We start from the raw sequence: 57671 nt of genomic DNA on the forward strand, positions 1-57671 counted from the left end.
TTGCCCGCTGGCACATGCGCACCGGGCGGGATGCGCTGATGCCGGTCGATTGTTTTGGCAATATCGAGCTTACCTATGTGTTCGATGCCCCGCCGCCCGATACTCTCTACACATATGAAGCCCCGCGCCTTGCGGCATGGGAACATCCTGCCCTTCGCAGCGATGGGCCCACCTGCGTGTGCGCTTGTTCCGGCATAGTCCGTCATGATCCGGATAAGTCCGGCTTGGTCATCCATAGTCATGGCTTAGTCCGGCATGATCATTGGTTGCGCGTGCGTGGTCCGCCCTGGCCGAGTCCTCTTCCGAATTCAGTTTCCCACACCGGATGGCAGCCGCCATGCCGGGCAAACGTGCTGGGCGGAGCCTACGCCTCGACTGAATAGACCTTACGGGCCGTGCCTGCGAACATCGCCGCCTTCGCCTCCTCCGGATATTTCGCCGCGATCTTCTTCATGGCGTTCCAGTAGACAACATAGTTCAGCGACCAGCGGTCGACCGGGAAGTTGCTCTCGAACATGCAGCGCTCCGGACCGAAACATTTGATCATGTGATCGTACCAGCGCTCATGCTGCACCACGACCTCATCCGAGGTCGGAGGAATGTCGCGCTTGTCCCAGCCGAAGCCATTGTCCGGCATGGCGAGGCCACCGATTTTGGCATGGACGTTCGGGCATTCGGCAATTGCCGCCATATCGTCTTTCCAGGTCTCAAAGATTTCGTCCCGCTTGCCTTCAAAAGGCCCCACGCCAATCGGCGTGCCGAAATGGTCGAGGATCATCGTCGTGTCGGGGCAGGCCTTGGCAAGATCCAGATAGTCCCGGTTCTGGTGGTGGTAGTGCCAGGTGTCATAGGTGAAACCGCGCTCCCCCAGATGCTGCACACCACGCCGGAAATCCGCCTGGGCATAAAGGCGCGGCGGTGCATGACCGGGAATCCGGAGCGTCGCCCCGCTCGCATCACGCGAGCCCGCATGGCGAATACCGCGGAACAGGCCTTTCGAAGCCTCGACATGGCCGTCCAGGACTTCATCCAGCTGCTCCAGTGGCAAACGCAGATCAGCATGCGCCACGAGCGCGGCAATGTAAGGCCCGCCCTTCGCTTTCATCTCGGCCGCAGAGTCAGTCACAAAGACGGTCTCACCAATCGGTTTCAGATAATCCGGCCCATCCTTTCGATAGGCCGCGCCGCATTCCATGAAGACGGTCTGAACCACATTATGGCCACTGGTCAGATCAGCCAGAAGATCCGGCACCTGGTAGCCCATATCCTTGCTTGGCCAGAGATGGTGGTGCGGATCGACGATCTCACGTTCCGGCTCAAGGACATCTTCCCGAACCTGCCAGACCCAATCGGTATTGTTGAAAACCATGTGCCGTCCTCCCGTTATCTTTTGGGAGACAGAGTGACGCCGAAAAACAAAGAAGGCCAGCACCCGGCTGGCCTCACCTCGCGTCAGTTGGGCGCTGGATCAGAAAGTGATTTCCGCGCCGGTCAGTTCCGGCAGCTGCAGGATGATGATCAGGTCGCGCATCTCCTGACGGGCCGCAACGTGGCTCATCGTGAAGGAGACATTGGAGCCTTTTTCCGTCAGGTCCAGCAGGGTCAGGCCGGCCGGGAACAGCTCGCGGTAGATGACACGCTCGGAGAGGCCCGGCGCGAGGCGGAAGCCGATCCGTTTGGAAAGATTATCGAGCGCTTCGCCGACGCGTTCCTTGTTCCGCGCGGCGAGTGGCGACATGCGGTTACGCATCACGATCCAGTCGATCGGTCGGCGCGACGTCTGAGCTTTCTTCTTCCGGCAGGACCAGACCATTTCGGAATAGAAGCTCGGCCGGATCACTTCCAGCGTCTGCGGGTTCACATCACCCAGAAGGTCGAAGTCCACGAAACTGTCGTTCAGCGGCGTTATCAGCGTATCGGCGTGCATGTGCGCCGACCGGGACAGGAAGGTGTCACCGCCGGGCGAGTCGATGATGATGAAATCGCAGGTCTTCTTCAGGCGCTGGAGACTGGAGACCAGCCGGTGCGTTTCTTCCGCTTCGGCCCGGTCGAGGTCCCGCTCTGTCGACGCATCCACGCGCACGATTTCCGGCATCGGGAGACGCGAGCCGGTAGACTGCATCCAGCGCAGGCGGTTTTCGAGATAACGGGTTAGCGACCGTTGGCGCACATCAAGGTCGATCACGCCGACGGCCTTGCCCATCCGCATCAGGGATACACAAAGGTGCATCGAGACCGTCGACTTGCCGGCCCCGCCCTTCTCGTTGCCTACGACAATGACGCGGGCATCCTTCTGGGGGACCGACAGGTCCGGGCCACCCACGAGTGCGGTAGGCGCGAATCCATCAGGCATGTCAGAAAGCTCCAGGTTCAGTCAGTCAGGTTAAATCAGCGAAAGGGCTCAGGCGACACGTGGCATGTCTTGCGAGTCGCTCCAAGCCGTACGGCGTGTGGGCATCTCGTCGAACAGATCATCATCGTCTGCCAGGATTCCGAACTGCGCAGGCATCGGCTCGCCGTCGAACAGAAGGTCGTCGGACATGATCGGGCCGAAGGCCGCTTCTGCAGGAAGCTCCTCGGTTTGCGGGGCGTGCATGGCGATCTGCGTCAGCAGGGAGCGCAGGCCGGACAGGGCGCCGGAGACACGAGCCGTTTCGCGGGCATACAGCGTTGCCGACTCCGTGACGGGGTTTCCGTCGCGGTCGAACATCCATTCGTCGATGTCCATCTCCGGGTTGAAGTGCCGCGTACGCGGCTCCGGAGCGCCCTCGTCGGGAAGACGCGACTCGCTGGCGGACATGCGGAACGCCGCCGTCAGCACGAAGGATTTCAGGGAAGAAAGGATGCGCTGTGTCATGGCTTTAAAATTCCTCCGAACAGGTTAACAACGCGTTTACACAATCCGGAGCCGGGACGAATTGAAAGTGAATTCGAAGACAGGTCACCTTACCCCCACTGTCCGTGCGAGACGCGAGCTACTGCAACAGGTTACGGCCTGGAAGCAGGCTGGTGAGCGGGTGGGTTTTGTCCCCACAATGGGCGCACTGCACGGCGGACATTTGTCACTCATTGAAAAAGCGAGGGAAAAAGCCACGCGAATCGTCGCGAGCATTTTCGTGAACCCGACTCAGTTTGCTCCGGGCGAGGACTTCGACACCTATCCGAGGGACGAAAACGCCGACCTGGCAAAGCTCGCTTCGGTGGGCTGCGATCTTGCCTACCTGCCAACCGTGGAAGAGATGTATCCCGAAGGCTCCGTCACGAATGTACGGGTTGAGGAGATGTCCGACCTGCTGGATGGAATCTACAGGCCGCATTTCTTCTACGGCGTCTCCACGGTCGTCGCGCGCCTGTTTCTTCACGTGCAGCCGGACGTCGCCGTGTTCGGCGAAAAGGATTACCAGCAGCTGCAAATCATCCGCCGCATGGTGCGGGACCTCGGCTTTCCCATTGAAATCATTGGGGCTTCGACCGCGCGGGATGCCGATGGCCTCGCCCAGTCATCCCGGAATCTTTACCTGAAACCCGAGGAACGCCGGAACGCTGGCGCCATGCAGGCGGCGCTTCACCGGGCATCCGTCAGGCTGGCAACGGGCGAATCGGCTTCGGTCGCACTCAACGAGGCGCGGGATCTGCTGGCCCGGTCTGGTTTTGGCAAAATCGACTACGTGTCGCTGGTCGAACCGGACACACTGCAGGATCTGCCGGATACGCCCCTGCCCGCTGGATCTGTCGCCCGGTTGCTCGGCGCTGCCTGGATGGGCCGCACGCGCCTGATCGACAATATCAGCGTGACGCGGTGAAGTTTTCGAGCAAGCCGAGCACGGTCTCATTGTCCTCCGCAGACCCGATCGAGATCCGAAGCCGGCTTGGCATGCCATAACCGCCAACAGCCCTGACCAGAACATTGTTCTGCTTCAGGAATTCATTTGCGGCCGCCGCCCGTTCTCCAGATCCGAAATCCGGAATGACGAAGTTGGCGCACGCTTCGGGCGTCGGCAGGCCCATTGCATTCAGCCGCTCGATACAGATCGCACGCCATTCGGAATTGTGCTGGCGGCTTTTCTCGATGAATTCGAAATCGCCGATACTGGCAATCCCCGCAGCCACGGCGAACGCGTTGATATTGAACGGCGGACGGATCCTCTGGAACGTCTCGGCAATCTCCGCCGGGAAATATCCCCAGCCAAGACGCAATGCAGCCAGGCCATAGATCTTGGAGAAGGTCCGGATCATCACCGTATTGCTGCGCCGGTCGACCAGGTCACGGATCTCGGCTTCGTATTCCTCACCGACATATTCGGCATAAGCGCCATCGATTACGAACAAGACATGCGGCGGCAGCGCGTCCTGAAGACACGCCAGTTCCTCGACCTGCATCATCGTGCCAGTCGGATTGTTCGGATTGGCCAGGAACAGGATGCGCGTCCGCTCGGTCACGCCGCCCAGAAGCGCATTGAAGCCTGCCGTGAAGTCTGTCTCCGGAACCGTGACTGGCGTCGCACCGTGACCCAGCGCGGAGACCTGATACATGGAGAAGGCATGTTCCGTGAACAGAATTTCGTCGCCGGGGCCAGCATAGGCCTGCGTCAACAGGTGGATGATCTCATCCGATCCGGCTGACACCGCGACGCGGGAGACATCCTTGATACCCTTGGCGTCGGCAATCGCCTGGCGAAGCGCGCCGTAATCGGGATCCGGATAGACATGAACCTGGCGGGCGACGTCCTGCATCGCTTCGATTGCCTTCGGGCTAGGGCCGAATGGATTCTCGTTCGACGCCAGCATGACGACACGGTCTTTCGTCCCGTGCAGCTTGCCGCCGGGCACATAAGGCCTGGTCTTTTCGATATGCGGAAGGGGGCGGATACTGGTCATGCAGGCGACTTACAACAGGGCCGGAAGGCTGGAAACAGAAATTGCGTCACTCACTTACGAGGCGGCGCCGTCGATGCCCGCGGTACCATTCGATAATCCAGCAATTGGCGTTGTGGTATCTCACTAGGCGCTGCGATCTCTTCCAAGAGAAGACCGACAGCCTCGAAGGCCTGCTCCCGGCTTGGCTGGTAAATCGTGGTCAGGGAGGGACTGATCGTCGAGGCCAGCGGCGTATCGTCAAACCCCGCAACCGAAAGATCTCGAGGGATCTCAATCCGCCGGCGGTAACCGGCCGCGATCACTCCGGCGGCCATGTCGTCATTGGACGCAAAGATCGCTGTTGGCTGCTCCGGCAGATCCAGCAACCGATCCGCTGCTGCGGTGCCGGAATCGAACGTGAAATCCCCTTCCGTCACCAGATCCGGATCGAAAGGAATCCCAGCTTCCTCCAGCGCATCCTTATAGCCTTCGAAGCGAAGCCCTGTCTGGTCGTGCGCCGGTGCCCCGCGAATGAAGCCGATCCGGCGGTGACCAAGACCGATCAGATATTGCGTCATATCACAGGCCGCAGCCCGGTCGTCGATTGCCACATCGCGGCCAGGTTCAACCGACGCAGATGGCGCGATCCGGACGAAAGGCACGCCGTGATCTCGCAATTGTTGGATCAGGTCCGGGTTGTCGGAAAGCGGCGGCGTCAGGATCGCACCCGCCAACCTGTTTCCGGACTGCAAGGCCAGAACCCCACCAGAGGGCGCAGAACAATCCTCGGTAATCAGGCTGTAGCCCTCCGACTGACACCGCTGGAGCGCGCCCAGATGCACATCCCCGATATAGTTTCGGGAGGGGTTTGCATGGAGCAGACAGATGATCCGGCTTTGCCGCGTGCGAAGATTCCGGGCATTGTGATTGGTGTGGTAGTCCAGCGTCTTCACCGCGCTCATGACGCGTTCCCGGGTCTGGTCGCGCACATTGCTTTCGCCGTTCAGCACGCGGCTGACCGTCTTGAAGGAGACACCCGCCTCCCGGGCCACATCTATGATTGTCGCTGGCCGGGCGCCAGCTTGTCTACGGGGCATGTTTTGCTTTTGGCAATTCTGGTTTTGAACTGCTGACAGGATTAAGCACGAAACCCATCCTGTCCAATGGGCATTCCCCTGTCAGCAAGTCAGATTTCCCGTGCCACGCAAACTTTTCACAGAGACGGACGATCAGCCTTCGGTCGCGCAGGTCTGATTGTAGGCTTCGAAGTCGGCGTTCAGGGCCTTCACCGCTTCCTGAAGTCCAAGCTCCATGCGCAGCAGGTCCGCTTTCGCCGCTTCATAGTCTGCTTTTGCTGCATCAGCGGTCTTCGCATGTTTCTTCGATGCATTGCGCATGACTTCCACGTCGTCCCAGGCTTCACCTTTCGTCTCCACGACTTCTGCCTGTGCGTCGCGCGCGTCTTTCAGCTTCGCGATTTCTTCCTGCTTCGGCTTGAACGTGGCCGACATCGCCTGGCACCGGGCAAGTTCCTTGGCCGATGACGCCGCATCCGCCGCAGCAACGGGCGCAGCAAGAGCAAAAATGACAGCAATCATCAGTCGGTTCATGGAAAGTCCTCTCTCACCAATTGCCTGCACCATGACCTTTGTCATCTGAAGCCTTACTGAACGTTACTGCCCTGAAATTGCCCAGATTGCTGGCGCGATCATGCCTCTGGCGATCGCTGTTCATCTCTGCGGCGGCGGTTCTTGTTGGTGACATCGATGATGTGGAACACCGCCGCAAAGTCCTCCAGCAGCTCCCGCAACCGGTTCGGACTGTCCAGTGGCGTAAACATGCTGCCTGGCTCAAACAGATTGCCGCCCTGCAGCGTGATGTAGAGTTCTCCGCCATAGAAGCAGCATTTCAGTTTCCCGCCATGGAATGCCTTTTCGAGGTTCACCAGCTCCTGCATCAGGTCTGGTGTCAGCAGATAGCGGGATTCCACCTGATCTGTCGTGTAGACCTCAAAGATCTTTTCGAATTCCGGGTCCTCCAGCGACGCGCGCTGCATGCCCTTGCCGCCGCCGAACCTGTTGAAGAAGCCCGCGTCCCGGGTGACCAGCGTCCGGCCGTAGAACGTCTTGTCGAAATGGAAGCGCAGGCACTGGCCTTTGAAGACGGTGACCCATCGCGTCGTGGTCCGGCCCTTGGAATCGGTCGACCGGCGTTTTTCTTCCAGATGCGCCTCGAAGAGTTCAAACTCGACATTGTCGCGCGTCCCCGTCAGCCGGTCTTCATAACTCGCGCGGTCCCAACTGGGCACGATGCCGACTTTGTTGTGCTCATAAATTGACGCGACCTCGCCCGGCTCGGGTTGGAAAGCGAGACCCAGCTGGCGCACCACTGGCTGGACGAGCAGCTCCTTGGCCTCATTGCTGAAACGCTTGAGATCCTGTCCTCCCCACGTCACCAGACCGAACCCGATCAGCACGCCCAGGAAAGGACCAAACACGGATTTGAAACCGATAAATCCGACCAGAGCGATCGCGAGACCGAGTGCGATACCGATATAGCGATACTTTCGTGCCTTGCTGACGGCCTGTTCGCGGTCATGCTCGCGCGCCTGCAGCGCGGGCCGGATTTCATTCTGGTATATCCCGGCAAAGTCGGCGAACTCATCCCGCAGACCATCCATGGCCTCCAGGATCGCCGGATCGATCTCAGGCTTCTCTGTCATGCAATTGTCCCGCAAAATTGAACGCGCCACTTAAAACCGGTTCGGCTGCCCCGCCAAGGCGCTCAGAGTTTCAGCCGCAGAAGGAATTCAAGATCGCGGTGCTCACCCACCGGGAACAGGAATTCCGCCACCTTCTCCCAGCCGAGACGGGCATAGAGACGCTGGGCATCGAGATTGTCAGAATAGACGCTGAGATACATTTCCGGTGCGTTCCGGCTGCGCGCCCAGGCAAGCGCTTCATCGATGAAGCCTGAACCGATGCCCCGGCCCTGCAACGAGTTATCGACATAGACCCGCTTGAGCTCCAGGGCGCCTGGCTGAGGCTCCGGCGCCGGCAGGCTGAGCGGACTGCAAAGCAGGTAGGCCTTCATCACCCCATCGTCGGTTTCGCAGACCCGGACCAGCACATCCGGATCAGCGATCCAGTCCCGGTAGAGATCCGGATTGTGCGATTCTTCCAGAAACGCGGCCAGGTCGCCCGGATTATAGAGATGGCCAAACTTGTCCGTGAACGTCTTGCGCGCAAGCGCCGTCAGCGCGGCGACGTCGTCCACCACCGCGTCGCGAACTGTCAGGCTCTGCGAAGTGTCAGATGCCATGGAAGACCTCCGGAACTGCACTTACTCGTCTGCTTCGTCGCCATAGATCGCAACCCAGGATTCGTCAGCGTCGATCCATCCGCGATACATGCCTTCGCTGTTGAAGACGAAATCGACATCACCCTGGCCATCCACCAGCACGACACCGCCATCTCCTCCGAGGGCAGCTACCTCATCCAGCGCGACCTGCGCTGCCTCGCCGACACTTTCTCCGGCCAGCTTCACCCGGTCGCAGATCGTCTTGGCGACACCGACACGGATGAAATATTCGCCATGCCCTGTCGCGGAGACGCCGCAGACACCATTCTCGGCATAAGTCGCGGCGCCGATCAGCGGCGAGTCGCCGACACGTCCGGCAGTTTTGGCCGTCATGCCGCCGGTTGTCGTCGCAGCAGCAATGTTGCCATCCGCGTCGATGGCAACGGCGCCAACCGTACCATGCTTGTCGGCCGCAGTACGGGACATCGTCTCCAGTACGCGTTCCAGCGATTTGCGGCGCCGCTCGGTGTCGAAATAAGTGTTCGGAACCGTTTCCAGCCCCTGCGCTTCAGCAAACGCATCGGCGCCGGGGCCGGCGAACATCACATGTTCGGAATTGTCCATGACGGCCCGCGCTGCGAGGATCGGATTCTTCACAATCGTCACACCCGCCACGGCACCGGCATTGCGCGTGCTGCCTTCCATGATGGAGGCATCCAGCTCGTGCGTACCGGCAGCGGTGAAGACCGCGCCCTTGCCCGCATTGAAGATCTCGTTGTTCTCCATCGGGATAACTGCCGCCTGCGCCGCGTCGAGTGCGCTGCCGCCATTGCGCAGGACTTCGGCCCCTGCTTCCAGCGCTTCCTGCAGGCCTGCCTTGTAAAGCGCTTCCTGCTCCGGCGTCATGGAACCGCGCGTGATAACGCCAGCCCCGCCATGAATCGCGAGACGCCATTGTGGCGCTTCCGGCGGCTCAGCGTTCACAGGCGAAACCTGGCAGCCCGCGAGGAAAATCGCGGCTGCCGCGAGAAGCGGCCGAAAAATCATGGGAAAGCCTCCTGTCCATCTGACAGCAGGTTGGACCTGAAGGTCAGAGACCTTCAAGCCCCTTTCGTGCCGCAGCCAGCTTTTCGCGCCGCGCTGCCCAATCGACGAGACGTTGGCGGTTCTCTTCCACGATCTCTTCCGGCGCGCGGGCAACGAAATTCTCGTTGGAAAGCTTCTTCTCGGTGGACGTGATGTCCTTCTCTATCTGGCCGAGTTCCTTGTCGAGCCGTTTGCGGGCTTCGGCGATGTCCACGAAGTCGGCAATCTGAAGCGCAGCGACGGTCTCGCCGAACACGGCAGTCACGGCGCCTTCCGGCGTCGCATCGGTGAAAGCGATGTCTTCGAGGCGCGCAAGACGTTTGAGGACATCTTCATGCCGCATGGCGCGGTCTTCGATCTCCGCCCCCGCCTTGACCAGCGCGAGTGGGATCTTTGCCCCAGCCGGCACGCCGAGATCATTACGCAGCGAGCGCAGCTCCGTTATCAGGCCGATGACCCAGTCCACTTCCTCTGCGGCCGCATCATCATGGAAGCCGGTGAACGCCGGCCACTGCTGCCCCATCAGGAAGCCCTGGTCGGCGACGCGGCCCGGCGCGCGGCGATCCCACAGCTCTTCCGTCACGAACGGCATGAACGGGTGCAGCAGCTTCAGCGTCTCGTCGAGCACATAGCCGCAAACCATACGCGTTTCGGATTTGGCGGCATCATCCATTCCGCCGAGCAGCGGCTTGATCAGTTCGAGATACCAGTCGCAGAACGTGTTCCAGACAAAGCGGTAGATCGCGCCTGCACCATCGTCGAAGCGGTAGTCCTCGATGCCTTTGCCGACGTCCGCCACACACTGGGTAAGTTCGCCGAGGATCCAGCGATTCACCGGGCTCTGGATTTCGTTGAAGTCGATCTCCCCCGGGGCGCCACACTCATTCATCTCGGCGAAACGAGCGGCGTTCCAGAGCTTCGTCGAGAAGTTCCGGTTCCCTTCGACCGCCTGCTTGGAAAGGCGGATGTTACGGCCCTGTCCGGCCATGCGGCCCATGGTGAAGCGCAACGCGTCGGCGCCATACTCGTCGACCAGTTCCAGCGGATCCATGACGTTCCCTTTGGACTTCGACATCTTCTGCCCTTTCTCGTCGAGGACGAGGGCATGGATATAGACGTCCTTGAACGGAACTTGGCCCATGAATTCGAGGCTCATCATCATCATCCGGGCGACCCAGAAGAAGATGATGTCGAAGGCCGTAACGAGCGTTGCCGTCGGGAAGAAGGTTTTGAGATCGTCCGTCTGGTCCGGCCAGCCCTGCGTTGAGAACGGCCAGAGGGCTGAGGAGAACCAGGTGTCGAGGACGTCTTCTTCCTGTTTCAAATCGACGCCCGCGCCAGCCATGGCTTGCGCTTCCTCGGCGGACGCGGCGACGAAGATTTCGCCTTCTTCGGAGTACCAGGCCGGAATCCGGTGCCCCCACCAGAGCTGACGGGAGACGCACCAGGGCTGGATGTTTTCCATCCAGTTGTAATAGGTCTTCTCCCAGTTCTCCGGCACGAACTTCGTCTTGCCGTCGCGCACAGCCGCAATGGCGGGCTGCGCCAGCGTCTTGGCGTCGACATACCACTGGTCCGTCATCCACGGCTCGATGACGACATTGGAGCGGTCGCCGAAAGGCTGCTCGATCTTAAGGTTCTCGATTTCCTGCAGCAGGCCGGCGGCTTCGAAATCCTCGACGACTTTCTTGCGGGCATCGAACCTGTCGAGCCCGCGATAGGCTGCCGGAATGCCCGCCGCATCAGCTTCGTCTCCGTCAACGATTGCAGCGACTGCTGTCAGTATGTTCAGCGGCGTGTGGCCGGCACGCTTGCCGACTTCGAAGTCATTGAAGTCATGCGCCGGGGTGATCTTCACCGCGCCGGAGCCTTTTTCCGGGTTGGCATATTCGTCCGCAACAATCGGCACACGGCGGCCGACAATCGGCAGCTCCACGAACTTGCCGACGAGGCCGGCATAGCGCTGATCATCAGGGTGCACTGCAACGCCGGTATCGCCCAGCATGGTTTCCGGACGCGAAGTGGCGACAACGATATAGTCGCGCGTCTCGGTGCCGGTGACGTTGCCGTCCTCGTCCTTGACCGGGTGCTCGTATGTGACACCATCTGCCAACGGATAGCGCAGGTGCCAGTAATGACCGTTCACTTCGCGCTGATCGACTTCGAGGTCCGAGATCGCCGTCTGGAAGTGCGGATCCCAGTTCACGAGCCGCTTGTCGCGATAGATCAGGCCCTTGTTGTAGAGATCGACAAAGACCTTGGTGACTGCCTTCGAGAGCCCTTCATCCATGGTGAAGCGCTCACGGCTCCAGTCGCAGGAGGCGCCGAGGCGTTTCAGCTGGTTCACGATGGCCCCGCCGGATTCGGCTTTCCAGGCCCAGACCCGGTTGACGAAGGCTTCGCGGCCCATTTCGCGGCGGCTCATATTGCCTTCCTGCGCGAGTTGGCGCTCGACCACCATCTGTGTGGCGATGCCCGCATGGTCTGTGCCCGGCTGCCAGAGGACGTTCTTGCCCCGCATGCGCTCGAACCGGATCAGGATGTCCTGAAGTGTGTTGTTCAGCGCGTGACCCATGTGAAGCACGCCGGTCACGTTTGGCGGTGGAATGACGATGGAATAGGCCTGCGCAGATGTGTCACCGGAGGGTTTGAAGCAGCCTTTGTTCTCCCACGCCTCATACAGGCGGGGTTCGGCTTCAGCGGGGTCAAATCTTTGGTCGAGCATCGTTTCGGGCGTATTCCAGATAAAAGAAAAAGGCGCGCCGGTGGCGGCGCGCCCTTCCCTATAAACAATTTGGCGGGAGAGGCTAGCGCGCCATGCGGGAGATCCGCTCTACCTCTGCCTCGACTTTCTGTTCGACGATCGATGCAAGGTTGGCGTCGAGCCACTCCTTGATCATCGGACGCAGCATCTCACGGACGAGCGCTTCAAGCGTGTTGTTGCCGCCAAGATCCATCTTGGAGATCAGCTTGCCGAGCGCGCCGGCAGCGGCGTTCGCGGTCGAATCGTCGGTCAGCGAGGAATTGTCGTAAGCGGGCGATGCAGACATTGTTTTCTCCACAGGCGCAGGCGCAGGTGCCGGTTTGGGTTCGACGGGAGCTGGCGCAACCGCAACAGGCTCTGGAACGGGCTCGGGCTCCGGCTCAGGGTCATATTCAGCCGAACGCGATGCGCTAAGCAGGGATTCGAAGCTCTGGGCTGGTTCCGGCGCCGCGGCAGGCGCCTCTTCTTCGGCGAAGTCCTCGATTTCGAATGCTTCCATCTCCAGCTCAACCGCCTCTTCCGGCGCAGCTTCCGCTTCGAAGGATTCCTCGCGGATGTCTTCGTCGAACATCACCTCTTCGAGGCTGACATCGTCATCCTCGTCATTGGCGATTTCAGGCTCCGGCTGAGGGGCCGACGCAGGCGCCGCCGCGTCGTCAGAGATGATTTTACGGATCGACGCGAGGATTTCCTCCATCGTCGGTTCCTTATGTGCTTCGTTGGCCATCAGAGCCCCCTGATATGCTTTCACGTCGTCGATTCTGTTTACGATCGCTAAGGCGATTGGGTTAACAAAGACCTGACAATGTTAACCTCTTTCAGGACCGGTAGCTATGGTTGCGTCAGCTGGCCAGTCGCCCGAAGCAGCTGGTGCGCAGCAACATAGGCATCCCGTTCAGCCTGAACGAGCGCAAGGCGGGCCTCGAACAGTTGCTGTTCCTGATTCAGGACATCCAGCGTCGTACGGACACCAACGGACAGCTCTTCCTTGGCGCCGTCATAGGCGATTTCGGCTGCATCCACCTGGCGCTTGGACGCCTCGATAGCCCGCAGAGTCGCGTCATAGCCATACCATGCGGACGCGACCTGAGCCCGGATGGAGCGATCCAGCGCATCGATCTGACGGCGGGCCTGGTCCCGGCGAAGCCGCGCGGCCTTAGTCTGGCTCTTCACCAGTCCGCCGGTAACGATCGGGATCGATCCCTGCACGACGCCGGAAACCGACGATTGCTGCACATTCCGTGATTCGAACGTCGAGTACTGGGTCTGTGCGGTGCCAACGAGGTTTACGCTCGGGCGCCCCTGCGCCTTGGCGGCTTCAATCGCTTCCATGGCGGCGCGTTCCGAATGGCGGGCGGCGATCATGTCCGGATTGGCGTCCAGTCCCAGCCGGGTCGCTTCTTCCAGAGACTGCGGCAGCGGTGGAACCGGCGGCGGCGGCGCCAGGTCACCGGGCGTGAGCCCGGTCAGGAAAGAGTAATTCGCAAGACTCGTCTCGAGGGCAGATTCGGCGCCTGCGAGCGACGCGCGTGTGCCTTCAAAATTGGCGCGGGCAAGCGACACGTCCGTCCGCGTCACCACGCCGACTTCGAAACGGTCTTCGGCCGCACGCAGCTGTTCCGCCGACACTTCGACATTGTTCTCGCGGATAGAAACCGTCTCGCGGTCTCGGCGAACATCCATGTAGGCCGTGATAACCTGCAGGATCAGGTCCTGCTGAGCGGCATCATATTGTGCATCTGCCGCGCTGATTCCGGCCTTGGCCTGACGAATGCCGGCGGAGATGCGTCCGCCGGTATAGATCGGCTTGGTCGCCTGGACTTGCGAGGAGAACGCGCCTGAATTGCCGTTGCTGACACTGAAGGGAAAGTTGGTGTCCGTATACTGGTACCCAGCCGATCCACCGATCGTCACGGTGGTGCGGCCGCCTGACCGGGCCTGCTCTAGCGTTTCCCGCGCAATGTCCGATTCGACGCGCTGCGATTCCAGCTGGGGGTTGGAGAGGATTGCCGAGGAGACCGCATCCTCCAACGTCTCGGCCGACGCATGGCCGGTCACCAGCAGGCCGGCAAGCGCGCTGCCCGCAAGGATACGAAACTTCAAGGTCATGGGAGGCTCCTCAGATGCCGTAATTAAAATTACACGCCCTTATACAGGCCAAGCAGCTACAGAGAACAGTGTTCACTTTTCCGGGGAGTTAACGATAGCGCCGAGCGCCCCGAAAATCAGAACACAAATGCCTTTTTGCGGTCGAACTGTGCAAATTTCGGCGGGAAGGCGTCGAAAGCGTAGCGTGACGACACGGTATCACCTGCCTTGGTGTAGACGCGACCGCGGCCGACCCCATCCTGTTCGAACTCCACCACTGCCAGGCGGCCGGCTTCAGCCAGTTGGTCCTTCCAGGCCTGCGGCACTGTTTCGACCATGCCGCAAACGTAGATTACGTCGAAGGGACCCTGATCCTGGAGCCCCTCTTCCAGTTTGCCCTCGACGGCAACGGCGCGGTCGAAGCCCAGCGAGGCGAAGCGGTCAGACATGGCGTCGACCAGTTCGGACGTTTCTTCCAGCGCAATCACCGTTTCGGACAGGTGGCTTATCAGGGCCGTTTCGTAGCCTGCACCGGCCCCGATCACGAGGACGATATCCGTGGGTTTGATACCCGCCGCCTTCAGCAGTTTCGCCGTGTCACGCGGGGTCCAGAGGGCGCGGCCCTCCGAGGTTTCGATCTCGAGTTCGGAGTAAGCGACCGGTTTACGGGTGGCCGGGACGAAAGCCTCTCGCGGCGTGTTCAGGAAAGCGTGTACGAATTCCGGATCCGACACGTCGTTCGGGCGGATCTGGCTGTCGACCATGATTTCACGGGCGGCTTCGAAGTTCATGGGCTCTCGCCTTTCGGGGTGCGTATGTTCCTCTTGGGAGCCCTTTAGCATGCAGCATCGGACATGCAATCAGCGATAAACGCGCACAGGCATGAAAACGGCAGATTGCACGCCGCGCGGAAGGTTGCTAGGAGGCCTGCTTCCGGCATGGCCCTGTGGCGGAGTGGTGACGCAGCGGATTGCAAATCCGTGTACGCCGGTTCGATTCCGGCCGGGGCCTCCAGACCTTCCTCAATCGACAGAATCCCCTGTATTCATGCCGTTTTTCCGCAGGCACTTCCGTGCGCCGGGAGAAAATTTCGATCCTTGACGAAGAAATGCGAGTTTTCGGCAAGTCGTTTAGATCGTGTTAACCAATTCCGCAGATTGTTAACCCTGTCTTCTCTTGGAGACACCCACCATCACCCAACGCCTCGGCGGGAGACACGTCTCCCGCCCTTTTTTTGTGCGTTTTTCAGCTGCGATCTGAAAGAATTATGTTGTTCTCAGCATCAGAGGGCTTGAACCAGTGGAGCGGTCTGGTAATAGCCCCTCTCCGGCTGTTCCGCGATAGCTCAGTTGGTAGAGCAGGCGACTGTTAATCGCCCGGTCGTAGGTTCGAGTCCTACTCGCGGAGCCACCTCTTCCCCTGACCATCGGACACGCTCTTATCGCGCCCCCGGCACGATAAGGAATACGATATATACACGATAAACAGACGATATACGGGCGCCCTTGGACGCCCGTTTTTCAGTCCGGCTCTATTTCCACCAGGGATACCCGTTCGGCATGTCGGCTGAGACCTTGCCGGGAAAATCCGGGGGACGCTTTTCGAGGAAGGCGGTGACCCCCTCCTTCACGTCTGGAGAAGACCCGAGGCTGAGCGCGAATTTGCCATCGACCTTCAGGAGATCGAACGGATGCGCCGTTGGCCCGAATCGCCAGAGCAACTGACGCACAAGAGCGACGGAGACCGGCGCCGTGTTCTGCGCGATCTCGGCGACGATTCGCTTGGCCGCGGGCAGAAGCTCCTCGGGCGGGTGGATCTCGCTGATCAGGCCGCCTTCCAGCGCCTCCTCAGCCCCGAATACCCGCCCCGTCATGCACCAACGCAGCGCCTGAGGCAGGCCGACCAGCTGCGGCAGGAACCAGGCGCTACCCGCTTCCGGCGGCAGGCCGCGTTGCGCGAAGACGAATCCGAACTTCGCCTTTTCCGACGCGATCTTGATGTCCGTCGGCAGCACCATCGTGATGCCGACACCGACCGCCGCGCCGTTGAACGCCGCGATCAGCGGCTTCTGGCAGGCATACATCGCCCCGATGAAGCCGGCCCCGTCCCGGTCCTTGCCGGGTTCGGTTGTGCCGAAATTCTTCGCGCCTGTTCCGCTCTTCGTGTCGAAGGCGTCTGCGCCATCGGAAATGTCTGCACCCGCGCAGAAGTGCCGGCCCGCGCCCGTGATGATGATGCCGCGAACGTCATCATCGGCATCACAGGCGCGGATTGCGTCGGCGAGTTCCCGGCCAAGCTGGTTCGTGAACGCGTTCAGTTTTTCCGGACGGTTGAGGGTAATGATGGCCGCAGGGCCATCCTTCTCAAGAAGCACCTGCTCGTAAGCCATATGACCCTCCCCGCTTATTTGATCATCGACTCGAGACGGCCTTTGATGATCTTCTCGGCGTCAGCGACGATCCGGTCGATCAGTTCCTCGACGCTCGGAATGTCGTGGATCAGGCCCTGGATCATGCCGGCCGACCAGATGCCGCCATCCGTGTCGCCTTCATCCATGGCCTTGCGGCCGCGGACACCGGCAACGAGGTGCTGGACATCCTCGAACTTGGCGCCGCCCTTGCGCTCGATGGCAACCACCTCATCGGAGACAGCATTCTTCATCACGCGCGCCGTGTTGTGCAGCGTACGGAAGATGAGATTAGTGGCGCGCTCGTCATTCTCGACCATCTGGCGCTTGAACGCTTCGTTGATCGGCGCCTCTTTCGTGACGCAGAAACGCGTGCCCATATTGATGCCGTCGGCGCCCAGCGCCAGTGCCGCCGCAAGGCCGCGGCCGTCGCCGAAGCCGCCGGAAGCCAGCATCGGAACTTTCACTTTGTCGGCAGCAGCCGGGATCAGGATCAGGCCCGGGATATCGTCCTCGCCCGGGTGGCCGGCACATTCGAAGCCGTCGATGGAGATGGCGTCAGCGCCCATCCGCTCTGCCGACAGCGCGTGGCGTACAGCGGTACATTTATGGATGATCTTGATGCCGTGCTGCTTGAAATGGTCGATATGTTCCTGCGGCTTGTAGCCTGCGGTTTCGACAATCTTCACGCCGCCCTGAATGATGGCGTCGCGGTATTCCGCATACGGCGGAGGCTTGATGGCCGGCAGGATGGTCAGGTTCACGCCGAACGGCTTGTCCGTCATTTCCTTGGTGCGGGCGATTTCCTTCGCCAGGTCTTCCGGCGTCGGCTGCGTCAGCGCCGTCAGGAAGCCGAGGCCGCCTGCATTCGCGACCGGGGCGACCATTTCAGCATAGCCGACCCATTGCATGCCGCCCTGAGCGATCGGATGCTCGATCCCGAACTCCTCGGTGAAGCGTGTCTTGATTGCCATTGTGTTCCTCCTTGAGCCGCAACCGGCGGCCATGTTGATGTTTAATTGTCCCAGTGATCCGTAAAGCGGATCGTGTTGCGTTCCATTCCGTCACGGACAATGTCCATGCCGCCGGAGCGGATCATCCATTCGAGCCTGTGGTCGCGATAGTGGCGGCGGAACAGCCCGGCCTCTACCGCCGCGCTGACGGCCTGCATGCCGCTGATCGAGGCGCGCGCCTGTTCGGCAGCCTCACGCACACTGTCGCGTTCGTTCACCCGGGTGAGCCAGGCAGCGAGCGCCGAGCCTGCCTTCGGCGTGTATCCGAAGCCGGCAATGCCATTGAGATAGGGTGCGACGCTGAGGTCCGCCCAGCCGAACTTGTCGCCGCTGAACCATTCCGCATCGCCGAGCTGGCCGGACAGCCACGCCATGAAGCCGGCGATCTGGCGGGCGGCGTTCTGTTCGATCTTCGCGCGTGTCGCTTCGTTGCCGCGCTTGAAATGGTGCAGCTCACCAAGCCCCCAGCTGATCGCCTCGAAATGGGTGTCCATCACGTCTTCGATCATCCGGCACTTTGCCCGCTCGGCCGGATCGGCCGGGAAGAGCGATGGCTCCGGCCATTTGTCTTCGATATATTCGAGGATGATCGTGGAATCGAACAGGGACACATCCCCGTCGATCAGCGCAGGCACTTCGCGGCGCGGCGCCGCCTCGGCAAACGCCCCACCCGTGGAACCTGCCCCGATGCCTTCCGGCATCGCCACCTCAAACGGTACGCCCTTCTCACGCAGGGCGATCTTCACCTTCTGGGCATAGGGAGAGAGCGGGTGTTCGTAGAGCGTAATCATCTGGTCAGGTCCTACAGCCGCAGCTGCCCTTTGGCGAGAATGTTACGCTGGATCTCATTGGACCCGGCATAGATCGAGCCTGCCCGGTCGTTGAAATATTTCGCCGACGAGGTCACCGCGCTTTCCGGGCCGACCAGTGGTGCATTCGATGGCGGCGCGGTCGTCACCGGCCCGCCCGGGCTGGTATGGTGCGGCTGGAAGGGCTGGACGTAGACACCTGCCAGTTCGATGGAGAGTTCCGTGATGTGCTGGCTGAGCTCCGTACCGCGGATCTTCATCATTGAGCCTTTGAGCCCCGGCGTGCCGCCACCTGCAAGCTCTGCCATCAGCTGCATTTCCGCCGCTTCGAGCGCCATGGCATCTGCCTCGGCGAGGCTGATCTTGCGGGCAAAATCCGCCGTCAGCAGGCCTTGCTCTGCTGCATGACGGCGCAGCGCCTCCAGCCGGGCGATCAGGCGCGGGCCATAGGCATTCCCGCCCCGCTCGAATTCGAGGAGATATTTCGCAACCGTCCAGCCATTATTGACTTCGCCGACCACGTTTTTCTTCGGCACACGGACATCGGTGAAGAAGAGCGAGTTCTGGATATGCTCGCCCGAAGTCATGACGATTGGGTCGACCCGCACGCCGGGTGAGTTCATGTCGATCAGGATAAAGGTGATGCCCTGCTGCAGCTTGCCGGAAGAATCCGTCCGTACAAGGCAGAAGCACATATTGGCGACATGGCCATGCGTGGTCCAGATCTTCTGCCCGTTGCAGATGAAATCGTCCCCGTCTTCGACCGCCGACATGGTCAGGGCGGCAAGGTCGGAGCCTGCATGCGGTTCCGAATAACCCTGGCACCAGAAATCCTCTCCCGACAGGATGCGTGGGAGGTAATAATCCTTCTGCGCTTTCGATCCGTGGCCGATCAGGGCCGGGCCGCACATGCCGATGCCCATGGGTGACAGCGGCGGAGCGCCAGCGTGGGCCATCTCGACATCAAAGATATAGTGCTGCGCAAGGTTCCAGTCGCAGCCGCCATATTCCACCGGCCAGGACGGCGCTGCCCAACCCTGTTCGACAAGGATTTTCTGCCAGGCGAGGCCGATCTCCTTCTCGGCATAGACGCTGGTCATGCGCGAGGCATAGCGGCGGAGGTCTTCAGTCAGATTGTCAGCAAGGAAATCCCGCACTTCTTCTCGGAAGGCTTCCTCATCGGGCTTGAAGGCAAGATCCATCAGTTACTCAACCTATTCTGCTGGGACAGACGCCTGGTGCGCGGCGGCCTCAAGGAGGCGGGCGCGCTCGGCATCACTCTTCCACAGGAATGACCGTGGCAGGCCGAGGCGTTCGCTGGCATGGGCAGCGGGGGAAGACGGGTCGGGGATCCGCTCAGCGGTCTTCCCCATCAGTTTCACCGTCATCTCACCCTTCCAGTGAAGGTCGTATTCGGGGCCGAGTTCCAGCCGTTCACGAACCGCCCTCGGCAGGATGGCCACCGCCGCATGAACGAGTGCGCTCTGCAGGCCTTTCGGCACGCCCGGCGCCGCGCGGCCGGAACACATAATGTCGAGGAATTCGGTATTGATCGGATGCGGCTCAAAGCGCGGCAGCAGCTTTTGCATCATCGCATCGAAGTCTTCCAGCGACCGGATCGGGTTCTGCACGCCATAAAGCCGTGCGACGGGCACGCCCTCTTCGAAAAAGCGCTTCTTGTCGGCCTCGGAGACCGGCTTCACGAAGCGATCATAGGCGGTCAGAAAACCGAAGCTCGCCGTCGCGCTGACCCAGTCGAGCAGTTCGACATCGAGCGCCTTGTAATGCTCGCCGGACGGGGTCTGCCCCTCGACGCGGGCATGCATGTTGGTGACGCCCTGGATGACGCGGCGGGCGGCGTTCTGCGGTCCGTAGACGCCGACCATGGCGGCAATGCCGGTGCGCTTGGAGCGGCCGATCGGATCGGTCTTGAAAACCGAATGGTCCCAGACGCCGGAGCGGATGCGGGCATCGGCGAATTCCAGAAGCACCGCGGCCACGCCGCCAATGGCGAGCGCGATCGGATTCTTGAATACTTGCCACGAGACGGAGTCCGGACCGGCAAAGGCCGGCTCACCGGGGGGATTCAGGTAATCCACCTTCCAGCCGAGATAGGATTTGATCTCCGACATGGCTTCCTCGCCTTACGTTTGCGCAAGCGTAACCCAGCCATCTCAAGTCAAAAAGGCCGTACCCGGCGTCAAGCGAACGCGCCGGAAATCCGCGCCCAGAGGCGGAAAAGCAGCCAACACGCCCCGGCCAACCCCAATGCAGCGAGGATCAGGACGAAGCCGTCGCGCGCCGTCAATGCCAGGCCGAACAGGAAGACCGTCAGCCCCGGCAGCACCGGCCCGAATGGCACCAATCCCAATGGAATCGTCAGGATGGCGGCTGCGATACAGATCAGCGCCACGAAAGGCGCGAACAATGGTGAGGTCAGGAAAGCGAGCCGCGGTTTCAGGAAACGGTCGACCTGACAGACATAAGGGTCAGCCAGTTTGATGCCCTGCAAAAGCGCCTCACGTGGGAATTCGATCTTCAGGAACCGCGATGGAATCCACGGGAACGCCCGCCCGATCAGGATCTGCCCGGCAATCAGGAGCGTGATGATCCCGACCAACCAGGTTGCGCCCGGGATAATGGTGAGCGGGCTCAGCGCCAGGAAACCAAGCAATAACAGGATCGGCCCGTAGGAGCGCCGCCCCACAGCGTTCAGCATGGCCCGCACGGTGACCGTGTCGCCTTCGGTATTCGTCTCAAGGCTGTGCAGCAGCGAAGACAGATTATTGACCGTGGCCATGCGGCTCTCCCAGTGGCGTCTTGGCAATCAACTCCAGGACAGAACGCTCAACATTCGATTACGTTCACGGCAAGGCCGCCCTGCGATGTTTCCTTGTATTTGGAGGACATGTCCATGCCGGTCTGGCGCATGGTCTCGATCACCTGATCGAGCGACACACGCGCCTGATCCACAGAGTGGAGCGCGAGGCGGGCCGCATTGGCGGCCTTCACGGCGCCGATGGCGTTGCGTTCGATACAGGGGATCTGGACGAGGCCGCCGACCGGGTCGCAGGTCAGGCCCAGATTGTGCTCCATTGCAATCTCTGCCGCATTGCAGACCTGTTGCGGATTAGCGCCCCAGACCGCGGCCAGCCCAGCTGCGGCCATGGAGCAGGCGACGCCCACTTCGCCTTGGCACCCCATCTCTGCCCCGGAGATCGACGCTCTTTGTTTGTAGAGCAATCCGACCCCTCCTGCTGTGAGCAGGAACCGGCGCAAACGCTCGGTCTTGTCCTCTGCATCGGCACAATAGTGACGGATGACGGCCGGAATGATCCCGGCGGCGCCATTGGTCGGCGCAGTGACGACCTGCCCGCCGCTTGCGTTCTCTTCATTCACCGCCATGGCGTAGACATTCAGCCAGTCGAACAACTGCTCACGTTCGTTCGATTGCGGAGCATTCTGCAGCTTCTTCCATAGGTCCGGCGCACGGCGGCGCACATTCAGCCCGCCCGGCAATGTGCCCTCGCGGGTCAGCCCCCGCTCCACGCAGGCGAGCATGACGTCAGCAATCCGGTCGAGGGCGGCTTCAGTCTCGGCTCGCGGGCGCATCGCGTCTTCATTGGTGAGGATGATCTCGGCGATGCTGGAGTGATTTTCGGCGCACAGGGCCAGCAATTCAGCCGCAGAACCAAACGGGCGCGGCACGGACGGGCCGACCGGCAGGATATCATCCTCCACCGGCCGCTGAAGCTGGCGCTCCGTCGCGATGAACCCGCCGCCTGTGGAGTACCAGGTCTCGTCGGAAAGAACCTCACCACTCGCCCCGAAGGCGCGGAGGCGCATGCCATTGGGGTGGAGCACCGGGAGGACATCATAGGCAAATACGATGTCTGTTGCGGGTTCGAAGGCGATGCTGCGCCCGCCCGGCAAAGGAAGCTGGCGCGAAGCCTCAAGTGATTCAACGTCCCGGTCTGCCGCGTCTGGGTCCAGGGTTTCCGGCTCGAAACCAAGCAGGCCGAGCATGACAGCTTTTGGCGTCGCGTGCCCTGCCCCGGTCAATGCGAGCGAGCCCTGCAGCTCGACTTCGATCCGCGCGACAGGGCCCATTCCCTCGGCAAGGTTTGCCAGAAACCGGTTCGCGATCCGGATCGGGCCGACCGTGTGGGAGCTGGAGGGGCCGATTCCGACGCGGAAAAGGTCTAGGATTGAAAGCATTTTTCACCAGTTCGGTTGAGCGGGGTCGACCTTCCTGCCCTTAGGTCACTTCCAGGGCAAGGATAACCAGTGAAAATCTAAAGAGACGTTTCGTCGTAGGAGTAGATCCAGTCGAGACGCGAGCGGACAAATCCGGGGGCAGCCCGCGCCGCCATGGCCATGGGCACGTAGGATCCGAGACGCGTGATCGGATTTCCGCGGTGATAGAGCTTGGAATTGGCCCGGGCCCCTTCCTGCACGCGGGTCACCCGCGGTTTGCGCCGGGCTTCATAGCTCGCGAGGGCAGCCGAAACATCGTCTTCAGCCGCAAGACACGCGGCGATCGCCCAGGCATCCTCGATCGCCATCGCTGCCCCCTGCGCCAGGAAGGGCAACATCGGGTGGCACGCATCGCCCAGCAATGTAGCTCGGCCATCGCTCCACTTGGGCAACGGTTTGCGCCCGTACAGCGCCCAGCGGTTCATGGAGTCAGCCGCTTCGATGATCGCGGTGACGGACGGATGCCAGCGTTTGAAATCCTTCAGCGCCTGTTCCTTCGCCCCGGTGGCGCTCCAGGATTCATCCCCGGGCGTCTTGTGTTCCACAACACCGACGAAGTTTGCGAGACTACCCCGGCGCAGCAGATAGGTCACCGCATGCCGGCGCGGACCGGCCCAGACGCTTGCAGTAGGTGGCGGGGCATGATCGCCAAGCGCCGTCACAGGCGCCGTCGCGCGCCAGGCAACGCAGCCGGTGAATTCCGGCTTGTCCGGACCCAGCATCTGGTCACGCACAGCTGAATGGATGCCGTCAGCCCCAACAAGCAGGTCGGCCTCGATCACAGCGCCACCGGCAAAATAAGCCGCGATCTTGTCGCCCCGGTTTTCGTAGCGCTCCAGCCTCTGCCCGAGGATCAGCGCATCCGGCGCCCGCGCGACCAGTTCTGCACGCAAGGCTTCGATCAGGTCTGCCCGGTGGACGTGGATGTATTCGGCGCCCCAGCGATTCGTGGCGGCCTTGCGCAGCGGGATCGAGAAGATCTTTGCGCCGCTACGCCCCCAGCGCATCTCGGCGGCCTGCGGGCGGAACGCATCGGTCATCACCCGGGCCCCTACGCCCAGGGCGTTCAGCACTTTCATGGCATTGGGGCTGAGCTGCAGGCCTGCGCCCACTTCGCTGATAACGCCGGACTGTTCCGTAACGGTGACGGTGTGGCCGCGCTTCTCAAGCGCCAGGGCGGCTGTCAGCCCCCCGATTCCACCGCCGACGACAAGAACGTGCATGATCAGCCGGCTCCGTGTTCAGGGAGAATCAGCGACCCCGGCCGGGGTCTTCCTTGCCGCCGATCAGGACGAAGCGGCGGTCGCAGTATTTGCACTCGACAAAGTCTTCATCGCCCATCTCGTACCAGACGCGCGGATGGCCAAGAGCGCCGCCGCCGCCATTGCAGGAGACCTTGTGACTTGTGACCATCACGACTTCCGGTGGGTCGAATACATCGCGCTTGGAGGGCATTGGGCCGCCTATTCAGTCCTGTAAGTTGGCCCCGGCTTGTTCACCGGGTCTTACGGCCCTACCTAGAGCGCACCAGAGTGCCGCGCAAGCACCGCCATGCCGCAGGGAAAGAAGGACTGGATGACTGACCAAAACTCCGCCCCGGAATATGCAATTGAAGTCGATAACCTCCAGAAAGTGTACGCGGCCTCCGGCCGGATGCCGGAAAAGCATGCCCTGAAGGGAATCAGCCTGAAAATTCCGCGCGGATCCATCTTCGGCCTGCTGGGGCCGAACGGGGCGGGCAAGTCGACCTTCATCAACATTCTGGCGGGCCTGGTAAACAAGACCTCTGGCACGGCGCGCATCTGGGGCCTGGACATCGACCAGCACCCCCGCCAGAGCCGCGCCGCCATTGGCGTTGTGAACCAGGAAATCGTCGCAGACCCTTTCTTCACCCCGTTTGAAATGCTGGAGCTGATGGCCGGCTTTTACGGTGTCCCGAAAGGTGAGCGCCTGACAGATGAAATCCTTGCCGCCGTTGGCCTCGACGACAAGAAAGACGCCTATGTGCGACAGCTGTCCGGCGGCATGAAACGGCGCCTGATGGTCGCCAAGGCCCTCGTCCACAATCCGCCTGTCCTGATCCTCGACGAGCCGACGGCCGGCGTGGACGTGGAACTGCGCCGCTCAATGTGGACCTATGTGCGCGAGCTGCATGAGCGCGGCACCACGATCATCCTGACAACTCACTATCTCGAAGAAGCCGAAGAGCTCTGCGATTCCATCGCCATTGTGAACCACGGCGAAATCGTCGCCTGCGAGCCCACATCTCAGCTTCTGTCGCGCCTCGATTACAAGACGCTGGTCATCAGCCCGAGGGAACCGCTGACTGAGGTACCAGACGCCCTGACGGCGCTCGATGCAAAGCTCCGCGAGTCGGGTGAGCTGGAAATCACGTTCCGGACCAGCGAGACCGGAATCGGCCGCCTGCTGGAACAGGTTCGCCAGGCCGGAATCGGAATCGGGGACCTCGTCACCGAGACCCCCGACCTTGAAGACGTATTCCTGGCGCTGACCAGCGAGCCAGCCTGACGGATCAGGCCGACTGTTTGATCCATTCGGCGATGGCCTGCTTGCTCATCGCACCGAGATGCGTGGCAGCCACCTTGCCATCCTTGAAGATCATCAGCGTCGGCATACCGCGCACGCCGTATTTCGAGCCGGTCATCGGGTTTTCGTCGACATTGATCTTGGCGACTTTGACCTTGCCGGCCATTTCCTCGGCGACGGCCTCCAGATGCGGAGACATCTGCTTGCACGGACCGCACCATTCGGCCCAGAAATCCACAACGACGGGGACATCAGAATTGGCAATGACACCATCAAACTCGTCGTCTGTTACATCAATCGCGGCCATGGCGAGCTCCTCATAATTCAGTTCAACAGACTGCTAAATAGGGACTCCCGGCACAAGTCAAACCTCGCTGCCAGCACGCTTTAGCGCGGCTAAAAGCATGTCTTCCGGCAGCGGCATGAGTTTTGGCCCGTCTGTCCAACAGAGCGCGGCCCGCACCGTTCGGTCCGGCCAGGCCTCTCGCAGCACCGCCCAATAAGCCGCCATCTGCAGCATATAGCTCTCCCCGACGCCTTCCGGCGTATCCGGCGCGGGCTGGTCCGTCTTGAAATCGACGATGAGGACTTCCTTGTCGGAGACCACCAGCCGGTCGACCCGGCCATTGATCACCACGCCTTCCGGCAGATGCTTTTCCGAGCTGCCGATGATCGCCGCTTCGGCTCGTCCGCCGGGGGCGAAGACGCCGGCCATGGCTGGATCCTGCAGCATGCAAAGCGCGGCGGATAGCATCTCTTGGCGCTCGCCTTCCTCCAGCGAGGCATCCCGAGCAAGGAAATGACGCCCCACGGCCTCGCGGTCAGCTTCCGGAACATCCGGCAGGTATTGCAGCAGGGCGTGGATCAGACGGCCGCGCTTCAGGCGGGCCTCACGCCCTTCCCCAAACGGCGCCATGACTGGCATATCCCGGCCGAGCAGGCTGGTCGGCGCACTGAATTTTCGGCGGGCGGCAACGGGCGTGTCTTCCACCTGCTTCAGCGCCCAATCCGGATACCCTGCTTTCGCTTCGTCCCTCTGACCTCCCTTTGGCACCGTCTTCGGCGCCACGCCGAACCACCGGATTTCATCGCGCGCCTCACCCTCGGCCGGGACGAGCTTGTCCATCGCGTTCAAGCAGAGCGAGTACCAGGACCGGTCGTGATAGCCGCCGCCCTTCTGGCCGCCATACCAATGGCCCGCAATGATGAGCCGGTCCTGTGCCCGGGTCAGCGCCACGTACAGTAAGCGGCGGTGTTCTTCCTCGGCGCGCGCATCGGCCAGTGCGCGAGCGGCCGTCACTTCCGCCAGTTCTCCGTCCTTGCGCGGCGACCAGACGGGCACGCCGTCGATCTCATGGATGCTGCCGCCGGAAGGCTTCGGCGCGCTGGTTGTATCCGGCAGGATGACGACCGGCGCCTGCAGGCCCTTGGCGCCGTGGACGGTCATGACGCGGATTTCCCGTTCCGGCGCAGCAAGATCCCGCTTGATCTCCACCTCTCCCGCCTCCATGCGCGCGATGAAGCATTGCAGCGAGGCGGGCTCGGTCGAGTCGAAAGCGATGGCTTCGGCGACCAGCGCCTCGACCGGATCGCGCGCCGGATGACCAAGGCGGGCATTCAGCTTTTCCCAGCCTGTCTGTCCATCTGCCTGCGGAACGTCCAGCACAGCGGTAAGGAAGTCGAATGGCGGCAGATGCGCGTTGGTGATCAGGCCTTTCAGGAAGCCTGCTGCGACCTGCACGTCAGCATTGGTGCTGGCCTGCACGCGCTGCCAGAGCGTTTCGCCTCGCCGTCGGCCGCTCGCCAGATCGAACAGGTAGCGGTCATCATCCACGAGGCCGAGGAACGGTCCGCGCAGGATTTCAGCCAGCGTCAGGTCCCGCTCCGGGAGCGCAGCAAAGCGCATCAGGTTCAGGCAGTCCTGCACACCGATATGATCGCCCAACTTCAGCCGGTCGGCGCCAGCCACAGGCAGTCCCTGCGCCTTCAGGGCACCGATCATCGCATCAAAGAGACCACCTGTACGCCCGCGCACGAGGATCAGAATATCTTCCGGCCGGACCGGGCGCTGTACCCAGCCCTCCCCCGTATCGGCCCAGACGCTTTTGCCCGCGTCGATCATCGCCCGAACGGCTTTGGCCACATCGGTGGCCAGACGTGCCTTTGGCGAGGACGACCGCATGGCGTTGACCGGACGCGCCCATGCGTCTTCGTCGGTCTCTTCTTCCTTCGGTGGGATGGGCCAGAGTTCAATGGAGCCGTGTTGGTCCGACCGCCAGGAAACGTGATGGACGAGATTGCTTTCTTCCGCTGACATCTCCGCCGGTGCATTCGGAATGGGCGGCGCTTCGTTCCAGACCGTGTCGACATATTCCAGCACTTCCGGCCCTGACCGGAAGGACATTTCCATTGTCTCTTTCAAAAGGTCCGAATTGCGGGACAGGAACTGGTGGTACTGCTTGAGCAGCTGAGATGGATCGGCGCCCTGGAAGGAATAAATCGACTGTTTCTCGTCGCCGACAACGAACAGGGTACGCGGGTCCTGCGCCCGCTCGATCCCCTGACCGGCGTCGAACTCCCCGGTCAGCGCATCGACCAGTTCCCACTGTGTGGGGCTCGTATCCTGCGCCTCGTCGAGCAGCAGATGCGAGAGGCCACCATCCAGCTTGTAGAGCACCCAGTCGGACATGCCCGTCGCGGTCAGAAGGATACGGGTGTGTTCGATCAGGTCGTCGAAGTCGAGCGCGGCGCGGGCCCGTTTCAGGGCGCGGTAACGCTCCAGAGCCGGAAGGCCAACGCGGATCATGGCGGAGGTGCGTGCGAAGGCGGCGGCCCGATTCAGCCGGTCCTCCAGTTTCAACATCCGGTGCGTTTCCTCGCCGAAGCCGTCCTTCATCTGGAACAAGCTGGCGACCATCGGAAGGGCGTCAGCCATGCCTTTCGTGTACGGATTTGACGCCCGGAGGTCGCCGCTCGCGGTGCGGAAGACAGACCGGTAGATTGCCCAGCGCTCGCCCGCATCCTGTGCGGCGAGCACAGCCATCAGCTTCTCGCCTGTCGTAACGTCGGTTTTGGCGCCTGTCAGCAGGAGTTCAGCCACCGTACGGATATCTGCCACCGGAAGCGCCTCACCCATGGCGAGCTCCAGCAACTCGGTGACCGATGCCTCCGGCGCCTTCAAGCGGTCGCGCAGGACGTCGTCCATCCTGTCGAGGTCTCCGTCATGGTGCTCAGCGAAGCGCAGGACGGTCGTGCCGATGCTGCGCAGCGTGTCGAGCGCCAGCATTGCGCCTTCATGCCCGCCTTCGAGGGCCAGAAGGTCCAGCAGGTCAGGCATGTTCTCCTGCGCGGCCATCACCGCTTCGCTGCGTGCCTCATTCCACAGCGCGAAGGCTTCATCTTCCTCGATTTCCGTGAAGCCGGGGAAGACGCCGGCCTCCAGCGGGAAGCGCCGCAAGACGCGGGCGCAGAAGGCGTGGATGGTTTCGATGCGCAGGCCGCCCGGTGTCTCAAGCGCATTCGCGAACAAGGCCCGGGCGACCTGAAGGTCTTCGGCGTTGTAGTCGCTGATCTTACGGCCCTGCAGCTGCGCGAGCTTCTTCCGCAGCGGGTCATCTTCCATCACCGACCATTGGCCGAGCGTCTTGAAGAGACGCGAAAGCATCTCGCTCGCTGCAGCTTTGGTGTAGGTGATGCAGAGGATGGAATCAGGCTTCGCGCCCAGGCGCCCATCCGGCCGCCGCAGCAGAAGACGCGCGACACGGTCGATCAGCACCTTGGTCTTGCCGGAACCGGCATTGGCCATAACGAAGGCCGAATGCATCGGGTCGGCCGAGCGGGCCTGCACCTGGACGGCCTTGCGGAAGTCCTCCGTATCCGGCGGTGTCACGATGTCACTCATCGCCGCCCCCGTCTTCCGTGTCGCCTGCCCACTCGGCCCGGCGGGCGAGGCGGTTGTACCCATTGTCGTATTTCACGAACTGGACACGCGGGGCGGACAGGAAAGCCGAGTCGTCTTCGCGATAGGCGGCGATCAGGCGCAAGAGCCCCTCTTCGGCTGTCTTAGCGAGTTCATCCGGCGTTGCCTGCAGGGCGCGGCTTTGGCCGATCACGCGCGCATTTGGTTTCGCCTTGAACGCCACATATTCGAGACTGGACACATTGGCGGCGGGAATGCCTTCATAACCGCCCTTGCCCGCGATCAGTGCCTGTAGCGGCATCTGCTGGCTGAGCTCGGTGGCGATCTCCTTGTCCGAGGGCGGATTGCCTGTCTTGAAATCGATTACGATCAGGCTGCCGTCGGGTTGTCTTTCGATCCGGTCGGCCATCGCGGATAGTGTGAAAGGTGCGCCCTTGATATCGAAATCGAGGCGGCCTTTGACTTCCAGCTTCGGCTTGCCATCGACCCGGCGCGCCGCCCGCCAACCGAGATACCAGTCCGACATCTGCCCCAGAACGGCCCGGCGAGCTGCGAGCACAGCGTCCGGCTCCCCTGCGGCTGACAAATTTTGCAAAAGCAGAGAAACGAGATGCATGGCTGTCTTTGGGGCGCCATCTTCCTCGAAATCTTCCAAAGCCTTGTGGATCGCCGTGCCACGCGGGGCTGGGCCAAGCTCGGCATTCATCGGATCGACCGTTACGAGCTTCAGGACCTGTTCGGCCCAGATCGCATAGGGATCTCGCTGCAGCGTATCGATCCGCGTAACGGACAATCTCTGCGGCCAGCCTTCCGGGCGGCGGCGCGGCTTGGGCTCGACCGGAAAATCCTTGTCCAGCGTGTTCGTGCCACGGTCGCGCAGAGCGAGCGCCCATTCGAGCGGATTATCTCCATCCGGCGACAGAGCATCTTTCGCCGCACCGCCAAGCGCACCTTCGGCCAGCGTTTTCAGCCGCCAGACCCAGCGCGAGGCGACGGCAGGCGCATCGTTGCGGCGGAGCGAATGCAGCATCGTGACCTTCGGCGCGCAGGCAAGCTGCGCGAAGTCATGTGCTGACAGGCCGACCCGGTCTTCGGGGTCACTGATTCCAAGATCCTTGCGGAACCGGCGCGGCAGGAAGGCATCGGCCGGCGGGCGCTGCGGCCAGACATCCTCGTTCAGGCCTGCCAGGATGATGTGGCTGGCAGACTGGAGACGTGCTTCCAGCGGGCCCCAAATGGCGAGGCGCGGATGTTCGGAGACCCCGGCACTGACCGTGCGCTGCGCAGCATCGGCCTCGATCAGTTCAGAGAAGGCGTGCGGAGGCATCGGCGCGAGATAATCGGCAAGCTCGGCAACATGTTCCATCATGGTCGTGGCGGAGCGGCCGTCTTCCCCGGCCCAGGGGAATGGCGTCTGGCTGACGCGCGCGGCCAGTGCTGCGATGCGTTCGGCGATCTTGCGACCCGACATGGGTGCCTGACCGGACAGGTCTGCACCTGTCTCCTCAAAAGCCGCGAGGATCTGTTCGACCAATCTTTCGGCAATCGTCTGATCCTCGTCGGAGAAACCGGCATACGGATCCAACTCATTCCGGGTCCGGATGGAATAGAGCAGATCATACAGAGATCGCCAATTGCGCGCCCCGCGCAGGAAATAGCGATCAAGCGTATCGGCGCCTTCGAAGCCGCGCACGAAGGGATGCTTCAGCACCGCACTCAGTATCACAGGCTCCGCTGGATCCAGCACCCAGCGGGCACAGAGGCCAATCAGGCTTCCTGCGGTGGTCTGGCCAAGCGGGCTGCCGGAGGACGGCGGCACATTCAGACCCCAGCGTTTCAGCACGCCGCTGACCCGCCGCGCAAGCGTCGCATCGGGTGTCACCAGCGCAGCCGTCTCCCCCGGGTGCTCCATCACGTGGCGTAACAACAGGGCGGCTGTCTCTGCCTCAACCGCATCGTCCGGCGCTTCGATGACGGTCAAGCCGTCCAACGCCGAAAGGGCGAAGTCTTCTTTCTCTGTACCGAGGGCGGCGGCCAGCGTGTCGAGCGTTCGGCGCCAGTCGGCCGTCGACTCTGCCGGTGCCAGTGCCTCATGGATCATGCGGCGGCGGGCTTCGGCTTTCCGGGCGCCGTCAGTGCCGGGCCAGATGCCGACGTCGGCGGGTGAGACATTCAGGTCCCGTAATGTATCGAACAGGATGTGCTGCGGGTGGCTGACCGAGTCGGCGATCACCGCGCGGGCGTCCTCATCAGCATGCATGTCGAGGCCCGGCAGCACGACGAGCCCTTTCGGCAAACTCATGGCCACCTTCATCAGGATACGGCCGGCAGGTGTCGCACCGGTCGAACCTGCGATCAGCACCGGCGCCGCTGGGGGGGCTTCCTCCCAGCGTTTCACCATGATCCGAGCGGCCGCGATATCGCGCAGGAAAGGATCACTCTCGCCGTTCTCGGCCAGCCAGTCCGGCCAGCTCTCGGATATGATCTTCAGGAATTTGACCGACTGTTCCCAGTGCTGAGCCAGTTCAGCCGAGTCCGCGAGGTCCGGCAAGCTGGACCAGTCCACATGCTCACTGAGCGCGGCCTGCTCCATCAGGCGGCTCAGCTCCTGCGCGGCAGCCAGCGCCGATGCCGCGGGAGGGGTGATGCCATAAGCGTTCTCGTAGAACGCCTGCACCAGATGTGTCAGCGCACCGAGACGGCGGGCGGCAGACATCGCAGGCGGAAGACCGGAACGGGCAGCATCTACCGATGGCGCTTCGTCTGCCTCAATGTCGCCTAGCGTGCGGATGTCCGGCGGCAGGATCGGCTTTTCACCGCTCGCATCGTAGAGCACGCGTGCCAGCACGCGCGCCGAACGCCGGTTGGGGACATAGATAATGGCATCCGCCAGCGCTTCGGGATTGTCCTTGAGCCCCGCTTCATCCGCTAGCGTATTTGCCAGCGCCCGCAGGAAGTCTGTTCCCGGAGGAATCGTGTAAACGCGGGAAGCGCCGGAGAACAATCCGTCACTATCCGCCATGGCAGGCCAGCCACATTTCGGCGTCCTTCAGCGCCTGAGGATCGCCGACATGAAGCCAGAACCGGTCAAGCACGACACCATGCAGGCGCTTCTGCTCGATCAGCGGGGCCCAGACACGAAGCGCCGTAAAGCGCTCGATCGGTTCGTTGTCGTAGAGCTGAGGCCGGATCATGCGAAGGCCGCAATAGGCATAAGGCGCGCTGGATGCGTCGCCGCGCCGGGTCATGGCACCATCTTCGTGGCGGAAGAAATCGCCCGGCCCGCCGAAACCCAGTGTGCGCCCTGTGTCAGCGACCAGCAGAAGCGCATCCATAGCCGATGGGTCAAATGCTTCCGCCAAGGCCTGAATCGGTTCGGCGCCGGATGGTTCCCAGAACGCGTCCGTATTGGCAACGAGGATCGGGTCGTCTCCCAGAAGCGGCCGGGCCTTGGCCAGCGCGCCGCCTGTCTCAAGCACTTCGCCGCGCTCGTCCGAGATGATGATCTCGATATCGGTGCGATCATTCAGGTACGCTTCCACCTGGTCTGCCAGATAGTGAACGTTGACGATAGCGCGCTTCACGCCTGCGGCGGCCAGCGGATCCAGCATCCGGTCGATCAGTGCCTTGCCGCGTACTTCGATCAGCGGCTTAGGACAGTCGACCGTCAGGGGCCGCATGCGCGTGCCAAGACCGGCAGCGAGCACCATGGCGGTGTGCGGAACTGGTACGCTCATTCAGAAGCCCTCGAAAACAAATGGGGTCGTCCGCCGCACGAAGGCGTTCAAGTCCTTAAGCGCCGGATGTGACAGATTTCGGGCGAGGATGGCCAGCTGGCGCGGCTGAAAGAGGCCATAACGCGGCTTGCCATCGCGGTGCTGGAGGCGGGAGAAGACACCTGCGATGCGCAGGGCATTCAGCGCGCCGATCACGGCCAGACGCTCGTCGAAAGCTTCGCGCGATTTACCGGTCTGATCCAGATAGTGGCGGATCGCTGCTTCGGCTGCCTCCGGTGAAACGGCCCGGCGGGCATCCTGTGTCAGCATCGCCATGTCCCAGGCATCCCAACCACGCACGGCGTCCTGGAAGTCAAGCAGGCCGACTTCGCCATTGCCGAGCCAGAGCAGGTTTTCAGCGTGGAAGTCCCGCAGCGTGAAAGTCCTTGGAAACTCCATCGCCTGCGCGATCAGCTGGTCGCGCACCTTTTCCCATTCTTCCCGTTCAGCCCCTTCCAAAGCCCCGTCGCCTCGCTCGGCCCGCAGCCAGTCGGCATAGAGATCAGCATTTGAGACGAGCGCCAGCCGGTCGAAATCGAGGATCGGCCAGACGTCGGCGCCGTTCGACAAAGTGCTGGGAGCATCTTCGCGGTGCAGGTCCGCAAGGATATCCGCAGATGTGACATAAGCGGTGAGCTCGTCGACGTTGCCTGCCTCGATCTGGCGGGCAATTTCGAGGTTCTCCCCGAAATCCTCAATCAGGGCGAAGCCGTGCGCGCTGTCATGCGCGATGATTTCCGGTGCCCGGAAGCCGCGATGGCGCAGATAGGACGCGATCAGGACGAAGGCATCTACCCGGGATGCAGCGAGGCGCGTCGAGGCATTCCAGCCCATGGCGATACGCGTCGCTTCATCAGCGTCCGGCGGGCAGGCGCTGTCTTCAACGTTCGGGGCGTCCATCAGCATCGCCCGCGTGCCATCCGGCCTTACGAGGCGGATATATCGCCTGGTCGACGCATCCTGCCCGAGCGGGAAACGCGCCGCATCATCCCAGCCTGCGCGGGTCAGAAAGGCGTTCATGTCCGCCGCGCGGCCTGCTTCGTCAAAACCCATGGAGACGTGTCTGCCAGCCTTCGCCGCGCGGTTCCAGTGTCACACGCCGGCCTTCCCCAAGGAAATCGATGGTCACGTCGAGGCGCCATTCCGGCAGGTGGCTCCCTGCCCGGTCCGGCCACTCGACAAGGGCAATGCCGTCCGGCGTCTCGTCCCAGCCAAGCTCGACCAGTTCGTCAGGCGATTTCAGACGGTAGAGATCGAAATGCCAGATCGGGAGAGGCCCGGAATCATACAGCTGAACGAGCGTATAAGTCGGGCTTGGTACATCCATCGTCCCACTATAGTCCGCGATAAGTCCGCGGGAGAATGTGGTTTTTCCGGCGCCAAGATCCCCAAAAAGGGCGATCACGTCCCCTGCCTGGAGCAATCGGGCAACACGTGCCCCCACGTCACGCAGGGCAGTCTCATCTGGACATTCAAGAATCACTGTCATCTCATGCATATAAAGGCGCTGCGCCAATTCGTGCCATGGATTCACGGCGCCTTGCACTGTAACTGGCCTGCATATAAAAGGCTAAAAACGTGACGCATGCGTCATAAATAAATTCAGGCCTTGAGGGAGGTACCAGTTTGGATCTTTCAGACGCATCGCAGATCGTCCTGATCGGCGGCGGGCAGGCTGCCGCGCAAGCCGTGCAGTCCCTGCGGATGGGAGGCTATACTGGCAAGCTGGTGCTTGTGGGGGACGAACCCGCGCTGCCTTACCAGCGTCCGCCCCTGTCAAAAGCCTATATGAAGGGAGAGTTCGCTGAAGAGCGCCTCTTCTTCAAACCAGCGGCCTGGTACGAAGACAATGGCGTCGAACTGATCCTCTCCACCCGTGCCACGAAGATCGACCGCGCTGCGCAGATTGTCGAACTCGAACACGGCGCGATGCTGAACTATGACGCACTGATCCTGTGCACTGGCTCCCGTCCGCGTCCTCTGCCTGCTAAGGGCTCAGATCTTGAAAACGTTTTCGATTTGCGTGGCCTCGCCGATGTCGATCGGATCCAACCGAACATGGTATCCGGCCGACGGCTGGTGATCATCGGCGCCGGCTATATCGGCCTCGAAGCCGCTGCGGTCGCCCGCCAGATGGGGCTGGAAGTGACTGTCCTTGAGATGGCGGAGCGCGTGCTGGCCCGCGTCACCAGCCCGACAATGAGCGCATTCTACGAAAAGGAACACCGCGCACAGGGCGCTACGATCCTGACCGGCGCCCGGCTGGACCATCTGGAAGGCGAAGACGGAAAGGTCAGCGCCGCGGTCCTGGCTGACGGGACCAAGCTGCCTGCAGACATAGTGCTGGTGGGTATCGGAATCCTGCCGAATATCGAACTCGCCAAGGATGCGGGCCTCACCATCGATAACGGCATCGCGACCGACCGCGACGCCCGCACGTCCGATCCGCGCATCTTCGCAGCGGGTGACTGCGCCAGCCGGCCGCTCATCCACTATGGACACGCCGGCCGCCTCGAAAGCGTTCACAACGCCATCGAACAGGGCAAGCTGGCCGCGGCTGCCATCCTCGGCAAACCGCGCCCGCCGGAAGACTGCCCGTGGTTCTGGTCGGACCAGTACGACCTTAAACTGCAGATCGCCGGCCTCAATCAGGGCCACGATGAAATCGTTGTTCGCGGCAATCCGGATGACCGGAAATTTGCCGTCTTTTATCTGCGTAACGGCACGCTGATCGCGGTCGACGCGGTGAACAGCCCGCCGGAATTTCTGGCGTCCAAGAAATTGATCATGACAGGCGCAAAGATTGCACCTGATATGCTCAAGGATACGTCCATCTCAATGAAAGACATCGCTGCGGCCGCCGCCACAGCCTAAGGAGACCAAAAAGCCGATGCCGAAGATTACCTATATCGACCACGATGGAACCGAACGCACTGTCGAGGCGAAGAACGGCGAGTCCGTGATGGAAGCCGCAATCAAGAACTCCATTCCCGGCATTGATGCTGACTGCGGCGGCGCCTGCGCCTGCGCAACCTGCCACGTCTATGTGGACAACGCCTTCATGGATAAAGTGGGCGAGCAGCAGGAAATGGAAAAGTCGATGCTCGACTTCGCCGAGAACGTTCAGGAAAACTCCCGCCTGTCCTGCCAGATCACCGTTTCCGACGAGCTAGACGGCCTGCGTGTGACCACACCGGAGAGCCAGCACTAGGCTCTTCGCATTCTGAAAATGTTGCGCCCCGGTCCATCAGGCCGGGGTGTTTCATTTCTGCCGCCGCTCTCCTAGCGGCACGGGTTGGTTCCGAAAAGGAATGCGGGTAGGCAAGTATCAATTCCGCAACTACGGACGCCCGCCATGAATTACACCGATCTTCTCGCCTCCATTGCCTTTGGCACAGACCAGTCATCTCGCGTCACCGTTCCGGAAGACTGGATGCAGGGCCGCACAACCTATGGCGGCCTGACCGCTGCGCTTTGCCTCAAAGCTGCCCTGCCACTGGCAGGTGATCGTCCGCTGCGGTCTGCCCAGATCGCTTTTGTCGGACCGGCATCCGGTGAGCTGGTCTCCGTACCGACCGTCCTGCGCGAGGGCAAGAACACGGCCTTCATCTCCGTCCGCATGACCGGGCCGGAGGGAATCGTTGCGGAGTGCATCTTCGCCTTCGGGGCCGCGCGGGAATCGAGCCTCGACTTCTCCAATATGATCGCCCCCGTTGTCACGCTGCCGGACGAGACAAAACAGTTCTTCCCGGATGAGCGCCGCCGCCCCGCCTTCTCGCATCACTTCAATGTGCGCCTCGCCAAGGGCGGCCGACCGATCAGCGGCGCGCAGGATGGTGAGATTGTCCTCTGGCTCCGTCACAGGGACGAAACGGCCCCGATGGATGCCGTCACCCTGTTGTCGATCGCAGACTCACCGCCGCCAGCAGCCCTGTCGATGCTGACCGCTCCCGGCCGCATCAGTTCTATGACCTGGATGGCGGAATTCCTGACGGACGACATCTCCACCGAAGACGGCTGGTTCCTGGCCCAGCACATCGCCCAGACCGCGCAGCAGGGCTATTCCAGCCAGGCCATGCGCCTCTGGAATTCGAAGGGCGAACCGATGATGGTCGGCCGCCAGACCATCGCAGTGTTCGGCTAAGGCCTACTCGTCTTCCGGCGGCGTGGTGTCATCGATGATCGGGCCGTGACCCATGCCGATATCGACCGGGCCCTGTTCGATGAACTCTACCATTTCGCGCGGCACAGTCCCGGCGGGACAGGCTGCGACGACCGGCTGAGCATTGCCGATAGCCGGCATCCGGGCATCCACGCGCTCCACCGGCTGGGACCGGACAACAAGGCTGAACAGGAAGATTGCAGCGATGGCAGCGCCAATCGCAGCGATCGTCCAGTTGCCGTACACAGGATCTTCGTCGGGCTGAACCACTGTGGTTGGGGCCGTACGCGCGCTTGCAGATGCGCGCGCGACCGCGGCGGAGACGCCGGTCGTGGGTCTGGCCGCATGCTGGCCATTACCGTTCCGGATCGTTGTCGCGGCTTTGGACGCAGCTTCAGCAGCTTCCTTGGCGGGTTCCGGCTTGATACCGAGAGCCTTCTCGCGCTTCTGCCGCTCTGCAATTGCCAGCGGGTCATCGGCATGCGCTTCGAGCCAGGCTTCCCGGCCTTCGTCATCCTTTGAGCCAAGCTTCATCCAGGCACGAAGGTCAGACCGGCCCGTACGCTCTGCGAGTTCCTCAACCAGCTTGTAGAAGCCTTCCGGCATCTTGCGGGAGGTGAAGCCCTCAAGCGCAAAACGCTTGGCCTTGCGATAGGGTTCGTAAGGAATGGTCTTGTCGATGCCGGCATGCACCAGCATCCCATCCCGGGAATTGCCGACGGCCGCAGCCGCACGCACCCAGTCATTCTTCACAGAATTTTCGGACCACAGGACCAGCATGTTGCCGGACTTTCCGGCATCGCGCGCATCCTTCGCGTCGAAAATATCATCCTCCGTTTGTTTCTGATTGAAACGAACGGTGAATTTCAGCGAGCGGAGACGACGGGCGACCAGTTTCGCCATGTCGAAGTCTTCCGGCACAGTTACGAGAAAGACGTCATAAGCCATGCATTCTGCCTTGCATTTCGTGGGCCAACCTTACCCAAAGCCCCCCTGTTGAACACCCAATTCCGCTGTCAGGAGAGAAAACCGCCTGTTTTTCCTGCGGGAATAGGGCTATGGCCCCCTCGAAATCTAAGTTTAAGGAGGCCGGAATGGGCTTCAAATGCGGGATCGTGGGCCTGCCGAATGTTGGCAAATCCACGCTTTTCAACGCCCTGACACAGACCGCCGCGGCACAAGCGGCGAACTATCCGTTCTGCACGATTGAGCCGAACGTGGGCGAAGTGGCCGTTCCGGAGCCGCGCCTGGCTGAACTCGCAAAAGTCGCTGGCTCAAAGGAAATCATTCCGGCGCGCATGAACTTTGTCGACATCGCGGGCCTCGTCGAAGGTGCGAGTCAGGGCGAAGGCCTCGGCAACAAGTTCCTCGCCAATATCCGCGAAACCGACGCCATCATCTATGTGCTGCGCTGCTTCGACAACGACGACATCACCCATGTCCGCGGCACGATCGACCCGGTCGCGGACTTCGAAGTCGTCGAGACCGAACTGATGCTCGCGGACCTCGAAAGCCTCGAGAAGCGCAAACAGAACGTCATCAAGAAGGCCAATTCCGGCGACAAGGAAGCCAAGGCACAGGTAGCGCTGATCGACCTCGCTCTCAATGAGCTGAAGGAAGGCCGCCCTGCCCGGCGCGCCGATGTGCCGAAGGATGACCTTAAAGCCTGGAACATGCTTCAACTGCTGACGTCGAAGCCGATCCTTTTCGTGGCCAATGTGGACGAAGCCAGCGCTGCGACGGGCAACGACTATTCCAAGCGCGTCGAGGAACGCGCCAGGGAAGAAGGCGCAGGCTGTGTCGTGATCTCAGCCCAGATCGAGTCCGAACTGGCGGTGCTCGACGAGCCGGACCGTACCGAATTCCTGGAAACACTGGGGCTGGAAGAACCCGGCCTGACCCGTCTGATCCACGCCGGTTACGATCTGCTGGACCTGCAGACCTATTTCACGGTCGGCCCGAAGGAAGCCCGCGCCTGGACCATCCGCAGGGGCTGGACCGCGCCGAAAGCCGCCGGTGTCATCCATGGCGACTTCGAGAAAGGCTTCATCCGCGCCGAGACGATCACATATGACGACTATGTCGCGTGCGGGGGCGAAGCCGGCGCCAAGGAAGCTGGCAAGATGCGGGCGGAAGGCAAGGAATATGTCGTGCAGGACGGCGACGTGATGCACTTCCGCTTCAATGTCTGACCGGCACCGACGGTTCGGCCAGCCTCAATCGAGCCATTCATCGGGAATGGTGACACCGGCGCGCTCATTGTCCCAAGCGATGCTGAGGATCTGCCAAGAGTCTGCAAGTCGGGCCATCGTAATGAAGTTCACTCCTCGGGAATGGATTTCACGATCGCCGACACGGTAGATGGTTTGGTAAACGCTGCGTACCTGCGCAACAGAGCCCAGCCGCGCACATTCGTGCCCGATCTCTGATTCCTCGAAAGCGGCGCCCGCCAGGTTTTCCTCGGCGGTTTTGATATATTCGTCGAAAGTCAGGCATTGATTTGCCGGCAGCGTATCGATGGCAACGCCTGTTCGGGTCATGGTTGCGCGGGGGTGATACAGCGGCCGGATACTCTCCCAGTCCCGCTCGCCTGAAGGCTGCGAGATCACATCGTAAATTGCTTTCATCATCCCACGGCTGTCCAGGTCACTCATGCCATCGCTCCGTCAATATCGTTGTGTTTCTATGCCTGCCGAACACAGAGTCTGGAGGCTCAATCATCGCCACCGACAGCTTTTTCGTGCAGCGGCGTCAGTGTCCAGGCGAACGCGATCAGGGGCTGGTCCATATCGCGCTCTTCCCAGAGGATCTCAGCGATCCGCTCAATATAGCCATTGATTTCCCGAAGGGATTCCGCGCTTGGCCTGTTGATCAGGCGGAAAAATCCGAGATTGCGCTCCGGACCCTCGAGCTGCGCATCCGGGTGCGTCAGTCCCTGAACAAAATCCCGGTGTGCCTGCCGGCAAATCGCACCGACAGTCCGGTCTATGGTTTCGTGATTGCCCGGATCCGCGAGGGCCTTCTGCAAACGCATACGCGGAGCCCGCGTGGCGTAGAGCACTTCAGTCCGCCGGTTTGAGATCTGGGTCCCGGTCTCCACGACCAGCTCGGCCTTCACCAGCATATTGATATGATAATAAATCGAGGATGGCTGGCGTCCCATCGATGCCGCCAGTTGCTTGATCGACATCTGTCCGTTTCCAACGAGGTGGTCGACAATATCCATCCTAACGGTCGAAGCCATACATTCAAGCTGGTCCTTCCGGAGAACCCAGTAAGTGTCCTGGTCTTCCGTCCCGCTCTTGCTGCTCAATCCTGCCATGAAACAAGTTCCCCTTTTCCCAAAGCCCCTGCATCCACAAGGCACTCCGGTCACCTCTCCCCGATAAGGCACTATAACGCCGGGTTCCAGACTTCGGGAGTTTTTGACACCTGGATACCTTTCCCCAAGGTCATGAGGTTTGCCGCCTTGCCCGACTCTTTCCCTTGTGGCGTTCTGCCGTGCAAAGTCACCAAAATAAGGTGATAGGAGGAGCGTAATATGAAGTTTGAACTGGACGAAGAGCACAGGATGCTTGCCGATCTCGTCCAGCGCTTCGTGCGGGATGAGCTAATGCCCCTTGAAGGCGCAGTGCTCGAACGCGAAGCCAGCGGCCAAGGCGCCTACCTGACACCGGAAGAGCGCCAGAGGCTGGACAAGGTTTCAAAGGAACTTGGCCTGTGGAGCCTCGATGCGCCGGAAAATGCCGGTGGCATGGGCATGCCGCACGTGGCCCTGGTGGCGGTCAACGAAGCGCTCGGCTCCACAGTCGCGACCTATACGCTTCCGCCGGATTCACCGAATCTTCGCATGCTTATGACGACGGTGAACGAGCAGCAGAAGAAAGCCTATCTGGAGCCCTACGCCCGCGGCGAGACCATCTCCGCCATCGGGATTTCCGAACCCGGCGCCGGCGCCGATCCCGCTGGGATGATCACGCGAGCTGTGCGCGACGGGGATGACTGGATCATCAATGGCCGCAAGATCTGGATCACCCGGGCGGCTGAAGCCGACTTCACAATCCTCATGGCGATCACCGACAAGGAGAAGAAAGCGCGCGGCGGCATGTCAGCCTTTCTCGTCGACCGTGACACGCCGGGCTTCAATGTCCTGCGGCGCATCCCGATGCTGGGCGGCGAGTTTACCTACGAAGTGACACTGGAAGACTGCCGCGTGCCCGGCTGGAAACTGCTGGGCGAGGAAGGCCAGGGATTTGGCCCGATGCAGGTGCGACTTGGCACCCGCCGCATGGAGATGGCCGCCTGGTGTATCGGCGCGGCGCAACGTGCGCTCGACATGATGCGGGAATATGCACCCCAGCGGAAAACGTTCGGTCACAAATTGTCTGAGCGCCAGTCGATCCAGTGGTGGGTCGCCGATGGTGCCGCCAAGATCCATGCGGCTCGCCTGATGGCGTATGATTGCGCGTGGAAGATCGATCAGGGCCGCGACGTGCGCACAGAGATCTCAATGATCAAGTTCTACGCCACCGAAATGGCGCAGGAGATCATCGACAACGCCATGCAGTGTTTCGGCGCGATGGGCATGACCAAGGAAATGCCGCTGCATCTGTTTGCAGGCCGTATTCGCAACATGCGTATTTATGACGGGCCATCCGAAGTGCACCGGATGGTCGTCGCCCGGAACCTTATGGATACCCGCCCATGACGCACTCGATCGCTGTGCGCGAAGTCGGTCATGTGACCGAGATCGTGTTCTCCAATCCGCCGAACAATCACGCCAATGTGGGTCTGCTCCGAGAGATCGGAGAGGTCCTTCTGACACTGGACGCACAACCCGAGTGCCGGGCCATCGTGCTCGCCTCGGAGGGCAAGGCTTTCTGTGCGGGGGCGGACCTTGCCAATGATGAACGCGGCGGAGGCGTCGGAGGATCCGGTGATGACCCGGTTCGAGAATTCTATGACCAGGCCCTGCGTATCTACGAAGCCAAAAAGCCAATCGTCGCGGCAATTCAAGGGGCCGCCGTCGGTGCTGGCCTTGGCCTTGCGGTTGCGGCTGACTTCCGGATCGCTGCACCAGAGGCACGGTTTGTCGCCAATTTCACGCGGCTGGCCTTCCACCCGGGCTTTGCGCTCAGCGCGACCCTGCCCCGCCTGCTGGGCCCGCAGAAAGCTGCGCTGATGTTGCTGACATCCCGGAGGATCAAAGGGGAAGAAGCTGTCGCAATGGGCCTGGCGGATGAACTGGTTCCGCTCGCAGACGTACGCACTGCCGCTCACAAGCTCGCGGCCGAAATAGCAGAGGGCGGGCCTTTGGGCGTCTTGGCAACCCGGAAAACCCTTCGCACCGGTCTCTATGAGACGGTTCGGGATACGCTGGCCCACGAACATGAAGAACAATGGAAACTGCGCGCAACAGAAGACCATCAGGAAGGCATCCGGTCTGTCGCAGAGCGCCGGCCGGGTAACTTCAAAGGCCGCTGACGTGCCGAGTTCCTTTTCCCACATCACAGGTCTCGTACCTGTTGTCGCAACCGGCAGGAGGTCATTGATGCCGCCGGTCTGTGTCGCTAGTCTTTTCTCCGGAGGAAGCGGGCAAATATGAAACCAACAGACACGAGCAATCCCGACTACTTTCACAAAGTCGTCGATTGCCAATGGGCCTGCCCGGCACACACACCGGTCCCGGCATATATCCGTCTCATCGCGCAGGGGCGTTACAGCGACGCCTACCTGCTAAACAGGGATTCCAACGTGTTCCCGGGTATCCTGGGCCGCGTCTGTGACCGGCCATGTGAGCCAGCCTGCCGGCGGACTCGCGTGGATGGCGAGCCGGTGGCGATCTGCCGCCTGAAACGTGTGGCAGCCGACCATCGTGATGATGTGACGAGCCGCCTTCCGCAGAAGCCGGATCAGACGAACGGCAAGAGAATCGCGCTGATTGGCGCAGGCCCGGCGAGCTTCACGGTGGCGAACGACCTCGCCCCGCTTGGCTACGAGTGCACCATTTTCGAGAAACTGCCTGAAGCCGGCGGCCTGATGCGCGCCAACATTCCGGCCTTCCGCCTGCCCGAGAAAGTGCTGAACGAAGAGCTGCAGTACATTCTCGACATGGGCGTCGAGTTGAAGCTCAACACGCCAATCTCCAGCATGAAGGCACTGCTGGATGAGGGGTGGGACGCGGTCTTCGTCGGCACCGGCGCGCCGAAGGGCAAGGACCTGCACCTGCCCGGCCGCGAAGAGGCGGACGAAAATATTCACATCGGCATCGACTGGCTGGAATCGGTCGCGTTCGAACATATCGACGAAATCGGCAAGAATGTCTTGATCATCGGCGTCGGCAACACCGCCATGGACTGCTGCCGCACCTCCCTTCGTCTTGGGGCGGACAATGTGAAAGTCATGGCGCGCAAGCCACGTAATTTCTTCAAGGCCTCCGAATGGGAACTGGAAGATGCCGAGGAAGAGAACATCCAGATCGTCGTGAACCATTCGCCAAAAACCTTTGTCACCGAGAATGGCAAACTGGTTGGCATGACGTTCGAGCTGATGGAGTACGATGTTGACGACAAGGGCGAGATCACCGGCCAGCGGGTGATCGGTGAAGAGACCCTGCCCTGCGACGATGTCATCCTCGCCATCGGGCAGGAGAATGCCTTCCCATGGATCGAAAATGATGCCGGCATCGAGTTCGGCAAATGGGATGTGCCTGTTGTCGATGAGGAGACTTTCGAGTCCACCCGTAAAGGCGTCTTCTTCGGCGGTGACTCCGCGTTCGGTCCGAAGAACATCATCTGGGCCGTGGAGCACGGTCATCAGGCGGCAATCTCGATTCACCGGCACTGCCAGGGCCTCGGCCTGCGTGATCGGGCACCTCGTGAAGTCGAGCTGCAATCTGCCAAGATGGGCATGTTTGAATGGCGTTACTCGAATGCTTACACCGCGGCCGAACGCCGCGAGATGGAGCATGTCGCGCTTGTGGACCGGTTCCAGCGCCTGAACATCGAGGTCGAGCTCGGCTTCAATGCCGAACAGATCGCCGTCGAAGTCCAGCGCTGCCTGAACTGTGATGTGCAGACTGTCTTCGAAGCGCCGCTCTGCGAAGAGTGCGATGCATGTATCGATGTCTGCCCGGTCGAGTGCCTCAGCATCACGCCTGACGCCGACAGCGAAGCGGAATTACGTGCTTCGCTCACGCAGCCGGAAGCTCCGGAAGAGCAATCCCTCTTCGTATCAAATCCCCTGCCGCTGACCGGCCGGGTGATGATCAAAGATGAAAACGTTTGCCTGCACTGCGGCCTGTGCGCCGAGCGCTGCCCCACATCTGCCTGGGACATGAAGGAAGGCGTGATCAAAATTCCCCATGCGGACGACCAAGTGGAGACCGTGGCATGAACGGACCCGGCATCAATGATTTCACCCTGCGTATCGCAACGGTGAACGGCACAGGCTCGGCCAGTGCAAACGGCCTGCTGATGAAGGCTATTTTCCGGATGGGTGTGCCCGTGGTGGGCAAGAACATTTTCCCATCCAATATTCAGGGTTTGCCGACCTGGTATGAGATCCGCGTGACGGGTGATGGCTATGCCGGACGCGACGGCGAGACCCATTTCGTTATCGCGATGAACCCTGAGACGTATGCGGATGACCTGGCAGAACTCGCCCCTGACGGTGTCCTGCTTTATGACTCGACCTGGCCGCGTCCGCAACTTCTTTCCCGCCCGGACGTCACTGTCCTGGGGGCGCCGCTGTCGGCCATGTGCAATGAGGCGTTCAAGGCCGCACGCTCGCGCATCCTGATGAAGAACATGGCCTATGTCGGCGCTGCCGCAGCGCTGTTGAACCTTGATCTTGGCGTGATTGAGCAATTGGTCATCGAGATGTTCGCGGGCAAGGAAAAGCTCATCCCGCTGAACATGCAGGCCGTTGCACTCGGCCACGATTACGCCAAGCAGAACTTCAAGTGTCCGCTGGATTTCCGCGTCAGCCCGCTGGACAAGACCAAGGGCAAGGTGATGATCGACGGCAACACGGCGGCCGGTATCGGCGCCGTCTTCGGCGGGGCGACCTTCGGCGCCTGGTACCCTATTACGCCGTCTACGTCGCTGATGGATGCCTTCCAGAAATATTGCGAAGAGCTCCGTGTCGACCCCGAAACCGGACAGAACAATTTCTGTATCCTGCAGGCGGAAGATGAATTGGCAGCAGCAGGCCTCACCATCGGCGCGGCTTGGGCAGGTGCCCGCGGCTTTACACCGACCTCAGGCCCCGGCGTGTCGCTGATGAGCGAATTCATCGGATTTGCGTACTATACCGAAGTACCGTTGGTGATATGCGATATCCAAAGGGTCGGTCCGTCCACCGGCATGCCCACACGGACACAGCAATGCGACATCCAGCTCTGCGCCTATGCCTCGCACGGCGACACACGCCACCTCGTTCTCTTCCCGGCCCATCCCGGTGAATGTTTCGAATTCTCGGCCAAGGCGCTCGACCTTGCCGAACGCTTCCAGACCCCGGTCTTTTTCCTGTCCGATATCGACATCGGCATGAATGACTGGATGGTCGACGAACTGACCTGGCCGGAAGATTATGTGCCTGACCGCGGCAAAGTTCTTGATGCAGAACAGCTTGAGGAAATCGACGCGTTCTATCGCTATCTGGATGTAGACGGAGATACGATTCCTTACCGCACTTTGCCGGGAACACACCCGAAGGGCGCCTACTTCCTGCGTGGCTCCGGCCATACAAAACTTGGCCGTTACACGGAAAAAGGCCCTGAATACAAGGAAGTCATCGACCGGCTTTACGAAAAATGGAAACGCGCTGCTGCCTTCATGCCTGAGCCGGTTGTGAAAAAGGCCGACCGACCGGCCCGCTATGGCATGATCGCCATCGGCAGCTCGGATGCCGCCGTGACCGAAGCCCGTGACCGTCTGGAAGCTGCCGGCGTCCCGGTCGACTACATGCGTGTTCGCGGTTTCCCGTTCAGCGATGATGTCGCCGCTTTTGTCGAAGCGCACGAGGAAGTCTTCGTTGTTGAGCAGAACCGCGACGCACAGCTGATGAATTTGTTGATCACGGAAACCAGCGCCGCCAAGGAGAAACTGGTGCCCGTGCTGCACTATTCCGGCGAGCCGCTGAACTACCGTTTCGTCTTTGAGGCAGTGGAAACCGCCCTGAAAGTGAGGAAGATCGCATGACCTCCTTCGTCAAACCCAAGATCCGCAGACTGAACGAGCCGACCAACGGACTCGGAAAAACACGCGCCGACTATGATGGCGCCATGTCGACTCTGTGCGCCGGTTGCGGACATGACAGCGTAACCGCCGCCCTTGCCCGCGCTTTCTATGAACTTTCGACCGATCCGAAAGATGTGGTGAAAGTGTCCGGCATCGGGTGCTCTTCCAAGACGACCACCTATTTCCTGAAGGACGCGCACGGCGCCAACACGGTACATGGGCGCATGCCGTCCTTTGCCACCGGCGCAGCCGCGGTGAACAAGAACCTCACCTATGTCGGCGTGTCCGGCGACGGTGACAGCCTGTCCATCGGGCTTGGCCAGATGGCCCACGCGATCCGGCGCAATGTCGACATGATCTATATGCTGGAGAATAATGGCGTATACGGACTGACAAAAGGCCAGTTTTCGGCCTCCAGCGATGTCGGCTCCAAGGCCAAGAAAGGCGCTACCAACATGCTGCCGCCGATCGATCCGGCGATCATGGCACTGTCCATCGGCGCGACTTTCGTGGCGCGCAGCTTCTCCGGTGACAAGGCTCAGCTGGTCTCGCTGATCAAGGCCGGCATCGCGCATCGCGGCTTCGCCCTGATCGATGTCATCTCGCCCTGCGTCAGCTTCAACGACCACAAGGGCTCCACCAAATCCTACGCCCACACCTATCAATATTACCACAAGGCCGTGCACGCCGATTACGTGCCACCGAGCGAGGAAATTACGGCAGCCTATGACGAGGGTGAGACCATGCCGGTGGAACTGCACGATGGCGGATCGATCCTGCTGCGCAAGCTGGACAAGGATTACGACCCGACCAACCGGGCTTCAGCGATGGAAAAACTTCTTGAGAGCCAGCAGACGCAGGAGATCCTGACCGGCCTGCTCTACATCGACGAATCCCGCCCTGCGATGGCGGAGCACAAGAAACTGCCGGACACGCCGCTCCACTCGCTTCCTTACTCGAAACTCAATCCGGGGGCTGAAGCGCTGCGCAAGATCCAGGAGGAATTCCGCTGATCTTTCCCTCAGGCTGGTAAGCTTCGCGAGGCCTGTTAGACTTACCGCGCCTGTAACGTTCAGGGTGGGAGAGTGAAGTGCGAAAACCCTTTTTTCTACAACCGCTTAGCGGTCTGTTCGTTTTGGCACTCGTCGCCTTCACGGGCGTCGCGACAGCACAACCGGATTCGTTTCCGGAAGAAGACCCAAGCTGGCCCCGGACCGAATTTTCGATCTCGGACGATGAAGCCGGCACCAAGGGCTTCAATACACAGCCCGCCCGAAAAGAAGACTGGCCTTACTTCGCAGCCCTGCGCGGCACCCGGGATGGAGTGGTCACGTATGATTGTGGCGGGACGGCCATCTCGTCCAGATGGGTGCTGACTGCTGCGCATTGCGTCGAGGGCGCTGCGAAAAATGCCGCGACCGGAAAATGGGAACGACCGGGGTCTGGCGCGCTCCAACTGGTGCTCGGCCCGAAAGACCTGAAGACGGTCACACCGGCCAATGTCTACAATGCAGCGGACGTGCGCATCGCGCCCAATTTCACGCGTGGTGGCGAGAACAAAGTTCCGGTGAATGACATCGCTCTTGTGAAGCTGGACCGGCCATGGACCGGGCCGGTCGTCCGGCTGTCGGCCAGCAGCGCTTCAGATGTCGACCGCTTCTTCGGGCCGGCCTACTTCGCCGGGTTCGGCAAGACCGACATGCGTCAGGCATCGCCAGAACGCTACACATCCGCCGAAGGCCCGTTCGCTGCGTATACAGATATCCTTGGCAATGCGATGATCCCGACGCGCAGTCCGGAAGCCTGCAGCAATGTCTACCAGGTCGAAGCCTATGACAGCGCAGGCATGATCTGCGCCGGGTATGACACCGGCATTATCGATTCCTGCCAGGGCGATAGCGGCGGGCCTCTAATCGCCCGGGATTTCGCTGGCCGTGTCTACCAGATCGGCATCGTCAGCTATGGTGAAAGCTGCGGTGTCCGCGGAAAGCCCGCCGTCTACACGCGCATTTCCGGTTTCAAAGACTTCGTCCGGTCCGTCGTATCCGACGCGGTCTTCGTGGATGCCAAACCGGAGAAGACGGTCTACATGACCAAAGCCGGACTGGAGAACCTCATCCGGACGCTCAAACCCGCAGAAGGCAAGGTCAGCGTCCGCATCAATGATGGCGGCTCGGAATTCCGCTCCGGCGAGCGAGTTCGTATTTTCATTGATCCATCGATCAAGGGCCGTCTGTGGGTATTTGATCTGGATCCGTCCGGTACGGTTAGTTGCTTGTTCCCATGCAATGCCGGCGAAGTGGAAACGGCGCTGGTGGAGCCTCAACAGTCCGTTGTCCTGCCGCCCGGCGGCGTCTCCATCAGTATTTCGCCCCCCACCGTTCCGGGCGACAGCACTCTGGCCGCGTTCGTCCTGCCGGAAAGGATGGCCCTCATCGGCGATACATTGCCGGACCTCAGCCGGACGAAAGGACCGATCCGGACGGTCTGGCAATCCTACTCGGATATTCTCGTCTTCGAAGTACGCGATGCCATGTCGGATGCGCCCTCGTCAGACCCCTTCGCCAATACGGGCATGGGTTTGCTCACTTACAGCGTCAGTGAATGAAGGCCGCCATGAAGAACTTCGTCCGCCCATTCCTTTCGGCCGCTGGGTTTCTGGCTCTGGTCAGTGCCTGCCAGACGGCACCGGATGACGCGCCGAGCGCAGAACAGCTTGCATGGACGTCCACACTCGATGCTGATGCCCGCGCTTCAGACCGGATCGTCAATGGAGACCGGTCCACGCTGGCGCAGTGGCCTTATATCGCAACCTTGCGGCATGAGACGCGGAGCGGGCGGCTGCAATATTTCTGCGGAGGCACTTTCATTGCCCGGCGATGGGTGCTGACCGCAGCGCACTGTTTTGAGGGGGAATCCCGGCAGGTCGATGGACGGTGGGAATGGAAACCGCGGGCCAAACTGGAAATTGTCGGTGGCACCGACGACCTCGGCGCCGGCGATGAGAGCGTGTTTGAAGTCGACGCTGTCATGATCCATCCGGACTATAAGCCGACTATGGAAGTCGCACCCGGTGTCTGGGAGGGATCGGAAAACGACCTCGCCCTGGTTCGTATCGGACGCACCTGGACCGGACAGCTGGCGCGGCTTTCATCGGGCGGGGCCTCCGACAGTGACGTGAATGGTGCGCGGGCCTTTGTTGCGGGGTTTGGCAAGCAGGCTGATTCGGGCGCGCAGGCACGTTTGGAGACGTTCCGCATCGGCGCCGGCGACCGGTCTGGCCAGGCGGGCTCGCGCTATCTCTATCACGCCATGCTGCCCATGAAGCCGCCGGAGGTGTGTGGCGCGCAATATGCTGACCTTGCCTATGACGGTAGCACGCAGATCTGTGCGGGCCGGAAGTTCGGCGGCGTCGACAGCTGTCAGGGTGATAGCGGCGGCCCACTGGTCGCGCTCGATGCCAGTGAGCGGACTTATCAGGTCGGCATTGTGAGCTACGGATTTGAATGCGCTGCGGCGAAATCGGAGGGCGTCTACACGCGCGTCTCACCCTACAGGAGCTGGATCGAGACCACGGCGCGTGGCGCCATGTTTGTCGATGCCCAGCCGGAGCAGGTCTTCGTTGCGACCGCGGAAACGATGGAAGCCATGGCGCGGGTGCTCAGCCCCACTAGCGATCGCATCAACCTGAGCGTGGCACAGGAAGGCGAAGGCGCAAACGCGGCGCTGAAGATTTCCGTGACGCCAAAAATCGATGGCCGCCTCATAGTCTTCGAGCTAGAGAATTCCGGCCGGATCAATACCTACTTCCCGAACGACAGGACTCCGGAAGAAAGGGCCATCGTCAAAGCCGGGCGGACGATCAATTTGCCCGAAGTACCGTGGATGATCATCCCACCTGCTGAAGACGGCGCGAGGATCTATGCCTTCGTCATTCCGGAGGGCGTTGCGTTTGCGGGCGACCTGTTACCGACACCAGCGAGGATGCGGACCGTCGCGGAAGAGGAACAGCCGGAGCGAGAGCCGGTCGATTTCGCCACGCGCATGCTGACAGAAGTCGCCAACCGGTCGAGCGAAGGCGGGCTATCGGATTGGGCTGCAGCGACCGCGACTTACTGATCGTCCTCGTTGTCGGCCAGTTCTTCTTCCAGCAACTCTTCGACACGAGCGTCTGCCTCTTCGAGCAGGGTTTCAGCCTCGTCAATCTTGTCTGACGGCAATGGACCACGCCAGTTGAACACGTGTTCGATGTCGAACAAGGCGTCTTCGACGTCATCACGCGCCTCGATCAGGTCGTCTGAGCTCGTATCCTCGTCGGCGAGCGTACGGCGCAGGTCCAGCACGGCACGGCGGAGGGCGCGCTCAAGCCCACGCTGCGTGGTTAGCTCACCTGCCCGTTCCTCTTCTTCGTCGCGGCGCGTGCCTTCCTTGTCAATTTGCTTGCGGAGCTCTTCTTCGGCAGCTGCCTGTACGGCATTGGAGCGCAGCAGCGAACCGATATCAGAGAGCAGCGGATCGCCGCGCTTCAGCTCCAGAACATCCACAAAGAGGTTGAAGATGCCCGAGTCCCGATCGACGCCGGAATAGTCGAGCGGCATCCAGCCCGTTTCAAGGGCGGCCGCGGCGGGGCCAGAGATGTACTGTCCGCGTTGAAGCTCGGGAAACTTGAAAACACCGCGGGCAAAGCCTGACGCGTCGTGAAACTCCACTGCGCCTTCAGGTGTGAATTGGACATAGGTTCGCGGCTCCGGGCGCTCAAAGTCCAGCACAAGGAGGTAGTCGCGAGAATCGTAACGCGCCTGCCGTTCGAATTCATTCGATACGACCTTGAGCAACTCGGCATTAAAATAGCCGGACTGTTCGTCATCGGGCACCAGGCGGATCTCTGCATAGAAGGATGGCCGGGAGACAAGGCCGAGACGGTTCCATTCCGCCAGGAATTCTGGCGGCGCATTGCCAAATGACGGCCCGGACGGATCGAAACCTTCCCTGATCACATGAACACAGCCGACTTCCCGATTGAACTCCATCATGTCAGGGCTGGTGAATAGTTTTCCGCTGACAACGCCGGTGCTGCGGTCAATCTTAGGCGCGCCCATCTGCTGGAGCCAGGCGCCGACGGAATCGAAGGCCAGCATGCCAGCCTGCAGCGCCAGTTCCTGGCCGAATCCGAGTGTCCGGTCTCCCGGGCCGCGCGTGTCTGGCGGCAGGCAGGAATCGTCCAGCATGATGCGAAGGTCAGAGCCCATGCCGTCGGAAACCACCGGCGGCCTTGTATTGATGCTTCTAGTCAGACACCCCGTCAGCGCCGTGCAGGCGCCAATCATTGCCGTGAACGCCAGAACGCTGCGTCTCTTTCCCACGACCGACTCCTCACTCAAGACCGATCGAACCGATGACCGGGTACGCCCGTCTTTCCCCTGAAAATTCAATTCACAACAGTTTTAAGGCCACGGCAACAGTAACCGTGTTCTCCGCCGCCTCATTCCAGTCAGGTGCAGCTTTTCTGACGGAAGGATTCAAAGCCTGCCGTAGTGAACTTCACCATGTGCTCATAGGCGTCTGTGAGGTCGCTGGAGCGGCATAGGCCACCGGACAGATGGTCGATGCGTCCGGTTTGGGCAAATGTTAGCGTCAGGGCGCCAGACAGGCAGTGATAAGCCCAGTAGAGGTCGCGATCTTCCATCCCCGGCAAGGCCAGGCGGAAGGCGTCCATGAAACGATCGACCAGCGGATCAAAGAATTGCGTCATCAATACGCCGCCCCATTCAGGAGAATTGTTCACGTAGGCGATCAGGGCGTAGTAGTTTTTCCAACCCTCTTCCTGAACATGGTCGCCGATCAGCAGAGGACGCAGATAGGCCCGGATGATCGCCTCTACGGTGGGCGCCTGATCGCTCTGCTGCAGGCATTCGTCCAGCTGGTTCAGGCGCAGCTGGTTCATGATTTCGGCACGGCGCACCAGTACGGCATCGAACAGGTCCCGTTTCGGTCCGAAATAATAGTTGGGCAGCGCGACATCGACACCGGCATGCTTGGCGATGGCGCGCAGCGTAACGCCGTCATAGCCATGCCTTGCGAACTGTTCCTCTGCCGCATCGAGGATCGCGGTGCGTCGGTCAGGTCGTGTTTTGGTCCGCGTTCCCGTCATACACAGCTCCTACCGCTCCAGCATCCGCACATCAATCGGTTGGGGGTCAGAGCCACACCAACCTGAATTGTCCCAGCCAGACCACACCTATCCCGAGCGCCAGAAACGGACCGAAAGGCATCATGCCGTCAGGCCGGCGCCCCATCAGTGTGAGCGCCCCGGCAAAGGCAAGTCCTGAGCCGCTCGCAATGAGCACGATCCATGGAAGACCGATCCAGCCGCACCACGCTCCGCCCGCCGCAAGCAGCTTCGCATCCCCGCGGCCGAGACCATCCCGACCGCGCAACGCCCGGTAGCCCTTTTCGATCCCCAGAAAGAAAACATAGCCGCCTGCCGCTCCGATCAGTGCAATCCAGACGTCTCCGGTAAAATACCATGACTGGACGAGGCCCGCACCGATCAGTGGAAGAGTCAGCGCGTCAGGCAAGCGCAAAGTGCGTATGTCTATCCAGGTGAGCGCCGCCAATGCTGGCAGGAGCACCACGCCCCAGAGCAACATGTCGGTTGTCATGAACGCCTGCCCCTTTGCCGCTGCGACATCCAGCCTGCAGCATAGAAGCATCCCTCCGAAACGAAAACGCCCGGGCACAGGGCCCGGGCGAATTGGAATATGTCTAGAGACTTACCTCAGAGCGATGAGGAGATGGCAGGGCCTCTCAGCGTATAGATACTGTTATTGCTTTCCACGTCCATCTGGATGAACCCTTCGGAAATCTCAGGCACCGAAGCAGGCATTTTGCTGCCGATGCCGCGCATCAGGGTTTCACCAGTGGCCGAGACCACGGACCAGCCCACCGGTTCGAACTGATCATTATAATTCGCAGCCAGATTTGTGCGCGGCGCAGCGACGAGTGGGACTGGCGTGTTGAGCTGTCCATCGACGCGAGCGAAGAGCTGCACGACGTAGAGCACACCGTTTGCCTCGACAGCAGCGACACCCATGTGGTCGAACTCATCCCGCTCCACGTTTGCAGCATTGGCCTCATCCGCCATGATGACCTTCTGGACATCTTCGGGAGAAGCACCCGCTTTCACGATGACGATGTTTGCACCGAATGAACCGATCAGAGCGCTGCGCTCCATCATGCGGACCCGGTCAAGGTGGGTGCGGCCTTCCAGGTCTTCGTGAGACGCATACCCCCGCACCGCCATATCGTAGGCGTGCAGCCGGGCCGCTTCGCTCAGGGAGCTGAGCATCCGCAGCTCAGACTCGCCCTGACTGGCACGTTGTTCGCCCGCCAGACGGAACAGCTGATCCGCCATCACGGCATCAGCCTCGACGCCGCTGATGTCCTTCAGGCAGGCATTCGCCTCCTGCTGGAATGCCGTCGGTGTGATGGCGTACCCATTGGAAAGGTCGCAGGCAGAATTTGCTTCTGCGAAGGAAGGACCGCTCAGGGCCGCAAAGGCCAGCGCCGAAACGGACAGAATTTTGGAGGCACGATGTAACATAACCGTCACATTACGCATTGTGACGCTTATGTGTCAATACGATCCAATATAATGGATTATTTGTGTATTGTAGTAGTTATTACAGAAAACAGGATGTCACTCAGGCTGGCAAGCAGTCAATCCTGTAAGCGGTGTTATGATTTCCCATCCATCCGCATTGTTATAAATCATTCGCGCCAGCGGCACGCGGCGCCCGCCTTCGATCTCTTCTCCGGGGGTCAGGGTCAACATGACCGGATTGCCATCCGTCCTGCTAAACGCCATCCGGGTCAGAAATTGTCCAAAAACATCGCCATCCTGCGAATCGACATTCAGCGTTTGCCGGCGGCCATCGACGATTGCTTCAGCCGTGGGATCCCCCGCCGGATAGAACAGAACGAAGTGCCGGGGTTCGTCACGCGACCACAGGAACAGACCGCACGTACCGGGCTCCAGAGTCTGGGCTGGCAATGAGGTCACAGCCGCTTCAGGTGCAGCCGCAGGTGTATCCGGTACCTGCACAGTACCCGACGAGGCACAGGCGCCAAGAAACACGAACCCGGAAAGAAGGAGGGTCTTATTCACTGGACGTTTCCCCGCTCGACAATTGCTGCATGTAGACAAACCGGCCCGCCTCGTTGGTGAAACCGGCAAGCAGAAGAGCATTCGTCTGATTCTCGGGCACGTCCCAAAGCTCCAACCGGCCGTTGCCCTGCAGGGAAGATCTCGCTGAGATGCGAGTTCCGTCTGCTGCGCGGCCCTCGACCGAGACGACCAGATCTCCATCCGCGCAGGACAGCACTCCGTCAAGATCGGGCCAGTTCGCTCCGTAAACGGCAGAAATTCTGGACAGCGCATCCGTATTTACTTTACCGCTCGCGGTCCGGCAGCCATCCGCCGTCGCTTCGATCGACATATTTGACAGGCGCAGTGAAACTTCCTGCGCCGGAAACAGAGAAGAGATGCGCGCCGCATCGAACATGACCATTGCACGTCCTTGCCGGATCAGAATTTGGTCACCCGATAGCGCTGCGAGTGCGGAGCCCTGTCCGGAGGGACCGCTCCAGCGGAGAAGGTGACCCGGCTGCCCTCGGATCATTCGCATGAGACTGAAATCACCCTGAACCGCGCCCACAGCATCGCCGTGCACAGCCAGCCCCGTGACCTGACCGTGCCACACGGTACCGCGTGCTTGCTGCCAGGAAACGCCCTGCTCCACGATACCCGTCCGCTTCAGGACGAACGACAGGGGCGCGCTGGCGATCAAGGTAACGACAAAAACGCCGGCGAATACGATGAGAAGCAACGATTTCCGCATCACAACGCGCCTCCTCGGAATTCGAAACTGGCGCGAACTGTGCCGGCCGTATCAGCAAATACAGATGCCTGAGCCGGTTCAGCCCCCAGTTCACGTTCGGCGGCTTCCAGCCAGGCAAACAAGGGCTGCACCGACACCTGGTCGAACTGAATGATGATGGCGCCGCGTTCGCTCGTTTGGAGCCGGGAAACCGATATGCCTCGCTGAGCGGCAAGTTCGACCAGCCTTGAACGCAGATCCTGCCCTTCAACAGCAGACACCCCGGATGCCGTTCCAGCATTGGCAACCGGCCGGGCTGCGGTTACCGCATCAAGTGTTCTGGAGGCTAAGGCGAGCGATGCCGCCGCACTTTCTTTCGCGGCGCGCAATGGCTGCACGACAAGCAGATTGGCGAGCAGGACCGCAACAAGCAATCCAGCAAGAACAATCAGCAGGCGCTCACGCATAGAACGTGTGGACCAGTACTCCGTCATGATGCCAGCTCCAGTATCATGTCGCCAACGACTCGGCCGTCTTCCACCCGCGCATCTCCAAGCCGGACAGACAGACCGCCAGCCTCAATTGCATTCTTGAGTGTCTCGTCATCGCCAAAGGCGCTGTAGACAAGTTTCGCCTGCAACTGTCCTGCATCGGCATCGTAGCGAAGGCTGGAGAGGCGAACACCGTCCTCATCTGCCAGCGCTGCATAGAGCACACTTGCCATTTTCCTGAACCCTGCAGCAGGCCTTTGGGTGCCACTGGAGCGCTCGCGGACCGCAGCAAGTATGTTCGACGGCACCGGCTCTCCCGGGTACAGGGCAGTGAAGCTTGCCCGCGTCTGACGATCCAGCACGGCTTCCAGTTGGTCCATGGAACGAATGCTGGCAAACGTGTAGACGCCCCACGCCAAGGCACAAGCTGCAGCGAGACCGGCCAGGAGACGGAAACGTTTCAGGTCTATCGGCAATTCAGCTTTGCGTGCGAAGTCAGCCTGTCTCAGGTCGATGCCAGCATTACCTGCCGCAAACCGACGCGCGAGTGCAAGCAACGCATCGTCAGCATGCTCTGGCTCTGCCCCAGCGCGCTGCATCAGCGCGGAGACGAGCTCCGACGGTAGGGATTTATCAATCGCGAACGGCTTGTCCTCTCCAGCAACGAGGATGCGATCACCAATCTCCAAAGGCGCCGATCCGGCCTTGAGCAAGGTGACATCGGGTACGAGACGGGCATCCTCCAGTCCCGCCTCTGACAGACGGCGCATCCAGTCTTCCATGACCGGTCGCGCCACCATGCACACCGTGCCTTTTCCGGTGGAATTCCGGTGCTGGTCGATCGCAACATGCAGTCCCTCGACTGGCACGGCTATATCGTCTTCGACCGCAAAACGTGCCGTCCGCAACCAATCAGCCTTACGGGCGCCCACCAGGCGCACTGTGGAAATTGCTACCTCCGTTGCCGGCACAATTACCGTCACCTCGTCAGAACTTGCGGCTGTCTCCTGTGGCGACAACAAGGTCACCGCGCCGGCAGTAATGACCGCGAACCGCCATGGCTGACCATTCGCAGGAAGAAGAGCGATGAGATGGCGCGCCATTAGAATTCCCTCCGCACCATTGAAACCAGGGCCACGTTTCCGGTTTCCGACCGCCGGTAAAGTGCCTGGTAATTCGTGATCAGATCGCCCGTCCCGATGTTGATGTCCGCTGACAAATAGTCCGACGCAAGCGCGAGCACCATGTCATTTCGGGCGTCTGGTGCAATCTTCATGACAGCGTCCTGCTGAATAAAGCCCTCTTTGCTCAACCACCCGCCGGCAGGACGGGAGTCAATCAATGCTCGGGCATCATCGAGGGATAGTTCTTGCGAATATAGCGCAACAAGAAGCGGCGCCTGTTCAAGGCTCAATGTATTTATGTTGAGTACGGATTGCTCCTGTTCCGGACGCAGGCAAACGAGGTGTTCAATCCTTGCGAAAACTTCCGGATCATATCCTGCTATGGCTTTGAGCTCGCTGACGCTTCGCAGTTTTGTGTTGGCGGCGCGATAGGATTCGGCCTGAGATGCGTAGTATCCATCTTCTGCGCCATAGGTACGGGTGGAATAGTCGGCATCGATCCAGTCGGCCAGTTTCTGGGCCAGAGATTCTGCCTCTGCGTCGTCAAACTCAGCCGCGACAAGCAAGTCATCATACGCCTGAAGCGATGCGTCGCTGACTTCACCGTCACCCGCGCTATTGAAGAGCGCATTCAGATTGAAGCAATTGGAGGCTTCCCTCGCCTGAACCACGACCACACCATTTCCAGCCGGAAGGGTGATAGTTTGAGCGAACAATTCAGACTCACTGTTCAGGGCACCCTCATTCATCTCCAATGCTTTTGTGAGGTAAGTCGCAGCCGCATCCGCGGCGCCACGAGCCGTCCAGAATATCTCCGCCCTCGCGGAAGAAGACTTGATGATGAGGACAGACCGGGCAAGCGCGTCGGTCGCGGCAATCGCAGCCACAGACATCAACATGACGATTACGAGGACTGACAGGAGGCTTGCTCCCTTCTCCTTGTCGATCTT

54 protein-coding genes and 2 tRNA genes (1 of these 56 running past the window's edge) are annotated in these 57671 nt (G+C 61.0%); 15 read left to right on the top strand and 41 right to left on the bottom strand.

Translation table 11 applies throughout. The features are described from left to right. From HY26_RS19200 to HY26_RS07605, 4 genes are all read right to left on the bottom strand, one after another. A partial coding sequence (locus HY26_RS19200; protein ID WP_233351564.1) for a hypothetical protein occupies window positions 1–242 on the bottom strand: 242 nt, incomplete at its 3' end. 122 nt (window positions 243–364) lie between these two features. Continuing rightward, window positions 365–1369, bottom strand: coding sequence for an amidohydrolase (locus HY26_RS07595; RefSeq protein ID WP_112073289.1), 1005 nt, complete (start codon window positions 1367–1369; stop codon window positions 365–367). Window positions 1370–1468: 99 nt separating this feature from the next. Then, window positions 1469–2353, bottom strand: a complete 885-nt coding sequence (locus HY26_RS07600) for a division plane positioning ATPase MipZ (RefSeq protein WP_051600135.1) — start codon at window positions 2351–2353, stop codon at window positions 1469–1471. A gap of 48 nt (window positions 2354–2401) precedes the next feature. Continuing rightward, the gene (locus HY26_RS07605) at window positions 2402–2857 is read right to left on the bottom strand and encodes a hypothetical protein (protein WP_112073290.1); all 456 of its coding nucleotides are present in this window, start codon (window positions 2855–2857) and stop codon (window positions 2402–2404) included. 67 nt (window positions 2858–2924) lie between these two features. On the opposite strand from HY26_RS07605, the gene panC reads away from it, so the two are divergent. Then, window positions 2925–3803, top strand: coding sequence for a pantoate--beta-alanine ligase (gene panC, locus HY26_RS07610; RefSeq protein WP_112073321.1), 879 nt, complete (start codon window positions 2925–2927; stop codon window positions 3801–3803). Here the strand turns inward: panC and hisC are convergent. From hisC to HY26_RS07660, 10 genes are all read right to left on the bottom strand, one after another. Further along, entirely contained in the window at window positions 3787–4878 is a 1092-nt protein-coding gene (gene hisC, locus HY26_RS07615) for a histidinol-phosphate transaminase (RefSeq protein ID WP_051600134.1), read from the bottom strand. The two genes, panC and hisC, sit on opposite strands and share 17 nt — an antisense overlap. 50 nt (window positions 4879–4928) lie before the next feature. After that, window positions 4929–5954 (bottom strand): LacI family DNA-binding transcriptional regulator, encoded by a 1026-nt coding sequence (locus HY26_RS07620; protein WP_034767790.1) that lies wholly within the window; start codon window positions 5952–5954, stop codon window positions 4929–4931. Between the two features lie 132 nt (window positions 5955–6086). Further along, on the bottom strand, window positions 6087–6467 hold the full coding sequence (locus tag HY26_RS07625; protein ID WP_034767788.1) for a hypothetical protein: 381 nt from the start codon (window positions 6465–6467) through the stop codon (window positions 6087–6089). Window positions 6468–6565: 98 nt separating this feature from the next. Beyond that, entirely contained in the window at window positions 6566–7579 is a 1014-nt protein-coding gene (locus HY26_RS07630) for a DUF3137 domain-containing protein (protein ID WP_034767785.1), read from the bottom strand. Between the two features lie 62 nt (window positions 7580–7641). Continuing rightward, entirely contained in the window at window positions 7642–8178 is a 537-nt protein-coding gene (locus HY26_RS07635) for a GNAT family N-acetyltransferase (protein WP_112073291.1), read from the bottom strand. Between the two features lie 21 nt (window positions 8179–8199). Further along, window positions 8200–9204, bottom strand: coding sequence for an isoaspartyl peptidase/L-asparaginase family protein (locus HY26_RS07640; protein ID WP_065382938.1), 1005 nt, complete (start codon window positions 9202–9204; stop codon window positions 8200–8202). Window positions 9205–9247: 43 nt separating this feature from the next. Beyond that, on the bottom strand, window positions 9248–11968 hold the full coding sequence (locus HY26_RS07645; protein ID WP_112073292.1) for a valine--tRNA ligase: 2721 nt from the start codon (window positions 11966–11968) through the stop codon (window positions 9248–9250). An 82-nt stretch (window positions 11969–12050) separates the two neighbouring features. Further along, window positions 12051–12734: a PopZ family protein gene (locus HY26_RS07650; protein WP_051600132.1), complete on the bottom strand. Its 684-nt coding sequence runs from the start codon at window positions 12732–12734 to the stop codon at window positions 12051–12053. A 104-nt stretch (window positions 12735–12838) separates the two neighbouring features. After that, window positions 12839–14116, bottom strand: coding sequence for a TolC family outer membrane protein (locus HY26_RS07655; protein ID WP_112073293.1), 1278 nt, complete (start codon window positions 14114–14116; stop codon window positions 12839–12841). A gap of 116 nt (window positions 14117–14232) precedes the next feature. Next, window positions 14233–14886, bottom strand: coding sequence for a protein-L-isoaspartate O-methyltransferase (locus HY26_RS07660; protein ID WP_034767778.1), 654 nt, complete (start codon window positions 14884–14886; stop codon window positions 14233–14235). A 149-nt stretch (window positions 14887–15035) separates the two neighbouring features. On the opposite strand from HY26_RS07660, the gene HY26_RS07665 reads away from it, so the two are divergent. Together HY26_RS07665 and HY26_RS07670 are read left to right on the top strand one after the other, a co-directional pair. After that, window positions 15036–15109, top strand: a tRNA-Cys gene (locus HY26_RS07665). Window positions 15110–15429: 320 nt separating this feature from the next. Then, window positions 15430–15505, top strand: a tRNA-Asn gene (locus HY26_RS07670). Window positions 15506–15626: 121 nt separating this feature from the next. Here HY26_RS07670 and HY26_RS07675 read toward each other — a convergent pair. From HY26_RS07675 to HY26_RS07715, 9 genes are all read right to left on the bottom strand, one after another. Beyond that, complete coding sequence (locus tag HY26_RS07675) at window positions 15627–16484, bottom strand: enoyl-CoA hydratase-related protein (protein WP_112073294.1); 858 nt, start codon at window positions 16482–16484, stop codon at window positions 15627–15629. A 14-nt stretch (window positions 16485–16498) separates the two neighbouring features. Then, on the bottom strand, window positions 16499–17476 hold the full coding sequence (locus tag HY26_RS07680; RefSeq protein ID WP_034767774.1) for a nitronate monooxygenase family protein: 978 nt from the start codon (window positions 17474–17476) through the stop codon (window positions 16499–16501). 41 nt (window positions 17477–17517) lie between these two features. Continuing rightward, a complete protein-coding gene (locus HY26_RS07685; RefSeq protein ID WP_112073295.1) occupies window positions 17518–18306 on the bottom strand; it encodes a glutathione S-transferase family protein in 789 nt (262 codons plus the stop codon). 11 nt (window positions 18307–18317) lie between these two features. Continuing rightward, a complete protein-coding gene (locus HY26_RS07690) occupies window positions 18318–19526 on the bottom strand; it encodes an acyl-CoA dehydrogenase family protein (protein WP_112073296.1) in 1209 nt (402 codons plus the stop codon). Window positions 19527–19538: 12 nt separating this feature from the next. Then, on the bottom strand, window positions 19539–20456 hold the full coding sequence (locus HY26_RS07695) for an oxygenase MpaB family protein (RefSeq protein ID WP_112073297.1): 918 nt from the start codon (window positions 20454–20456) through the stop codon (window positions 19539–19541). A 68-nt stretch (window positions 20457–20524) separates the two neighbouring features. Beyond that, window positions 20525–21124, bottom strand: a complete 600-nt coding sequence (locus tag HY26_RS07700; protein WP_112073298.1) for an exopolysaccharide biosynthesis protein — start codon at window positions 21122–21124, stop codon at window positions 20525–20527. Window positions 21125–21171: 47 nt separating this feature from the next. Then, window positions 21172–22542: an L-serine ammonia-lyase gene (locus HY26_RS07705; RefSeq protein ID WP_112073299.1), complete on the bottom strand. Its 1371-nt coding sequence runs from the start codon at window positions 22540–22542 to the stop codon at window positions 21172–21174. A gap of 77 nt (window positions 22543–22619) precedes the next feature. Then, window positions 22620–23804 carry an FAD-dependent monooxygenase gene (locus HY26_RS07710; protein WP_112073300.1) on the bottom strand — a complete coding sequence of 395 codons (1185 nt, stop codon included), beginning with the start codon at window positions 23802–23804 and terminating at the stop codon, window positions 22620–22622. A gap of 28 nt (window positions 23805–23832) precedes the next feature. Beyond that, the gene (locus HY26_RS07715) at window positions 23833–24036 is read right to left on the bottom strand and encodes a zinc-finger domain-containing protein (protein ID WP_034767760.1); all 204 of its coding nucleotides are present in this window, start codon (window positions 24034–24036) and stop codon (window positions 23833–23835) included. A gap of 120 nt (window positions 24037–24156) precedes the next feature. On the opposite strand from HY26_RS07715, the gene HY26_RS07720 reads away from it, so the two are divergent. Then, window positions 24157–25110, top strand: a complete 954-nt coding sequence (locus HY26_RS07720; RefSeq protein WP_112073322.1) for an ABC transporter ATP-binding protein — start codon at window positions 24157–24159, stop codon at window positions 25108–25110. A gap of 4 nt (window positions 25111–25114) precedes the next feature. On the opposite strand, the gene trxA is transcribed toward HY26_RS07720, so the two are convergent. From trxA to tsaE, 6 genes are read right to left on the bottom strand one after another with little or no spacing between them, the layout of a single operon-like run. After that, window positions 25115–25435, bottom strand: a complete 321-nt coding sequence (gene trxA, locus HY26_RS07725) for a thioredoxin (RefSeq protein WP_034767758.1) — start codon at window positions 25433–25435, stop codon at window positions 25115–25117. 57 nt (window positions 25436–25492) lie between these two features. Next, window positions 25493–29029: a double-strand break repair helicase AddA gene (gene addA, locus HY26_RS07730; protein WP_158531448.1), complete on the bottom strand. Its 3537-nt coding sequence runs from the start codon at window positions 29027–29029 to the stop codon at window positions 25493–25495. Next, entirely contained in the window at window positions 29022–32069 is a 3048-nt protein-coding gene (addB, locus tag HY26_RS07735) for a double-strand break repair protein AddB (RefSeq protein WP_112073302.1), read from the bottom strand. The genes addA and addB overlap by 8 nt, the downstream gene beginning before the upstream one ends. Then, on the bottom strand, window positions 32059–32784 hold the full coding sequence (locus tag HY26_RS07740; protein ID WP_112073303.1) for a nucleotidyltransferase family protein: 726 nt from the start codon (window positions 32782–32784) through the stop codon (window positions 32059–32061). The genes addB and HY26_RS07740 overlap by 11 nt, the downstream gene beginning before the upstream one ends. Beyond that, window positions 32785–33876, bottom strand: coding sequence for an aminoglycoside phosphotransferase family protein (locus tag HY26_RS07745; RefSeq protein ID WP_112073304.1), 1092 nt, complete (start codon window positions 33874–33876; stop codon window positions 32785–32787). Continuing rightward, a complete protein-coding gene (gene tsaE, locus HY26_RS07750) occupies window positions 33866–34312 on the bottom strand; it encodes a tRNA (adenosine(37)-N6)-threonylcarbamoyltransferase complex ATPase subunit type 1 TsaE (RefSeq protein WP_051600161.1) in 447 nt (148 codons plus the stop codon). Before tsaE ends, HY26_RS07745 begins: the two co-directional genes overlap by 11 nt. Before the next feature lie 137 nt (window positions 34313–34449). Between tsaE and HY26_RS07755 the strand changes: the two genes are divergently transcribed. The 3 genes from HY26_RS07755 (at window position 34450) to HY26_RS07765 (ending at window position 36967) form a co-directional block, all read left to right on the top strand. Next, complete coding sequence (locus tag HY26_RS07755; protein WP_112073305.1) at window positions 34450–35697, top strand: NAD(P)/FAD-dependent oxidoreductase; 1248 nt, start codon at window positions 34450–34452, stop codon at window positions 35695–35697. A 16-nt stretch (window positions 35698–35713) separates the two neighbouring features. After that, entirely contained in the window at window positions 35714–36034 is a 321-nt protein-coding gene (locus HY26_RS07760; RefSeq protein WP_034767742.1) for a 2Fe-2S iron-sulfur cluster-binding protein, read from the top strand. Window positions 36035–36178: 144 nt separating this feature from the next. After that, on the top strand, window positions 36179–36967 hold the full coding sequence (locus tag HY26_RS07765; protein WP_112073306.1) for a thioesterase family protein: 789 nt from the start codon (window positions 36179–36181) through the stop codon (window positions 36965–36967). A gap of 3 nt (window positions 36968–36970) precedes the next feature. Here HY26_RS07765 and HY26_RS07770 read toward each other — a convergent pair whose 3' ends face one another. Next, window positions 36971–37933 (bottom strand): hypothetical protein, encoded by a 963-nt coding sequence (locus tag HY26_RS07770; RefSeq protein ID WP_034767732.1) that lies wholly within the window; start codon window positions 37931–37933, stop codon window positions 36971–36973. 146 nt (window positions 37934–38079) lie between these two features. Between HY26_RS07770 and ychF the strand changes: the two genes are divergently transcribed. Beyond that, on the top strand, window positions 38080–39177 hold the full coding sequence (gene ychF, locus HY26_RS07775; protein ID WP_034767731.1) for a redox-regulated ATPase YchF: 1098 nt from the start codon (window positions 38080–38082) through the stop codon (window positions 39175–39177). A 24-nt stretch (window positions 39178–39201) separates the two neighbouring features. Here ychF and HY26_RS07780 read toward each other — a convergent pair whose 3' ends face one another. After that, entirely contained in the window at window positions 39202–39639 is a 438-nt protein-coding gene (locus HY26_RS07780) for a nuclear transport factor 2 family protein (protein ID WP_034767728.1), read from the bottom strand. Window positions 39640–39698: 59 nt separating this feature from the next. After that, window positions 39699–40307 (bottom strand): helix-turn-helix domain-containing protein, encoded by a 609-nt coding sequence (locus tag HY26_RS07785; protein ID WP_034767726.1) that lies wholly within the window; start codon window positions 40305–40307, stop codon window positions 39699–39701. A 219-nt stretch (window positions 40308–40526) separates the two neighbouring features. Between HY26_RS07785 and HY26_RS07790 the strand changes: the two genes are divergently transcribed. From HY26_RS07790 to HY26_RS07820, 7 genes are all read left to right on the top strand, one after another. Beyond that, a complete protein-coding gene (locus HY26_RS07790) occupies window positions 40527–41693 on the top strand; it encodes an acyl-CoA dehydrogenase family protein (protein WP_112073307.1) in 1167 nt (388 codons plus the stop codon). Beyond that, complete coding sequence (locus tag HY26_RS07795; RefSeq protein ID WP_112073308.1) at window positions 41690–42469, top strand: enoyl-CoA hydratase/isomerase family protein; 780 nt, start codon at window positions 41690–41692, stop codon at window positions 42467–42469. Before HY26_RS07790 ends, HY26_RS07795 begins: the two co-directional genes overlap by 4 nt. Window positions 42470–42586: 117 nt before the next feature. Then, a complete protein-coding gene (locus tag HY26_RS07800) occupies window positions 42587–44380 on the top strand; it encodes an FAD-dependent oxidoreductase (protein WP_112073309.1) in 1794 nt (597 codons plus the stop codon). Then, the gene (locus HY26_RS07805) at window positions 44377–46188 is read left to right on the top strand and encodes a 2-oxoacid:acceptor oxidoreductase subunit alpha (protein ID WP_112073310.1); all 1812 of its coding nucleotides are present in this window, start codon (window positions 44377–44379) and stop codon (window positions 46186–46188) included. Before HY26_RS07800 ends, HY26_RS07805 begins: the two co-directional genes overlap by 4 nt. Then, on the top strand, window positions 46185–47240 hold the full coding sequence (locus HY26_RS07810; RefSeq protein WP_034767714.1) for a 2-oxoacid:ferredoxin oxidoreductase subunit beta: 1056 nt from the start codon (window positions 46185–46187) through the stop codon (window positions 47238–47240). Before HY26_RS07805 ends, HY26_RS07810 begins: the two co-directional genes overlap by 4 nt. A 77-nt stretch (window positions 47241–47317) precedes the next feature. Next, complete coding sequence (locus HY26_RS07815; RefSeq protein ID WP_065383243.1) at window positions 47318–48835, top strand: trypsin-like serine protease; 1518 nt, start codon at window positions 47318–47320, stop codon at window positions 48833–48835. An 8-nt stretch (window positions 48836–48843) separates the two neighbouring features. Continuing rightward, window positions 48844–50346, top strand: a complete 1503-nt coding sequence (locus tag HY26_RS07820) for a serine protease (RefSeq protein WP_158531449.1) — start codon at window positions 48844–48846, stop codon at window positions 50344–50346. On the opposite strand, the gene HY26_RS07825 is transcribed toward HY26_RS07820, so the two are convergent. The 9 genes from HY26_RS07825 to gspK form a co-directional block, all read right to left on the bottom strand. Continuing rightward, window positions 50340–51590, bottom strand: coding sequence for a hypothetical protein (locus HY26_RS07825; RefSeq protein ID WP_139068950.1), 1251 nt, complete (start codon window positions 51588–51590; stop codon window positions 50340–50342). The genes HY26_RS07820 and HY26_RS07825 overlap by 7 nt on opposite strands. A gap of 128 nt (window positions 51591–51718) precedes the next feature. Next, complete coding sequence (locus HY26_RS07830) at window positions 51719–52378, bottom strand: TetR/AcrR family transcriptional regulator (protein ID WP_112073312.1); 660 nt, start codon at window positions 52376–52378, stop codon at window positions 51719–51721. Between the two features lie 46 nt (window positions 52379–52424). Then, window positions 52425–52889: an A24 family peptidase gene (locus tag HY26_RS07835; protein WP_081813183.1), complete on the bottom strand. Its 465-nt coding sequence runs from the start codon at window positions 52887–52889 to the stop codon at window positions 52425–52427. Window positions 52890–53005: 116 nt separating this feature from the next. Next, on the bottom strand, window positions 53006–53830 hold the full coding sequence (locus HY26_RS07840; RefSeq protein ID WP_034767705.1) for a CAP domain-containing protein: 825 nt from the start codon (window positions 53828–53830) through the stop codon (window positions 53006–53008). Between the two features lie 96 nt (window positions 53831–53926). Further along, window positions 53927–54394, bottom strand: a complete 468-nt coding sequence (locus HY26_RS07845; protein ID WP_112073313.1) for a hypothetical protein — start codon at window positions 54392–54394, stop codon at window positions 53927–53929. Continuing rightward, window positions 54387–55127 (bottom strand): type II secretion system protein N, encoded by a 741-nt coding sequence (gene gspN, locus HY26_RS07850; protein WP_034767701.1) that lies wholly within the window; start codon window positions 55125–55127, stop codon window positions 54387–54389. The genes HY26_RS07845 and gspN overlap by 8 nt, the downstream gene beginning before the upstream one ends. Next, the gene (gspM, locus tag HY26_RS07855; protein WP_112073314.1) at window positions 55127–55600 is read right to left on the bottom strand and encodes a type II secretion system protein GspM; all 474 of its coding nucleotides are present in this window, start codon (window positions 55598–55600) and stop codon (window positions 55127–55129) included. Before gspM ends, gspN begins: the two co-directional genes overlap by 1 nt. Further along, on the bottom strand, window positions 55597–56700 hold the full coding sequence (gspL, locus tag HY26_RS07860) for a type II secretion system protein GspL (RefSeq protein ID WP_112073315.1): 1104 nt from the start codon (window positions 56698–56700) through the stop codon (window positions 55597–55599). Before gspL ends, gspM begins: the two co-directional genes overlap by 4 nt. Beyond that, on the bottom strand, window positions 56700–57671 hold the 3' portion of the coding sequence (gene gspK, locus HY26_RS07865; protein ID WP_112073316.1) for a type II secretion system minor pseudopilin GspK. Its footprint extends 6 nt past the window's final position; 972 of the gene's 978 nt are visible here — the last part of the coding sequence; its start codon lies beyond the right edge, outside the window — the gene reads right to left on this strand; it ends in the stop codon at window positions 56700–56702. Before gspK ends, gspL begins: the two co-directional genes overlap by 1 nt.

It is taken from the genome of Hyphomonas sp. GM-8P, assembly GCF_003263315.1.
GTDB lineage: Bacteria > Pseudomonadota > Alphaproteobacteria > Caulobacterales > Hyphomonadaceae > Hyphomonas.

Bases quoted from the DNA above. Each gene is read 5' to 3' on its own strand.
- gspM (WP_112073314.1), bottom strand. From the start codon at position 55,600: ATGACGGAGTACTGGTCCACACGTTCTATGCGTGAGCGCCTGCTGATT.
- HY26_RS07745 (WP_112073304.1), bottom strand. From the start codon at position 33,876: ATGGGTTTTGACGAAGCAGGCCGCGCGGCGGACATGAACGCCTTTCTG.
- addB (WP_112073302.1), bottom strand. From the start codon at position 32,069: ATGGCGGATAGTGACGGATTGTTCTCCGGCGCTTCCCGCGTTTACACG.
- HY26_RS07800 (WP_112073309.1), top strand. From the start codon at position 42,587: ATGAAACCAACAGACACGAGCAATCCCGACTACTTTCACAAAGTCGTC.
- HY26_RS07820 (WP_158531449.1), top strand. From the start codon at position 48,844: ATGAAGAACTTCGTCCGCCCATTCCTTTCGGCCGCTGGGTTTCTGGCT.
- HY26_RS07805 (WP_112073310.1), top strand. From the start codon at position 44,377: ATGAACGGACCCGGCATCAATGATTTCACCCTGCGTATCGCAACGGTG.
- HY26_RS07680 (WP_034767774.1), bottom strand. From the start codon at position 17,476: ATGGCAATCAAGACACGCTTCACCGAGGAGTTCGGGATCGAGCATCCG.
- HY26_RS07620 (WP_034767790.1), bottom strand. From the start codon at position 5,954: ATGCCCCGTAGACAAGCTGGCGCCCGGCCAGCGACAATCATAGATGTG.
- HY26_RS07625 (WP_034767788.1), bottom strand. From the start codon at position 6,467: ATGAACCGACTGATGATTGCTGTCATTTTTGCTCTTGCTGCGCCCGTT.
- HY26_RS07710 (WP_112073300.1), bottom strand. From the start codon at position 23,804: ATGCACGTTCTTGTCGTCGGCGGTGGAATCGGGGGGCTGACAGCCGCC.
- HY26_RS07770 (WP_034767732.1), bottom strand. From the start codon at position 37,933: ATGGCTTATGACGTCTTTCTCGTAACTGTGCCGGAAGACTTCGACATG.
- hisC (WP_051600134.1), bottom strand. From the start codon at position 4,878: ATGACCAGTATCCGCCCCCTTCCGCATATCGAAAAGACCAGGCCTTAT.
- HY26_RS07810 (WP_034767714.1), top strand. From the start codon at position 46,185: ATGACCTCCTTCGTCAAACCCAAGATCCGCAGACTGAACGAGCCGACC.
- HY26_RS07765 (WP_112073306.1), top strand. From the start codon at position 36,179: ATGAATTACACCGATCTTCTCGCCTCCATTGCCTTTGGCACAGACCAG.
- HY26_RS07705 (WP_112073299.1), bottom strand. From the start codon at position 22,542: ATGCTTTCAATCCTAGACCTTTTCCGCGTCGGAATCGGCCCCTCCAGC.
- ychF (WP_034767731.1), top strand. From the start codon at position 38,080: ATGGGCTTCAAATGCGGGATCGTGGGCCTGCCGAATGTTGGCAAATCC.
- HY26_RS07780 (WP_034767728.1), bottom strand. From the start codon at position 39,639: ATGAGTGACCTGGACAGCCGTGGGATGATGAAAGCAATTTACGATGTG.
- HY26_RS07835 (WP_081813183.1), bottom strand. From the start codon at position 52,889: ATGACAACCGACATGTTGCTCTGGGGCGTGGTGCTCCTGCCAGCATTG.
- HY26_RS07830 (WP_112073312.1), bottom strand. From the start codon at position 52,378: ATGACGGGAACGCGGACCAAAACACGACCTGACCGACGCACCGCGATC.
- trxA (WP_034767758.1), bottom strand. From the start codon at position 25,435: ATGGCCGCGATTGATGTAACAGACGACGAGTTTGATGGTGTCATTGCC.
- HY26_RS07760 (WP_034767742.1), top strand. From the start codon at position 35,714: ATGCCGAAGATTACCTATATCGACCACGATGGAACCGAACGCACTGTC.
- HY26_RS07635 (WP_112073291.1), bottom strand. From the start codon at position 8,178: ATGGCATCTGACACTTCGCAGAGCCTGACAGTTCGCGACGCGGTGGTG.
- HY26_RS07840 (WP_034767705.1), bottom strand. From the start codon at position 53,830: ATGTTACATCGTGCCTCCAAAATTCTGTCCGTTTCGGCGCTGGCCTTT.
- HY26_RS07650 (WP_051600132.1), bottom strand. From the start codon at position 12,734: ATGGCCAACGAAGCACATAAGGAACCGACGATGGAGGAAATCCTCGCG.
- HY26_RS07595 (WP_112073289.1), bottom strand. From the start codon at position 1,369: ATGGTTTTCAACAATACCGATTGGGTCTGGCAGGTTCGGGAAGATGTC.
- HY26_RS07695 (WP_112073297.1), bottom strand. From the start codon at position 20,456: ATGTCGGAGATCAAATCCTATCTCGGCTGGAAGGTGGATTACCTGAAT.
- HY26_RS07660 (WP_034767778.1), bottom strand. From the start codon at position 14,886: ATGAACTTCGAAGCCGCCCGTGAAATCATGGTCGACAGCCAGATCCGC.
- HY26_RS07715 (WP_034767760.1), bottom strand. From the start codon at position 24,036: ATGCCCTCCAAGCGCGATGTATTCGACCCACCGGAAGTCGTGATGGTC.
- gspL (WP_112073315.1), bottom strand. From the start codon at position 56,700: ATGGCGCGCCATCTCATCGCTCTTCTTCCTGCGAATGGTCAGCCATGG.
- HY26_RS07630 (WP_034767785.1), bottom strand. From the start codon at position 7,579: ATGACAGAGAAGCCTGAGATCGATCCGGCGATCCTGGAGGCCATGGAT.
- HY26_RS07795 (WP_112073308.1), top strand. From the start codon at position 41,690: ATGACGCACTCGATCGCTGTGCGCGAAGTCGGTCATGTGACCGAGATC.
- HY26_RS07740 (WP_112073303.1), bottom strand. From the start codon at position 32,784: ATGAGCGTACCAGTTCCGCACACCGCCATGGTGCTCGCTGCCGGTCTT.
- tsaE (WP_051600161.1), bottom strand. From the start codon at position 34,312: ATGACAGTGATTCTTGAATGTCCAGATGAGACTGCCCTGCGTGACGTG.
- HY26_RS07685 (WP_112073295.1), bottom strand. From the start codon at position 18,306: ATGATTACGCTCTACGAACACCCGCTCTCTCCCTATGCCCAGAAGGTG.
- HY26_RS07690 (WP_112073296.1), bottom strand. From the start codon at position 19,526: ATGGATCTTGCCTTCAAGCCCGATGAGGAAGCCTTCCGAGAAGAAGTG.
- HY26_RS07720 (WP_112073322.1), top strand. From the start codon at position 24,157: ATGACTGACCAAAACTCCGCCCCGGAATATGCAATTGAAGTCGATAAC.
- HY26_RS07640 (WP_065382938.1), bottom strand. From the start codon at position 9,204: ATGATTTTTCGGCCGCTTCTCGCGGCAGCCGCGATTTTCCTCGCGGGC.
- HY26_RS07675 (WP_112073294.1), bottom strand. From the start codon at position 16,484: ATGGCTTACGAGCAGGTGCTTCTTGAGAAGGATGGCCCTGCGGCCATC.
- HY26_RS07785 (WP_034767726.1), bottom strand. From the start codon at position 40,307: ATGGCAGGATTGAGCAGCAAGAGCGGGACGGAAGACCAGGACACTTAC.
- HY26_RS07655 (WP_112073293.1), bottom strand. From the start codon at position 14,116: ATGACCTTGAAGTTTCGTATCCTTGCGGGCAGCGCGCTTGCCGGCCTG.
- HY26_RS07790 (WP_112073307.1), top strand. From the start codon at position 40,527: ATGAAGTTTGAACTGGACGAAGAGCACAGGATGCTTGCCGATCTCGTC.
- gspN (WP_034767701.1), bottom strand. From the start codon at position 55,127: ATGCGGAAATCGTTGCTTCTCATCGTATTCGCCGGCGTTTTTGTCGTT.
- HY26_RS07605 (WP_112073290.1), bottom strand. From the start codon at position 2,857: ATGACACAGCGCATCCTTTCTTCCCTGAAATCCTTCGTGCTGACGGCG.
- HY26_RS07700 (WP_112073298.1), bottom strand. From the start codon at position 21,124: ATGGCCACGGTCAATAATCTGTCTTCGCTGCTGCACAGCCTTGAGACG.
- HY26_RS07645 (WP_112073292.1), bottom strand. From the start codon at position 11,968: ATGCTCGACCAAAGATTTGACCCCGCTGAAGCCGAACCCCGCCTGTAT.
- addA (WP_158531448.1), bottom strand. From the start codon at position 29,029: ATGAGTGACATCGTGACACCGCCGGATACGGAGGACTTCCGCAAGGCC.
- HY26_RS07600 (WP_051600135.1), bottom strand. From the start codon at position 2,353: ATGCCTGATGGATTCGCGCCTACCGCACTCGTGGGTGGCCCGGACCTG.